Here is a 45985-nt window from a genome sequence, read left to right on the forward strand (position 1 = left end):
CGGACGGCCCGGTGGATCTCGGGGACGCAGAGGTTGAGGACGGCAGCGGCGGCGATCATGGCGGCGCAGGCCAGGAGCGCGCTGCGGGTGTCCCAGGCGTCGGCGGCGAGTGCGGTGAGGAGGTAGCCGAGCGGGATGGCCAGGCGCTCGCCGACGCCGTTGAAGGCGCTCATGCGTCCCTGTTCGTCCTGCGGCACGTGCCGTTGGAAGGCCGTGGTCCAGGCGACGATCGCGATGTCGAGCCCGACGCCCGCGAGGAGGGCGGTCAGCAGCACGACGGGCAGCGGTCCGCCCGCGCCCATGGCGGTCAGCGGGAGCGCGAGGGCGCCGCTCGCCGCGATCGCGACGGTGAGCAGCCGGCGCGGTTTCCAGCGCAGGCAGACGAGGGTCCCGGCGAGCAGGCCGGCCGCGAAGGCCGCCTGGACCAGGCCCCAGTCGCGGGCCCCGGCGTACTGCCGGGCGGCTGTGAGGGGGCCGAGGAGCTGGAAGCCGGCGAGCCATCCCGCGACGAGAACGGTGCCGGCGGCCGTGTAGGTCCACAGCCAGGTGCGGGACCAGAAGCCGGTCCAGCCCTCGCGCAGGTCCGCCAGGACGCCGGCGGCGCGGGCCGGCGGGGCGTCCAGGCGCAGGCCGAGCAGCAGCAGGGCCGCGACGGCGAACGTGGCCGCGTCCCAGGCCAGGGCCCAGGCGGCGCCCGTGGCTGCCACGATCAGTCCGCCGACGAGGGGCCCGAGCACCCTCACAGCGTTGCCCGGCAGCCGGAGCAGCGCGTTGGCCTGCTGGAGATGCTGCGGGGCCACGATCTGGGCCACGGCGCCCTGGGCTGCGGGGACGATGAAGGACGCCGCGGTGCCGGAGAGGAAGCCGCACAGGGCGATCGAGGTCGTCGTGGCGTGCCCGGTGGCGACGGTGACGGCCAGTGCGCCCTGGGCACCCGCCGCCAGCAGGTTGCCGAGGAAGAGGACGCGGCTGCGGGACAGGCGGTCCGCGAAGAGACCGCCGGCAAGGAGGAACACGATGGTCGGGACGGTGTTCGTGGCGAGCACCAGACCGAGGGAGCCCGCTCCGCCGCCCCGCTCGATGACGGACCAGGCGAGGGCGAGCGGGGCCATCGCGGATCCGGTGGCGGAGACGAGCTGCGCGGACGCGAACCGCCGGAAGGCCGCGGTTCGCCACGGCGTGCTGGTGATCGGCGGTGCGGCGGCAGCGGTCTTCATGTGCTCCCTCTCGGGTGGCGCGGTGGCAGGGGCGGTGGCATGGCGCCGGATCGGCGGGTTCAGGCCCCAACTGGTATGCCATGAGCCTATGTTCACGGCGACACGACGATCTCCCTGCCCTGCCCCGGGAGGCTTCCCATGCGTACCGCGACAGCCGGACGGTACCGCCGGCCGGGACGGTGCAGCCGACCGGGACGGTGCAGCCGACCGGGACGGTGCAGCCGACCGGGACGGTGCCGCCGACCGGGACCGCCCGGGCCATGCTCGCCGGGCCGGGTGTCACGCGCCGGCTGATCAGCCGTCCTGCCGCACGGCTCGCCTACGCCGAGTCGACGGCGAACCAGGGCTGTTCGTTCGGGTGAGCGGCGCGCGGTCAGGTGTCCGGCAGTGGCTGTTCGGCCCAGATGGTCTTGCCGGCGGCGGTGTGCCTGCTGCCCCAGCGCTGGGTGAGCTGGGCGACCAGCAGCAGTCCACGGCCACCCTCGTCGTAGGCGTGCGCCCGGCGCAGGTGCGGGCTGGTGGAACTGGCGTCGGAGACCTCGCAGATGAGTGCGCGGTCGCGGATCAGGCGCAGCTGGATGGGCGGTTCGCCGTAGCGGATGGCGTTGGTGACGAGTTCACTGACGACGAGTTCGGTGACGAAGGCGGCCTCTTCCAGGCCCCAGCCGGTCAGTCGCTCGGTGGCCGCCTGGCGGAAGGCCGCGACCTGGGCGGGGTCGCGCGGGACGTCCCAGGTGGCGACCCGGTCGGCGCCGAGGGCCCGGGTGCATGCGAGCAGCAGGGCGACGTCGTCGCCCGGCTGGTCCGGGAGCACGGCCTTCAGGACGTTGTCACACAGCGCCTCGAGGGAGTCGGCGGGCGCGGCGAGGACCCGGCAGAGTTCGTCGGTGGTGCCGTCCGGGTCCCGGTCGCGGTCCTCGACCAGGCCGTCCGTGTAGAGGGCTACGACGGAGCCCTCGGGCAGTTCCTGTTCCGTCGCCTCGAAGGGCAGTCCGCCGACGCCGAGCGGTGGCCCGGCGGTCACGGGGAGGAACCGGGCGATCCCGCCGGGCAGGACGACGACCGGGGCAGGGTGGCCGGCGGCGGCCAGGGACAGGCGGCGCGAGACGGGGTCGTACACGGCGTACAGGCAGGTCGCGCCGAGTTCGGCGACCTCTTCGCCGTCGTTGTCGGAGCCCAGATGGGTGACCAGGTCGTCGAGGTGGGTGAGGAGTTCGTCAGGGGGCAGGTCGACGTCGGCGAGGGTGCGGACGGCGGTCCGCAGCCGCCCCATGGTGGCCGAGGACTGGATGCCGTGGCCCACCACGTCGCCGACGACGAGACCGACCCGGCCGCCGGAGAGCGGGATGACGTCGAACCAGTCGCCGCCGATGCCGGCCAGGGACCCGCTCGGCAGGTAGCGGTGGGCGACCTCCACCGCGGCCTGTCCGGGCAGGCCCTGCGGGAGCAGGCTGTGCTGGAGGGCGAGCGCGGTGTCGCGTTCGCGGGCGAAGCGGCGGGCGTTGTCGATGCAGACGGCGGCGCGGCTGGCGAGTTCCTCCGCGAACACGGCGTCGTCGGGGGCGTATTCGTCCGGATTGGACTTGCGGATGCAGACCGCGACACCCAGGGTGGTGCCGCGGGCCCGCAACGGTACCGCGATCATGGAGTGGGCGCCGCTCCGGTGGCGGCTGCCCTCGGGCGAGCGCGCGTTCCGTTCCGCGAGCCAGTGGACGAACGACGGCTCGCCGGCCTGGCTGCGCACCACGCGGCCTTCGCGGATGGCCTGGGCGGGCGGTGAGGGCGGCTCGTAGACCTCGGTCAGGCCGAGGGGGACCGCGGTGGCCGGGTTGCCCGGGCTGGTGGAGCTGTGGGCGACACGGCGCATTTCGACCGCGCCGTCGGGGACGGCCGGCCGCTCGTCCGCGCCGAGCACCCAGTCGAGCAGGTCGATGCTGGCGTAGTCGGCGTAGCGCGGGACGAGGAGTTCGATCAGTTCCTCGGCGGTGCGTACGACGTCCAGGGTGGTGCCGATGCCGGCGGAGGCCTCGTTGAGCAGGGCGAGCCGGCGCCGGGCCCAGTACTGCTCGGTGTTGTCGAAGGCGGCCATGGCGACCGCGGTCTGCTCCCCGGAGTCCGAGCGCAGCGGCCACATGTCGATGCTCCAGAGATGTTCCCGGTTCAGGGTGGGGGAGCCTGCGAAGCTTTCGTAGCGGACCGCCCGGCCGGTCTCGGCGACCTGCCTCAGATGACGCTGGAAGCCCTGGTTGTATTCGACGTCCTCCACGGTGTCCGGGAAGAACCGGCCCGTCAGCGCGTCCTCGGGAACGCCCATCACCGCGCAGGCGGCGTCGTTCAGGCGCAGGTAGCGCTGCTGGAGGTCGAAGACCGACATGGCCATGGAGGCCTGCTGGAAGGCCTGGGCGGCCAGCGTCGTGCCGGACGGGTCTGCGGTGAGGACGTAGCCGGTGGGGGTCCCGTCGGCGCCGGTGACCGGGCAGGCGGTGACGACCGATTCGATGCGGTGGCCGTCGCGGTGGCGCAGGGCGACGGTCCCGGAGCGTGCGGCGAGCACCTCGGCAGGGACGCTCTGCACCAGCAGGTCCGCCGCCGGCCGGCCCACGACCTCATCGGCCGGATGGCCGGTGAGCTGCCGTGCGCGCTCGCTCCACCCGGTCACCATGCCCAGCGCGTCGATGATCGCCACGGCGGCGGCATGCCTCATATGCCCCAGGATGATCCGATTGGCCCGGCGCATCAAGCGGCGGGCCCGCCCGGCTCAGCTCTGCTGCGCGCGCAGGGCCGCCAGGGCCCGGTCGGCATGGGTGTTCATGCGCAGCTCGCTGCGGACGATCTCCAGGACGGTGCGGTCCTGGGCGATCACGTAGGTGACGCGCTTGGTCGGCGCGAGGGAGAAGCCGCGCTTGACGCCGAACAGCTCGCGGACCGTGCCGTCGGCATCGGACAGCAGCGGCATGCCGAGACCGTGCCGGCCGGCGAATTCCTGCTGCTTGTCGACGCCGTCCCCGCTGATGCCGACGGGCCGGGCGCCGACGGCGGCGAACTCGGCGGCGAGGTCCCGGAAGTGGCAGGCCTCGGCGGTACAGCCGGCGGTGAGGGCGGCGGGGTAGAAGAAGAGGACGACCGGGCCGTCGGCCAGCAGCTCGGTGAGCCGGCGGATGGTCCCGGTCTCGTCGGGCAGGGCGAAGTCCTCCACCTTGCCCCCGACGGCGATGCGCTCGCTCACGACTGCCCCTTCCGTACGTCGATCCGCTCGGTGTGCTTGCTCACGACTGCCCCTCCCGTACGCCGACCGCCTCGAGGCGCTCGCTCACGACTGCCCCTCCCGCAACCCGACCGCCGCGATCTGCTCGATCATGATCGCCCCTCCGCGTTCCGGGCCACCCCGCGGGCCCACAGCACCAGCGGCACCTGGAGCGGCAGCCGGGCGAGGGCGGCCGCCCTGAGCGGCGCGGGCCGGTTGCGCCAGTCCACGGCCATCTGGACGTTGGCCGGGAACACCCCGACGAAGAAGGCGGCCGCCGTCTTGGCTGCCACCGCGCGGGTGCGGGGCGCCGCGAGGCCGGCCGCCAGGGCCAGTTCCACGGCCCCGCTGCCGTAGGTCCAGGCCCGGGGCGAGCCCGGCAGCTGACGGGGGACGATCGCGTCGAACTGCCGCGGAGCGGCGAAGTGGGCGACCCCGACGGCGGCGAAGAGGCCGGCGAGCAGCAGGGGTGAGCGTTCGGACCGGGGCACGGTTCCTCCTCTGGTGACCTGCCGCCGGATATTACTTGACGGTAGGACCTGCGGTGGGTGGTCCTGGAGAGGACGTGGATTCCGGCAGCGGGTGAGAACAGGCCGACGCGGGCGGCCGTCAGCCTCTCGCGGCCGATGCGATCGGCGACCGTACCGGCCGCCAGGGCGGACCGCCGTGCCGGCCGACGCGAGCGGCCGTCAGCGTCTCGCAGCCGATGCGATCGGCGACCGTACCGGCCGCCAGGGCGCGGACCGGCGTGCCGAAGGAGGCGCGGCTGTACGGCTCACCGGGCCGGTTCCGTCGCCTCACCCGGTCCGGTAAAGGTCGGTGAGCAGCTCGAGCACCGCCTGGAGTGCCGGGTGCGGATCGTCGCGCCACCAGGCGAGCCGGACGGCGACGGGCTCGGCGTCGCGCACCGGCCGGTAGACGATGCCGGGCCTCCGGTACTGGTACGCGGTCGACTCGGCCGTCACCCCGATCCCGTGCCCGGCGGCGATGACGGTCAGCCAGTCGTCGACGTCGTGCGTCTCCTCGGTGACCGGGCGGGCGTCCGGCGGCCACAGCTCCGCACTGGCCGTGCCGGTACGGCGGTCCACCAGCAGGACCCGGTCGGCGAGGTCGGCGAGTCGCACGGAGCGGCGCCGGGCGAGCGGATCGTCGGCGGCGAGTGCGCACAGCCGCCGCTCCAGTCCGACGATGGCGGCGTCGAAGCGCCGGTCGTCCGGCGGTCTGCGGACCACGGCGAGATCGCAGGCGCCCTCGGCGAGCCCGGCGGAGGGCGCGTTGACGCGCACGAGCTGAAGGTCGGTGTCCCCGTGGGCCGCACTCCAGCGCCGCTGGAAGGCGACCGTGTGCCGGCCCAGTGCCGACCAGGCGTAGCCGACGCGCAGCCGGGTGTGCCCCGAGGTGGCCTCCCGGACCAGGTCGGACACGTCCGCGAGTACCCGCCGGGCCTGTGCCACCACCCGCAGTCCGGTCGCGGTGGGGGTCACCTCCCGGGAGGTGCGCCGCAGCAGCCGTACGCCCAGGGCGCGTTCGAGGGAGGCGAGGGCGCGTGAGACGGCGGCCTGGGACACGCCGAGGGCGATCGCCGCGTCGGTGAACGTGCCCTCGTCGACGATGGCCACGAGGCAGCGCAGCTGCCGGAGATCGATGTCCTGCATACCCTCAGCGTATAGATCGAACTGTGCATGCATTTTGCGCAAGTGCCGAAGGCCGCGCACCATCCCGGGCATGCAAGAAGCTCCCGAACTCCCGGCCGCGGCCGGGCCCTTGGCGGCACCCCTCTCCTCGCCCCGGCCCCGGCGCCTGGCCGGCGTGGCCGCCATGGCCGGCAGCGGGCTGTCCAACCAGACCGGTGCCGCCGTCGGCGCACTGGCCTTCCCCGTCCTCGGCCCGCTCGGGGTGGTGGCCGTACGGCAGTACGTCGCCGCCCTCGCCCTGCTCGCCGTCGTCCGCCCCCGGCTGCGCGCCTTCACCTGGCGGCAGTGGTGGCCCGTGCTGCTGCTCGGCGGGGTGTTCGGCACGATGAACCTCAGCCTGTACAGCGCCGTCGACCGGATCGGCCTGGGCCTCGCCGTGACCCTGGAGTTCCTGGGGCCGCTGACCATCGCGCTGGCCGCGACCCGGCGGCGGCTGGACGCCGGGTGCGCGGTGCTGGCCGCTGCCGGGGTCGTCGTCCTGATGCGTCCCCGCCCCTCGGCCGACTACACGGGGATGGCCCTCGGTCTGGTCGCCGCCTGCTGCTGGGCGTCGTACATCCTGCTCAACCGGCTCGTGGGGCGGCGCATCCCCGGGGCGCAGGGCGCGGCGGCGGCCTCGGCCGTGTCCGCCGTGGCCTTCCTGCCCGTGGGCATCGCCGTTGCGCTCCGCCATCCGCCGACGGCCGGGGCCCTCCTGTGCGCCGTGGCCGCCGGGGTCCTGTCCTCCGCCGTCCCCTACCTCACCGACCTGCTGACGCTGCGGCACGTGCCCGCACAGACCTTCGGCCTGTTCATGAGCGTCAACCCGGTCCTGGCGGCCGTCGTCGGCTGGGCGGTCCTCGGACAGGGCCTCGGCGGCGCGGAGTGGGCGGGCATCGGGGCGGTGGTGGCGGCGAACGCGGTGAGCATCGCGACGACGCGCCGCTGAAGGCCCGCGGCCCGGGGACTGCCGGACGGATCAGGTGACCGGCCCGTGCGTGAACGGTCGGACCATCATGGCGGGACAGGCGGGGGCGGCTCCTGGCTTGGTCTTCGGCGTCGAGTGTCGAACGGCGCTCGAACTTGATCATTCGGTCCGGTGGCCGCCGTACCCGGAGGCGGCCTTCGTCCGGATCGAGACCTCCAGCGGCTCTTCCGGGGCAGCACGTCGTGCGCGCTCTTCGGCTCGACCTGGGACCGGTGGTTGTACGTGCGACGTGCCCTGGCCGCCGTCCAGGTGCAGCGAGTGGCAGCCACGCCCGGGCCGGCAGAGGATGAGAGCACCGCTCCCGCGCCCTGCCGCCAAGGAGGCTCGGACATGCGCTGGTGGTCGTCGCTGATCACGATGGGCCGGGACGGTCTGCGCGTGCAACGGGCATTCGCTGCGCCGCCGGTGATCGCGCGGGCCGTACTGGCCGTGCTGCTCGCCACCGTCCTCGGCCTGCTTCTGGACGACCCGGTGGCCGGGGCCATGGCCAGCGTCGGTGCGTTCATCTGCGGCATCGGTACGCTGCTGAGCCCCCTGCGGCATCCTGTGGTGAACGCACTCGGGATGGCCGTGGCCTTCAGCGCGATGGCGGTGCTGGGAGCTCTGGTGCACGACACCACCTGGCTGTTCCTGCTACTGCTGGCGGTCGCGGCGTTCGCCGCCGGGCTGTGGCGGACGATGGGCGTCGCACCCGGCATCCGGGGTTGCCTCGCGGTGATCGGCCTGATGATCACGGCTGATCTCGCACCCGACGTACACGGCGGCCTGATCATGGCCGGGTGGATCGCGGTCGGGACCGGGCTCGTCGTGGTGGTACGCCTTCTCCCGCCGTACGGTCCGCGGTTCGCCGCCCAGCGCCGCGCTCTTGCAGCCACGTACCAGTCGCTCGCCGAGGCCGCGGTCGCCGGCTCCACCACTCCGGGCGGGTCCGCTCCGTTCACGGCGGCCCGGCAGACCCTGGAGCTGCTGCCGCAGTTCAGCCGGCCGGCGGCGGCGGCCATGTTCGGACTGCTGGGAGAGGCCGAGCGCGTCCGCCGCGCGCTGCTCACCGTGCGGCTGACGGAACCCGCGCCGCCGGGGCCCGGGGCCCGGGAGCCACTGGCCGCCGCCGCGCAGGTGCTGGGTGACATCTCCCGCACCGTGGCCTCCGGCCGCGAGCACCGCTCCTCCGAGGAAGTCCGCTCCCTCCTGGAGGAGTGGGCGGCCGACTCGCCCGTGCCCGGCCCGAGCGACCTGGTCGCGCGGCTGCGGCTGGCCGAGCAACTGGCCCTGCGCTCGACCGACGGCCGCCTCGGCGACGTACTGGAACCCCACACGGAGGTGCCGGGCCTGTACGCGGGCACCCCCTCCGTCGCACGCAACACCCGGCGGATCCGGGCACAGCTGCACCCCCAGTCGCCGATCTTGCGCCATGCGGTGCGGCTCGCCGTGGGCGTGGTGGTCGCCGAGGTCATCGGCCGGTCGATCGGCGGGTGGGGCGGCCTGGGCATCTCCGCACACGGCTTCTGGGTGGCCCTGACCACCATGCTGGTGCTCTTCCCGGAGTACGGACACACCATCGCCCGCGGCTGGGGACGGGCGGCCGGGGCCGTGCTGGGCGGCCTCTTCGCCTGGGTGCTGTCCCTGCCGCACTGGTCTCCCGCCGGCCTCGCGGTCACGTCGGTGGTGCTGGCCGCGGCGTCGTTCGTGACCCTGCGGACCGGGCAGCTGATGCTCAACCTGTGGCTGACCACCTGGATCGTCTTCCTGATCCACCACGTCGGCGGACTGCCCGGACCGACGGCGTGGGCGCGCGCCGCCGACACGGTGGTCGGCGCAGCGCTCGCCGTGCTCATCTTCCTCGTCTGGCCGACCTGGTCCACCCGGCGGGTACCCGGCCTGCTCGCGGAGTGGCTGCGGGTGCAGGACCGGCTGCTGCCCGAGCTGCTGACCGGCTACGCCGACGTCGGGGCGACCGACGTGGCAGCCGTGGACGCGCTGCGGGCACGGTCACGGCAGGCCAGGGAGCACCTGGAGACCGCGGTGCAGCAGTCGCACGACGAGCCGGCCGAGCACCGACACCCCTGGTCCGGAGCGCAGCTGGAGCAGCTCAGGACCCAGGTGTCCGCGGTCGCCGGATGCGCCACCCTGCTGGGTGAACATCTGCCGCGTACCTCACAGGACACCGTGCCGGAGCTGACCGAACTGGTCGATCCGCTGCATGAACATCTCGCCGCCCTGGCCCGCGCCGCCACCGGAGCCGAGACGGTGGTCCCGGGGGCGTTGCGGTCGGTCTTCGACTCCTTCACCGCCCGCACCGGCCTGCCGGCCGACGCCCGCGACGGCTACGGCAGCGCCACGACCAGCCGCGCCGTCGCCCTGAGTACCGCAACCGTCGACGCCGTCGAGGCCCTGACCACCACCATCGCCGCCCGCGACCACGCCCGCCGCCACGCGGCAGCCTGACACTCGGCGGATGCGCGGTCCACCTGGCCACGGGGCGCAGGAAGCGGTCCGAGGCGGCGAGGGTGGTGCGCTCACCTGCGGATGACGTGGTCCGACGGATACGGGGTGGTCGGCGTGACAGGTGGGCCTCCGGCCGCCGCCGGCACCGGTTGCCCGGAGAAAAGGGGACCCAGGACCGGAGAGGTGGGAGGGAAGCCGGGCCGGGCGGCGTCCAGATGGGCATCCGGGCTCAGTGCGGCGGTGACGAGCGCGAGGTGGGTCAATGCCTCGGGGAAGTTGTCGAGTTGCTCGCCTGTCAGCCCGATCTCCTCGCTGTAGAGACCGAGATGGTTGGCGTAGGTGAGCATCTTCTCGAAGACCAGTCGCCCTTCACGCAGATGGCCGGCGCGAGCCAGGGCTTCGACGTACCAGAAGGTGCACGCCGAGAAGGTGCCTTCGGAACCGAGCAGTCCGTCGGGGGAGGCGGAGGGGTCGTAGCGGTACACGAGGCCGTCGGACACGAGGTCCATTCGCTCATGGGGGCGTCTTCCGCTTTCGCCCGACGTCAGCGGTGACGTCACTGCTACCGGCCACGCCGCTGGCGGACCCACGACGCGCTCACACCTCCAGACTGCGCGGCCTGCATGCACAGGGTTCGCATCAACTCCCCGGAGGCGGCCCACCAGCGCGCTGAAGGCCGCCGGCCCGCTCAAGGGGCTCGAGGACCGGGACCGACCAGCTGATCATCGTGCTGGACGGTCCCGGAGCCAGGGCAGCGGCCAGGTGGAGCAGCGCCTAGCGACCGGCGGCGGTGGCGGGCGCGCCGAACCACTTCCGCAGTGGGCCGAGCAGATCCGCCGGGTCTTCGCCGACCCAGGCCACATGACCGTCAGGCCGCAGGAGCACGGCGGGTACGTCCGGTTCCTCGCCGGCGTCGATCACGTGGTCGACGCGGTCCTCCCAGCCCGCCGCCGTGAGCCGGCCGGTCCGGTCGAGCAGCAGCCCGCGGCCGGCATGCATCAGCTCGTAGAGGCGCCCCTGCTTCAGCTGCACGTCCCGCAGCCGACGGCCGAGCAGTTCGTGCCCCTCGCCGAAGTCGTAGCGGACCCCGATCGCGATGATCTTCTCGATCAGGTACCGGTTCACCTCCTCGAAGTCCATCAGCTCCGACATCAGCCGGCGCACCGCTCGCGGCCCCGGTTCGAGGGACACCAGCTGCATCTGAGCGCGGGTGTTGTCCAGCACGTCGGCGGCCACCGGGTGCCGTTCGGTGTGGTAGCTGTCCAGCAGCCCTTCCGGTGCCCAGCCGGCGACCTCGGCGGCCAGTTTCCAGCCGAGGTTGAACGCGTCCTGGACGCCGAGGTTGAGCCCCTGCCCGCCTATCGGCGGGTGGATGTGCGCCGCGTCGCCGGCCAGCAGTACCCGGCCGACCCGGTAGCGCTCGGCCTGCCGGGTGGCGTCGCCGAAGCGGGAGAGCCAGCGCGGTGAGTGCACGCCGAAGTCGGTGCCGGCGACGGCCCGCAGCTGCCGCCTGACCTCGTCGAGGGTCGGCGGGGCCGAGCGGTCGTCGGCCACCTTGTCGGCGGGCGCGACGACGCGGTACAGCCCGTCTCCGAGGGGCATGGCGCCGAAGCGCACCTGCGTCTTGCGGACTTCGCTCACCACGGCGGCCAGCGTCTCCGGCGACGCGGTCAGCTCGACCTCGCCGAGCAGCGTGTCGACCCTGCTGGGTTCGCCGGGGAAACCTACGCCGAGCAGCTTGCGCACGGAGCTGCGGCCGCCGTCGCAGCCGACGAGGTAGCGCGAGCGCAGCCGCGTACCGTCGGCCAGTTCGGCGGTCACCCCGTCCTCGTCCTGGCTCAGCCCGACGAGTTCGCAGTCGCGGCGGACCTCGGCGCCGAGCTGCGTGGCGTGCTCGGCCAGCAGTCGGTCGGTGACGGTCTGCGGAATGCCGAGGACGTAGGCGTGCGAGGTGTCCAGCCCCTCCGGCGACCGCTTGTCGATGCCGGCGAAGAACCCGTTGAGCGGATGCTTCCGGCCGAGAGCGAGGAACCGGTCCACCAGGCCGCGTTGGTCCATCACTTCGAGGCTGCGCGCGTGCAGACCGAGTGCGCGGACGACCCTCGTCGGCTTGCTCTCCTTCTCCAGCACGACGGTGTGCACGCCGTGCAGCCGCAATTCTCCGGCCAGCATCAGACCGGTCGGCCCACTGCCGACGATGATCAAGTCGATCACGAAAGTCCCCCATGTAGTCAGGCTTCAGCCGTGGTCGGGCTTCCGCCGTGGTCGGGCTTCTGCGCCCCACGAGACGCAGGAGCCGGAAAACGCGCATGAACTCCGCGCGTACCTGTTTTCCGCAGGTTCCGTCTTCGGCTGGACATTGTGCGGCACGTCCAGGGCCTTGCCGCAAGGCCCCCGGTGCGCTATAGGTTGATAGTGGCAAGGAGTGGGAACTCCTTGCCTTTCGTCGTTCGGGGCCTTTTCGAGGACACGCGCACGCCCGCTTCCATGGCCCGCCGGTGATCTTCTACATCCATGGCGCCGGGTGGGTCTTCGGAGACGAGAACACGCACGACCGCTTCGTACGGGAACTTGCCGTAGGTGCGCAGGCGGCGGCCGTGTTCCCCGTCTACGACCGGGCACCCGAGGCCAGGTACCCCACTCAGATCGAACAGAATTTCGCCACGGCTCAGTGGGTCGTGAGCCACGGCGCCGAGCACGGACTCGACCCCGCGCGCATGGTCGTCTGTGGTGACTCGGTCGGCGGCAACATGTCCGCGGTCCTCGCACAGATGGCCAAGGACCGCGGCGGCATCCCGCTCGCCGCGCAGATACTGCTCTACCCCGTCACCGACGCCAACTTCGACACCGCCTCCTACCTGCAGTTCGCCGACGGCTATTACCTCACCCGGGACGGCATGATCTGGTTCTGGGACCAGTACACGACCGAGGAGGCGCAGCGCAAGGAACGCTACGCGTCCCCACTGCTGGCATCCCTGGACGACCTCGGGGGCCTGCCGCCGGCCCTCGTGATCACCGATGAGGCAGACGTACTGCGTGACGAGGGCGAGGCCTACGCGGCCCATCTGCGGAAGGCCGACGTGCCCGTCACGTCCCTCAGGGTCCTCGGCATGGTGCACGACTTCCTGATGCTCGACAGCCTCCGCGACTGCCATGCGACCGACGTCGCCCGCCGAGTCACGGTCGCCGCCATCAGGGACGCCCTGCACGGGAGCTGAAGTCCCCGAGGAGATGAGCCCCGTGCCGTCGCGGCCGGGGACTCGACCGAGAGAGGCATGCCCGTAATAAGTTGAAGCTGCGACGACGGGGGCGTCAGCCGGTCCACCTCCCAGCTGACGCCGACTCGGCAATTGGACAAAGGCACCCATGCTGGTGACGATGGGAGCGGATCCGGTGGTCGGGCACACGCCTGCCAGGGAGCGGCGCAAGCCGGTCACCCTCTCGCGCACCTTGGGGTTGACCAGTGGACGAGCTGCTCGGGCGGGACGAGGAATGCGACCGGCTGACGACGGCCCTCGACGCCGCCCGGCAGGGGACGAGCGCGGTCGTCGTGCTGTGGGGCGGACCAGGGACCGGCAAAAGCGCGCTGCTCGATCACGTTCAGGCCCGCGCAGGCGGCGATTTCGAGATCACGCGCTTCGACGCCGTCGAATCCGAGGCCGAACTTGCCTTCGCCGCCCTGCACCAGCTTCTCAGGCCGCATCTGACGCAGCTGCCGAAGGTGCCCGATCCGCAGCGTGAGGCGCTCTGCCAGGTCTTCGGGCTGCAGGAACGGACGAGCCCGCCCGACCGCTTCCTCGTCGCGCTCGCCTCGCTCGGGCTGCTGGCCGCACGCGCCGATGACAGGCCGCTGCTGTGCCTGGTGGACGACGCGCACCAGCTCGATCAGGAGTCCGCCGCGGTGCTCGGCTTCGTGGCCCGCAGGCTGGATGCCGAGGCGGTCGCCATGGTGTTCGCCGCACGCGACCAGGCCGACCGCGTCGACCACCTGGCGGGGCTGCCCGGGCTTCCCCTCTCCGGCCTCGGCACGGAGGCGGCCGGCCGGCTCCTGGAATCGGTGGTTCCCGGTGTCCTCGATCCCGCTGCCCGGGAAAGGATCGTCGCCTGCACCGAGGGCAACCCCCTCGCCCTGATCGGGGCGGCCCGCGAACTGAAGGCTCCCCAGCTCAGCGGAGATACCCCGCTGCCGGATCCCGTCCCGCTCGGCCGGGCGCTGGAACGGCTGTACGTGCGCGAAGCGTCGGAGTTGCCCGCGCGTACCCGGACCTTGCTGCTGGCCTCGGCCGCCGACCCGACGAGGGACCCGGACATGCTGTGGCGGGCCGGTCCGGCACTGGGCTTCGACGCGTCCGCCGCGGTGGCTGCCGAGGAGCGGAACCTGCTCTCGGTCCGGGAGACGGTCACGTTCCGCCATCCGCTGATCCGCTCGGCCGTGTACTACGGTGCCCCGCTGGCGCACCGTGCCCGGGTGCACGCCGCCCTGGCCGACGTCGCCGGAGACCTCGGCGAGACCGACCTGCGCGCCTGGCACCTGGCGGCGGCGGCAACCGACCCCGACGAAGGAGTGGCAGCGGAACTGGAACGTGCCGCGGAGCGCAGCCGCGACCGTGGTGACTGGACCGGCACGTCGACGCTTCTGGCGCGAGGCGCGTCTCTCACGTCCGACCTGCCCACCCGGTCCCGCCGGCTCCTGGGGGCCGCTGAAGCCGCCGCCGTGGCCGGCTCGCCCGACGAGGCGCAGCCCCTGCTGGACGGGGCGGCCGTCTACCGTGCGGACCGGCGCCACAACGCTTTTGTGCAGCGGGTCCAGGCACGGATCCACCGGCTGACCGGCGCCCCGGCGGCAGCGACCCGCGCCCTGCTGGCCTCCGCGCGGGAGCTGGGCCCCGTGGACGTCCGTACGGCTCGTGACACGCTCGTCGAGGCGCTCGTCCAGGCCCAGATCAGCGGCTCGCTCGCCCCGCAGGGCGCGTCGCGGCTCAGCGTGGCGGAGGCCGTCCGCTCCCTGCCGCTGCCCGCCGGAATGCCGGTCACGACGGGTGACGTGGTGCTGGAGGCCGATACGGCGGTGCATCTCGAAGGGTTGAACAGCGCCGGTCCGCGGCTGCGGCGTGCCGTCGAGGCGGTGCGGCACGAGAAGTCGACGGCCCCCGAACTGTGTCAGTGGCTGGCCGCGGCCTGCTCGCACGCCATCATGCTCGGCGACGACATCGCCCTGCACGACCTCGCGTGGCGGCTGGAAGCGGAAGCCCGGCGCCGGGGCGCCGTCGTTCCGACGGGACTGGCCCTCGGTCACACGGCCCTGTCCGAGCTGATCGCCGGCCACCTCGCGGAGTCCGAGCGGCTGTTCGACCAGTGCGCCGCGCCGGACGAGGACCAGGGCTCACTGCTGTACCCCGGTGCCCTGCTCATCGCGGCGTGGCGCGGCCGGTTCGAGGCCGCCGACGCCCTGACCGCTACCGTCCGGCAGCACGCCGTCCGCACCGGGCAGGGCTGTCAACTGGCCTTCTGCGACTACGCCCGGTGCGTGCTCGAGCTGAGCCGGGGCCGGTACCTCGAGGCGTACCGCTGCCCGGAGGACCGGACCGGGGACACGTGCCCGGTCGAGTTCGCCGTGGCCGACAGGGTCGAAGCGGCGGCCCGGTGCGGCAAGGAGAGGGAGGCGACGCAGCTGGTGGAGCGGCTGTCCCGGCTGGCCGGCCGAACTCCCGTGCCGGGCCTGCTCGGTGACCTCGCACGGGCGCGGGCGTTGACCACCGACGATCCCTCGTCGGCCGAAGCGCTCTACCGGCGGGCCATCCAGCACCACGACGACGCCCGGGGCCCGTCGCGCAGAGCGCGCAGCCATCAGCTGTACGGGGAGTGGCTGCGCCGCGAGCGCAGGGCCAAGGAGGCCTGCCGGGAGCTGCGGACCGCCTTCGAGTTGTTCGACGCCATGGGTGCCGAGGGGTATGCCGCCAGAACCGCGCAGGAGCTGGCCGCGGCCGGCGATCCGGTCCAGCTCGGCACGTACCCGCGCAGTGGCGGCGACCTGGCCGCCCAGGAGGGGCGCGTCGCCCGCCTGGCGGCCGGCGGGGCCACCAACGCGGAGATCGCAAGCCAGCTCTTCCTCAGTGTGCACACCGTGGATTACCACCTGCGCAAGGTGTTCCGGAAACTCGATGTCCACTCCCGGCGCAAGCTGGCCGGCCAGCGGGACCGCATCGCCTCGGCCTAGGGGGCTGGATCCGGGCGGCGGCCCGACGGCTCGGCTCCCCCGCCGGCCGCTCGCACCGCCACCGGGGAGCGTCGGGGGCCTGCCCGGGTGCCCGCCCACACCCCGCCCGGGACCACGGAGACCGGGCCGAGGTCACCGCGCGAAGCGAGAGGAGGAAGACCATGAAGTCACTCGCGTCGAGGGTCCCCGGGGTGAGCCACCGTGGTGTGGGGGCCGGCGGCGTTCGCGGACGCATCGAACCGGTCGTGCACGGTGTCTCGCCCGGACGCCGAGAAGCGCGGCGCAGGCAGTCGCCCGGGCGTGACGGGGTGAACGGAGACCGAGGCACGGAGGAGTGGACATGACCGACCTTCTCACCGAAGTGCTGGAAGCCCACGGCGGAGCGGAGCGGTGGAAGCGGCTCACCACCGCGACCGCCACCATCGTCAGCGACGGCGAACTTTTCGCGGTCAAGGGGCTGCCCCAGGACCTCCGGCCGCGCCGGATGACCGTCAGCCTGCACGAGGAGCGCGCCTCGGTGTCTCCGTTCGGGTCCCCCGACCAGCGATCGGACTTCACACCCGGCCGCGTCGCGATCGAGCGCGATGACGGCACCGTCGTGGCGGAACGCCGCGACCCGCGAGAGGCGTTCACCGACCACGTCCTGGAGACTCCCTGGGACCCGCTGGACCGGGCCTACTTCAACGGCTACGCCCTCTGGACGTACCTGACCACGCCGTTCTTCGCGCTCATGAGCGGCGTGGGGACGCAGGAGGCCGAACCGTGGGAGGAGTCGCCGGCCGAGCGCTGGCGTCACCTGCGGGTCACGTTTCCGGACCACCTCGCCAGCCACAGCGCGGTCCAGGACTTCTACTTCGGCGACGACTTTCTGCTCCGCCGCCACGACTACCACGTCGACATCGCCGGCGGTTTCGCGGCCGCGCAGTACGTGCACGGCATCGAGGAAGCGGACGGAATCAGGCTCCCCACCGCGCGGCGCGCGTACCTCCGCCTGCCGGACGGGCGTCCCGACCACGATCACCTCATGGTCAGCATCGACCTTAGCGACGTCCACTACTTCTGACGGCCGACGGCCCCCGGGCCGGGGAGGGCGAGGCGGCTGCCGCAGCCTCCGCCGGCCGCGACGCGCAAGGAGCCGAGTCCCCTGCCGGCGATCGGCCGCGTCGGCACGTGATGCGATGCCGTTGCGGATGCGAGACGGTGGATGAGTCCCTGGTTCCGCAGAGTGAGGCGGTGCGCTGTGGAGATCAAGCGATCGGCAGCGCTGGTCACCGGCGCTCGGCATGCCGACGTGCCGGCCACGAAGGTGGCGGGACACACCATGGACGCGATCAGCCGTGCCGCGCGCGAGGTGCTGGTCGACGAGGCGCCCCGCCGCCAGGGCACGCGGCCTGGTCCGGCCCTGTGGGACTCCGCGAGCCGACGCCCTGAACACGGGTTCTGAGCGCGGGCCCCCAAGCGCGGGCCCCTGAACACATGGGAGAGGTGACGATGGACACCGACTTCGATGTCGTCGTCCTCGGGGCGGGCCCCGGCGGATACGTGGCGGCCATCCGCTCCGCGCAGCTGGGGCTCCGAACGGCCGTCGTGGAAGGCCGGTTTTGGGGCGGTGTATGCCTGAACATCGGCTGCATCCCGGCGAAGGCCCTGCTGCGCAACGCAGAGGTCGCGCAGTTGATCCTGCACGACGCGGAGAAGTTCGGCGTGAAGCTCGGCGGGGACGTGAGCCTGGACTACCGCAGCGCCTACGAGCGGAGCCGGGTGGTGGCCGAGGGCCGGGTCAAGGGCGTCGGCTATCTCATGCGCAAGAACGGCATCGCCCAGTTCGACGGCCAGGGCGCCTTCATCGACCCGCACACCATGCAGGTGCGCATGCGGGACGGCGAGGTGAGGCTGTCCTTCCGCTCGTGCGTCATCGCCACCGGCGCCACCGTGAAGCTGCTGCCCGGCACCACGTTGGGCAAGCGCGTCGTGACGTACGAGGAGCAGATCCTCTCGGAGAGCCTCCCGTCGAGCATCGTCATCGCGGGAGCGGGCGCCATCGGCGTCGAGTTCGCCTACCTGCTGCGCTCCTACGGCGTCGAGGTGACGCTGGTCGAGTTCCTCGGCCGGATCGCGCCGCTGGAGGACGAGGAGGTGTCGGCAGAGCTGGCCAAGCGGTTCAAGCGACAGGGCATCGACGTGCTGGCCTCGACCCGCGTCGTGTCTGTCGAAGAGGCCGCCGACCGGGTCCGCGTGACGGTGCAGCAGGGCGGCGCCGAGCCGAGGGTGCTGGAGGCCGAGCGGGTTCTGCAGGCCACGGGCTTCCAGCCGCGTACGAGCGGCTACGGGCTGGCCTCCGCGGGGGTACGGCTGACCGACCGGGGCGCCATCGACGTGGACGGCCGTTGCCGTACCAGTCAGCCGCACATCTATGCCATCGGCGATGTCACGGCGAAGCTGATGCTGGCCCACGCCGCCGAGGCGATGGGGATCGTCGCCGCCGAGACCATCGCCGGTGCGGAGACCATGGAACTGGACTACCGCATGATCCCGCGCGCGACGTTCTGTCAGCCCCAGATCGCCAGTTTCGGCTGGACCGAGAGCGAGGCACGCGCGGAGGGCTTCAACGTCCGGGTGGCGAAGTTCCCGTTCACGGCCAACGCCAAGGCGCACGGGTTCGGCGACACGGTCGGTTTCGTGAAGCTGCTGAGCGACGCGCGCCACGGCGAACTGCTCGGCGCCCATCTGATCGGCCCGGACGTGACCGAACTGCTCCCGGAGCTGACCCTCGCCCAGCAGTGGGACCTCACGGTGACCGAGCTGATCAGGAACGTCCATGCGCATCCGACGCTGAGCGAGGCGGTCCAGGACGCACTCCACGGCCTCGCCGGCCACATGATCAACCTCTGACCGGTATCGCCCGGCCGTCCGAACACGGCGGACGTCACACGACCCGCTGTCCCCAACCCGCGCACACGAAGCGGGCGGTGTGCAGGGTCTCGGAGATGCGGACCGACCCGTCATGACCGCCCCCTGACCAGTACCGCCCGGCCGTCCGAACACGGCGGACGTCACACGGCCCGTTGTCCCCAAGCCGTGCTGACCGGGGCCGGCCACAGGCCCACGGTCGCGTCGGCCGGGTCCGCCGCCACCTCGGACCAGCCGGTGCGCGGGGTCGGGGAGCCCCGGGCCGGGCCGCAAGGCCCGTTCAGGGGAACCGGGGCGAAAAGGCGCGTGAGGGCAGCGGGCCCGGTCGAGACCTTCTGCCGTGACCGCCGTGACGCTGCCGCTCATCCCGCCGATGCTCGCCACCCCCGGCACCCTGCCGCCCGCCGCCCAGGACGCGCGCTGGGCCTACGAGACCAAGCAGGACGGCCAGCGGGTGATGGTCTATCTGCCCGGCGACGGCAGTGTGCTGCTGCGCGCCCGCTCGGGCGAGGACATCACCGGGGCGTACCCCGAACTGCGGCCGCTCGGCACCTCCCTGGGCGCCACGCCCGCCGTGCTGGACGGCGAGGTGCTGGCTCTGGACGCGCAGGGCCGGGCAAGCTTCCAGCTGCTGCAGAGCCGGATGGGCCTCGCCCACGCCCCCGCACGTGCGGCACGCCGGGCCGCCCAGGTGCCGGTGCATCTCGTGCTGTTCGACGTGCCGTTCCTGGTCGAGCCCCTGGTGCGGCTGACCTACCTGCAGCGGCGGGCGCGGCTGGAGGACCTGGAGCTGGCCGGACCGTACTGGTCGACTCCGCGCGCCGTCACCGGCCATGGTGCCGAGGCGCTGCGAGCGACCCGGGAGCACGGCCTGGAGGGCCTGGTGTGCAAGCGGCTGGACTCGGTGTACGAGCCAGGGGTCCGCTCCCGCGCCTGGATCAAGATCCGGAACATGCGGGCCGAGGACGTGATCGTCGGCGGCTGGCTGCCCGGCAAGGGGCGGCTGACCGGGCTGCCGGGTGCGGTGCTGGCCGGTCAGCGCGACCCGGACGGCCGGCTGCGGTACGTCGGCGGGGTCGGCACCGGCTGGAGCGAGGCGGAACGCATCCGGCTGGCGGAACTGCTGCGCGACGCCGCGAGCGACCGGTGCCCCTTCGACCCGGTGCCGCGGATCCCGGAGGCGCGCTGGGTGCTGCCCCGGCTGGTGGGCGAGGTCAGCTACAGCACCCGCACCCGGAACGGCATGCTGCGCCAGCCGTCCTGGCTGCGGCTGCGCCCTGACCTCACCCCGGAGGAGTCGGCGGCGGATCTGCCGGAGGGCTCCGGGTAGGAAGTGCCGTTGGTGTGGCCGCTGTCCCCCGGCATGACCACCCACGGTTCCGGCCGGCGGCAGCTGTTCGGCCGCGCTTCACTCCTTCGACGCGTGTGACCTCTTGGCAGCGCGGTGCGCGACAGGGATGCTGAACTCCCTTGCGTCCTACCGCTGTTGGAGGAAACCTGTGCCTTCGCCCGTCTTCCGTGCCCGGCGCGGCAGTTGGTTCGCCGTCGTGGCCGGTGCCGCCGCCCTCGTCGTCGCCTTCCCCGCCGCCGCGTTCGCCGCCCCGCCCCTGGCGCTGCCGAAGAACGCCTCGGCCGCCGAGCTGACGTACCAGCCGGCCTTCGACTACGACACGGACGGCTGTTACCCGACGCCCGCCATAGGCCCCGACGGCACGGTCAACGCAGGGCTGAAGCCGACCGGCGCCCTCAACGGCAGCTGCCACGACGCCTCCGACCTGGACAACACCAACAGCTACGCGCGCTCCAAGTGCAACAACGGCTGGTGCGCCTACCTCTACGGCCTGTACTTCGAGAAGGACCAGGCGCTGCCCGGCAGCAGCATCGGTGGGCACCGGCACGACTGGGAACACGTGGCGGTGTGGGTGCAGGACGGGCAGATCCGGTACGTGTCGACGTCGAACCACGGTTCGTTCACCGTGCACCCGGTCTCCGAGGTCCGCTTCGAGGGCGGCCATCCGAAGGTCGTGTACCACAAGGACGGCATCAGCACGCACTGCTTCCGGCTCGCCAACGCGAACGACGAGCCGCCGGAGAACCACAAGCACACCTGGCAGTACCCGCCCCTGGTCGGCTGGAACGGCTATCCCGCGGGCGTCCGCGAGAAGTTGAGCACCTACGACTTCGGCAGCGCCCACTTCGGCCTGAAGGACGACAGTTTCGCCTCCCACCTGGCGTCGGCGAAGCCGTCCGGGATCCCGTTCGACCCGAACGCCTGAGCCGTCCGGCCACCCGGCTGCCGGCCGGGATCACTCGGCCGGCAGTGTCTGCGGCAGGCCGAGCGCCGCGGCCACGTGCCGCCAGATCGCGTCGAGGGCCGCGTCCAGGGTGACGGTGGGGTCGCGCAGCATCAGCCGGATGCCGTAGCCGTCGCTGAGGGACAGCACGAGCGTGCTGAGGTCGTCCACGTCGGCCGGGGTGAACTCGCCCGAGTCGATGCCGCGGCGCACCGCGCCGGCCACCCATGCGTGCAGCTGGGCGTACAGGTCGACGGCGAAGGTCCGGGTCGTCTCGTCGCGCAGGGCCCGGGCCCACAGCTCCTGCCACAGTCGCCAGTCCTGCTGCAGCTCGGGGTCGGTCGGCAGCAGGCTGCGCAGGATGCGGGCGAGGACGACGGCCGCCGGCGCGGTGTCCGCGTCCTGTTCGACGTCGACGGCCGTGTTGGCGAAGGAGTGAGTCATCGCCTCGGTGAACAGCTTCTCGCGCGTGTCGAAGTGGTAGTGCAGCAGCGCGGTCGACACCCCGGCCCGCTCGGCCACCATGCGCATCCGGATCTTCTCGAAACCGGTCTCGGCGATCACCTCGCACGCCGCGGTCAGGATGCGCTCGCGCGTGTCCGCCGTGCTGCGCACCTTGGTCGACACCCTGCGGCTCCCCTCGTTCGGTGGTCGTTCACCGAGACCATTTTCCCTCATGGCCGCTCCGCCGGTACGGCCGTCTCGTGCCGGGCCTGCGCCGGGTACGTGTGGAAGCCGCGACCGGACTTCCGTCCCAGCAGGCCCGCCTCCACCATGCGGGACAGCAGGGGCGGCGGCGAGTAGAGCGGCTCGCGGAACTCGGCGTACAGCGACTCGGCGATGGCCCGGGTGGTGTCGAGGCCGATCAGGTCCGTCAGGGCCAGCGGGCCGAGCGGATGGGCGCAGCCGAGGACCATGCCCCGGTCGATGTCCTCGACGCTCGCGCCGCCCGCCTCCACCATGCGGATGGCGGCCAGCAGGTACGGCACCAGCAGTGCGTTGACGACGAAGCCGGCCCGGTCCCGGGTGCGTACGACCTCCTTGCCGAGCCGCCCGGTCACGAAGGCCTCGGCCCGGGGGAGGGTGCCGGCCGAGGTGAGCAGGGAGGGGACGAGTTCGACCAGGCGCAGGACCGGTACGGGGTTGAAGAAGTGCACGCCGACGACGTGTTCCGGGCGGCCGGTGGCGGCGGCGAGCCGGATCACCGGGATGGAGGAGGTGTTGGTCGCCAGGACGGCGCGGTCGTCGGCGAGGACGGCGTCGAGCCGGGTGAAGACGTCGGTCTTGAGGCGCTCGTCCTCGGCCACGGCCTCGATCACCAGGTCACGGTCGTGCAGCGCCTCCAGCTGATCGGTCGCCGTGACCAGGCCGGCGGCGGCCTCGCGCCCTTCCGCCGTGAGCCTGCCGTGCGCGGTGGCCCGGTCGAGTGAGCGGAGGATGCGCAGGCGGCCCGCACGGGCCGCCTGCGCGTCGCGTTCGACCACGGTCACCGGCAGGCCGGCCCGCGCACAGACCTCCGCGATGCCCGCGCCCATCTGGCCGCAGCCGACGACCCCGACGCGTTCGATGTCGGTCATCCGAGCTTCCCTTCGATCTGTGCCGGCCGGTGGGTCAGGCGGTGGGCAGGTCCAGGACGCCGGTGCCGCGCCGGACGAGCTCATTGGCGATGATCAGCCGCTGGATCTCGGACGTGCCCTCCCAGATCCGGTCCACGCGCAGCTCGCGGTAGAGGCGCTCGACGGCGTACGAGCGGTCGTATCCGCGCCCGCCGTGGATCTGCAGACAGCGGTCGATCACCCGGCCCGAGGCCTCGCTCGCCGAGAGCTTGGCGATGGCCGCCTTGGCGTGCAGCCGCTTGCGGTCCTCGGCGGTGGCCCGGTCGATCTCCCAGGCGACCTGGTGGGTGTAGGCCCGGTTGACGGCGATGTCGACGGCGCAGTCGGCGAGCATGCCCTGGATCAGCTGGTACGACGCGATCGGCGCCCCGAACTGCTCACGCTCCACCGCCCAGTCACGGGCCAGCTCCAGCGCCCGCTCGGCCGCGCCGGTGGTCCGGGCCGCGATCATCAGGCGTTCCTCGGTGAACCAGGAGCGGGTGATGTCGTAGCCCTCGCCCATGCCGCCGAGCACCGCGTCCTCGTCCACCTGGACGTCGGTGAAGGTGAACTCGGGGTGCTCGTAGACGAAGGTGTGCATGAAACGCGGGACGCGCGTCATCTCGATGCCGGGGGTGTCCTTGTCGACGAGGAACAGGGTCGGGGCGCGCTCCGGGCCCGCCGCGGCAAGGACGATCATGAAGTCGGCGTGGTCGCCCACGGTGACGAACCACTTCTCACCGTTGAGGACCCAGCCACGGTCGTTCTTCGTGGCCGTGGTCGCCAGGTTCTGCGGGTCCGAACCGGCACCGGGCTCGGTGACGGCGTAGCAGTCCCGCCGCTCGCCCTTGATCACCGGGACGAGGAACCGTTCGCGCTGCTCGGGGGTGCAGAAGCGGAGGGCGTTGGCGGGCCGCCACACCATGTCCCAGAGGGCGCCCGTCAGGCGGCCCAACTCCTCCTGCACGGTGACCTGTTCGGCGATGGTGAGGCCGGCGCCGCCCCATTCGGCCGGCATGTTGACCGCCTGGAGGCCGGCGTCGAGCACCGCGTCGCGGATCTTGGCGTGGGCGTCGGCGGGCAGGCCGTTGTTCTCCTCGCATGCCAGCTCGTAGGCGGCGATGAAGTCGGTGAGGGCACGCGCGTCGGCCTTGAGCTGTGCCTGGCGGGGGGTGAGGCGGAAGTCCATGGATGTCCTCGTTGTTCGGGGCGGGTGGATTGCGTGGCGGGGAGTCAGTGCGTGGGCAGGGCCAGGGCGTGCGTGCCGCGCTTGATCAGCTCGTTGGCGATGATCAGCCGCTGGATCTCGGAGGTGCCCTCCCAGATCCGGTCGACGCGCAGCTCTCGGTACATGCGCTCCACGGCGTAGGAGCGGTCGTAGCCGCGGCCGCCGAAGATCTGCAGACAGCGGTCGGCGACCCGCCCGGCCGCCTCGCTGGCGGCGAGCTTGGCGGTGGAGGCCTTGGCGTGCAGCGTCTTGCGGTCGGTACCCGGCTGGTCGGCCTCCCAGGCGACCTGGTGGGTGTAGGCCCGGTTGACGGCGATGTCGACGGCGCAGTCGGCGAGCATGCCCTGGATCAGCTGGTACGAGGCGATCGGCGCCCCGAACTGCTCACGCTCCAACGCCCAGTCGCGGGCCAGTTCCAGGGCCCGCTCGGCTGCACCGACCGTACGCGCCGCGATCATCAGGCGCTCGTCGGTGAACCACTCCTTGGTCAGCTCGTAGCCGTTGCCGACGCCGCCGAGCACGTCCTCGTCGGCGACGAAGACGTCGGTGAAGGTGAACTCGGGGTGCCCGTTGACCGCGGAGTGCATGAAGCGGGGCAGGCGGGTCATCTCGACACCGGGCGCGGCCTTGTCGACGAAGAACAGGGTGGGCAGCCGCTCGGGGCCGGCGTCGGCCTGCACCAGCAGGAAGTCGGCGACGTCCCCGCAGGTGACGAACCACTTCTCGCCGTTCAGCAGCCAGCCGCCGTCGGTCCGGGTGGCGGTCGAGGTACCGGAGGAGGGGTCGGATCCGGCGCCGGGCTCGGTGACGGCGAACGCGTCGAACTTCTCGGCCCGCAGTACGGGCAGCAGGTACTTCTCGCGCTGCCGCTCGTCGCCGTACGCGAGGACGTTGGCGGGCCGCCAGGGGATGTCCCACAGGCAGTTGGTGACCTTGCCGAACTCCTCCTCGACGATGACCTGGTCGAGCAGGCTCAGTCCGGCGCCGCCCCACTCGGCGGGCATGTTGATGGCGTAGACGCCGGCGTCCATGGCGGCCCGGGTCAGTTCGGCGACGAGCTGCCCGGGCAGGGGTCCGCCGGCCTGTTCGGACTGGTCCTCGTACCGCATCAGGAGCTGGGCGTAGGCGGCGGCGCGGCGCTTGAGGTCGGCCTGCTCGGGGGTGTAGCGCATGTCCATGGGGGCCTCTTCGGTCGGGGGAACGGCGGGTGCGGGGCCGGTCAGGCGAGTACGGCGCGGGCGTCCAGGGCGAGGACCCCGCGGGGGCGTACGAGGAGGGGGTTGACCTCGATCTCGGCGATCTCGGGGTGGGCGGCGGCGAACGTGGTGATCGTCTCCACGGCGGCCGCGGCAGCGGCGACGTCGACGGGCGGTCTGCCGCGTACGCCGTCCAGCAGTGCGGCGGCTCGCAGTCCGCGCAGCAGGCGCTCGGCGCGGTCGGCGGGGACCGGGGCGAGCCCGAAGGCGACGTCGTGCAGCACTTCCGCCAGGACTCCGCCGATGCCCACCATGGCCACCGGACCGAACCGGGGGTCGCGCTGGACGCCGACGATCAGCTCGATGCCGTCGGACAGGTCCGCCATGGCCTCCACGGAGTAGGCGGGTGCGCCGAGCCGGGCGTGCATCTCCCGGAAGGCGGCGAGCAGCTCGGCGGGTCCGGCGAGGTTCAGTGCCACGCCACGCGCGTCGGACTTGTGCAGCAGGTGCAGGGCCTTGAGGACGTAAGGGCCGGTGAACTCGGCGGTCACCGCGCGGAGTTCGGTCTCGTCGTGGATCTCCCGTGCGGCGGGGAAGGGGAGTCCGGCCGCTTCCAGGGCGCGGCGGGTGTCGAGGTAGCCGCTCGCGCGCAGGGCAGGGGCCGGCCGGGGCAGGGGGGTGAGGCCGGTGCCGGAGGTACCCGACGCGGTGGCGGCCAGGGCTCGGGCGGCGTCCTCGGTCGCGTCGAACACCGGGATGCCGGCCGCCCTGAGGGTGTGGCAGCTGGGTGAGTCCGGATACATGGACTGCACGACGAGCGGTCTGGCGGTGGCCCGGTGCCGGGCGGCGATGCGGCGGGCGGCCTCCTGTTCCCCGTCCGCCAGCGCCGTGCCGCCGCCGCCCAGGCCGCCGTCGGCTGCCGCGTAGCCGCCGAAGTAGCCCGTCAGCAGCACGGCGTCGGTCTCCTCGGCGGCCAGCAGCGCGGCGACGGTCTCGGCGTAGGATCCGGGGTCCTGCTCGCCCATGCCGGCCAGGTCCACCGGGTTGGCGACGGCCGACTGCTCCCACAGGACCTCCCGCAACCGCTCCCGGGTGGGCGCCCGCAGTTCGGGCACGGTCAGCCCGGCGGCCTCGACGGCGTCGGCGGCCACGACCCCGTGCCCGCCGCCGTCCGTGAGCACGGCGACCCGGCGGCCGGCCGAGCGCCGCCCGCCGTCCAACGCGGCCAGGACGACGGTGAGTTCGCGGGGACTGGCGACCAGCTCCACGCCCGCGTCCCGGCAGGCTGCGGTGACCACGTCGGCGGAGGTGGTGAGCGCCCCGGTGTGCGACTGGGCGCTGCGGGCGGAGGCGTCACCGCGTCCGGCGGTCAGCAGCACCACCGGCTTGCCGGCGCTCGCGGCGGCCTCGGCGAAGGCACGCCCGTCGCCGAAGTCCTCGGCGTAGACGGCGATCGCGCGGGTGCCCTCGTGCCGGGCGCAGTCCGCGAGGAGGTCCACGAGGGTCACGTCGGCCTGGTTGCCCAGCGAGACGAACCGGGAGAAGCCGAGGCCGTGCGGGGCGAAGCGGAGCTGGAGTTCGAGGGCGAGGTTGCCGCTCTGGCTCAGCAGGGCGACAGCGCCGGGGGTGAAGGAGTCGGAGGCGAGGAAGAGGCCGGTGGTGTTGTCGGCGATCCCGAGGCAGTTGGGCCCGACCATCACGGCACCGGCGGCACGCACCCGTTCGGCGACCGCCTGCTGGCGGATCCGGCCTGCGTCGCCCGTCTCGGCGAACCCGGCGGTGATCGCGACGATCGCCCGGGCCCCGCAGTGCAGGGCTTCGTCGACGGCGTCCTCGAAGCCGGCGGCGGGCACGGAGATCACCGCCAGGTCGACGGGTTCGCCGATCGCGGTCAGGCTGGGGGCGGTGGTACGGCCGAGCACCGTACCGCCGCGCCGGTTGACCAGGTGGACGGGCCGGCGGCCGTTCGCGCGGACGGCCTGCGCGGCGATGGCGTGGCCGTACTTGGCCGGGTCGTCACTGGCTCCCACGACGGCGACGGAGACGGGGTCGAAGAGCGCCGACAGTTCTCGTCCCATGTCACTTCACCAGCCGCAGCGCGGAGTTGGGGCAGGCGTCGGCGGCGGCAGCGGCGGCTTCCTCGCCGCCCGGCGGGACGTCGGTCACGCGCACCTGCGCATAGCCCCACTCGTCGAGGTCGATCAGCTCGGGCGCGGGTTCCTGGCACAGGCCGTAGCCCTGGCAGCGGGTGGCGTCCAGCAGGAGTTTCATGGCGCGGTCCTTTCGGTGCGGCGGGAGCCGGGGAGGGGGCCGGGACGCGGATCAGGGCACCGGCACCGTGAACCGGCGTCCGTCCTCGGGTGCCGGGCCTGCGCAGGCGGGGCAGGCGGCCACGCGGTGGCCGTCGACGCGGTCGGGGAAGTGGGCGAGCAGGGTGCCGGCGATGCGGGCGGCGGCGTCGAGCAGCCCGCAGGCCCCGCGTCCGGGCAGCCGTTGTGACCAGCGGTGCAGCCGGTCGGACGTGTCGGCGTCCGCCTGGCCGCGGGCGAGGGCCCTGAGCGCGTCGGCCAGGGCGCCGGTGCCGGAGACGCACACCCCGCACTGCCGGGCGCTCTGCGCGGCCAGGTAGGCGGTGGCCTCGGTGGCCACGGCGACCGGGCAGTCCTGCGGGTGCAGGAAGTGCAGCGCGCCGCAGCCGAGGGCGCCGCCGGCCTCGTGCAGCCGGTCCTGGTCGAGGGGCAGGTCCGTCCAGCCGGCTCCGTGCAGGCCGCCGAACAGGCCGCCCAGCAGCACGGAGTCCGCGCTGCCGTGCCCGCACAGGTCCGCGAGGACCTTCAGCCCGGTGCCGGCGGGCACCTCGGCCAGCGCGGTCGCTCCGGCGGTGCTGCCGGCGCGGGCCCGGGCCGTGCCCGAGAGGGTCACCAGATGTGCTCCGGCGATGGCGTCCGCGGCCTCGGGACGCGCGTGGATCAGCGCGATGCGGGCCAGCGTCTCCACATTGGCGACGAGGGTGGGCGCTCCGCCGACACCGCTCTCGTAGGGGCGCGGGGGTTTCGCCCTGGGCAGCGCCGGACCTCCGTCGATGCGCCGTACGACCGCGGTCTCCTCCCCCGCGACGTAGGCGTGCTCCGCCCGTACGACGTCGATGCGCAGCCCGGCGGGCCGCTCGGCGAGGGCCCGGTGCACGGCGCGCCCGGCGGGGGCGTCGGAGAGGTAGACGCAGCCGCGGGCGGCGCCGGTCATGGCCGCGACCAGCCGTATGCCGTCCAGGACCAGGTGGGGGCGGTGGCGCAGCAGCCAGCGGTCCTTGACGGAGCCCGGCTCGCCCTCTTCTCCGTTGGCGACGACGACGGCCCGGCCCGGGGCGTCCCGGACGGCTCGCAGCTTGACGGCGGCGGGGAAACCGGCCCCGCCACGGCCGCGCAGGTCCGCGGCGGCGATCCGCTCCAGCAGCCGCTGCGGTGCCGGGAGTGCCGTGTAGCCGCCCGCGGCCAGGTAGCGGGGGGCGTCCTCGCTGCCGCCGGACAGCCAGGTGCCGGACGGCAACGGGTCGAGAAGGCCGGGCCTTCCTTCGGGGAGGAGGGAGAAGACGCCGGTCATGCGGTGCTCCTGGGGGGTCCGGAGGGGTCCGAGGGACGGGTGCCGATGCGGGATCGCAGACGGGACACGGCCCGTTCCAGGTCCCGGCGCTGGGGGGCGGTGCGGGCGTAGCCGGACCCGGGCAGGCCGATCAGCATGCGGTGGTGATCGAGGACGACCTCGCCGGCCACCAGCGCCGGCCGTGGATCGGCGGTCGCGGATCCCGCCGCGGCGGCCACGACCAGGCCGGTGACTTCGCCGAGGTAGCGCAGCCAGCCGCGCTGCGTGCCGCGCAGCACCAGCCGCTGGACACGATGCCGCTCGGTGGCGACGAGGTGGGGCGGCGGGTGGTCGCCCGCGGAGGCCCGCAGGGCGGCCACCGCTGCGGGCAGCTCCTGTTCGGGCTCGGGGGTGAGACCGAGCCAGACCAGATTTCGGCGAACGCTCATGCGTGCCTCCGGGGGCGCACCGTTCCGGTGGTTGCGGGAACGGGGCGGCGCGGCGATGGCGGGTGAGAAGGTGCTCCGGTGCCCGTCGGGCGGAGAGGGAGCGGGGCGGCGCACGGGGGCCGCGATCACGGGAAGCGCCCGGACAGCCCTTTGCTGGAGCCGGCGCGTCCGACCTGCCACCGAGACTAACTAACTAATTAGTCAGGCCACAAGTCTTGACTTGACCCCACACCGGCCGCACTCTGACTAACCAATTAGTCAGCAGGAACGGCGAGCCCATACGGCGCTGCCGTCCCGCCCGCAGCCTCACCGCCCATCGCCGCCGCCGCGGCGCGGAGGAGGACTTCATGCACCCCTCGAACAGCCGGGCGGGCGCCCCGCCCGTCACACCCCCACAGCCGCCCCCCGAGGCCCCCGGGGAAGCACTGCCCGCGCACTACTACACCGATCCGGCCGTCGCGGAAGCCGAGACCGAACACATCTTCGCCACGTCCTGGCAGCTCGTCTGCCACGAGTCCGACCTCCCCGGGCCGGGGGCACGCCTGGCCGCCAGGGTCGCCGACCGGGAGGTCCTGGTCGTCCGGACCGAGGACGGCGGCCTGGCCGCCCATCTGAACGTCTGCCGCCACCGCGGCACCCGCCTGGTCACCGGCCCGGAGCCGTCGGGCAAGGCGATCCGCTGCCCGTACCACGGCTGGACCTACAAGCTGGACGGCCGGCTCGTCGGCGCTCCCGAGGCACGCCGGATCCCCTGTCTCGACAAGCCCCGCCTCGGACTGCACCCGGTGAACGTCGAGTCCTTCCTCGGCTTCGTCTTCGTCAACCTCGACCTGGAGGCGACGCCCCTCGCCGAGTCCTGCAAGGGCCTCGCCGAGGCCGTCGGCCGTTACGCCGGTCCGGGTCTCGTGCCCGTCGGCAAGTACCGCATCCACGACCTGGCCGGCGGCGAGGAGCAGAACGCCAACTGGAAGGTGATCGTGGACAACTACCTGGAGGGCTACCACGTCCCCGTGGCCCACCCGGCGCTGATGCGGCTGCTGGACTACCAGGCGTACACGGTGGACGTGCAGGAGAGCTACGTCCTGTTCGAGTCGCCGCTGCGCGACAAACCGTCCTCGAACTGGACCGAGCGGCTGTACCAGCGCCTCGCCACCCCCATGCCCGGGCTGACCGAGGCGGACCGGCGGGTGTGGCGGTACGCCGTGATCTATCCGAACACGCTCATCGACTTCTACCCTGACCACGTGCTCGCGTGGACCGCCCTGCCCACCGCCCAGGACCGGGCGGCGATCCCCGGCGCGTTCTACACGAAGCACGGGGAGGGCGTGCGCACCCGGCTGGCCCGGCGGCTGAACATCCACATCGGCTGGGTGACCAACGACGAGGACGCCGAGCTGGTGGAACGCGTCCAGGCCGGCCTGTCCACACCGGGGTTCGAGCCGGGGCCGCTCTCGGACCGCGAGGCCGCCGTCGGCTGGTTCGCGCGCCGGGTCCGGGACGACCTGACGGGGACGGCCCGCGGCGTTCTGAAAGGGACCGCCCGGGACGACCTGACGGGGACGGCCCGCGGCGACCTGAAGGGGACCGCCCTGTGACGCCCGCCGGACCGCGCCGCCGCAGCGTGTGCCGCCCGTCTTTCCGCCCGCCGGAACCCTCGTCGTTCCGTCCCGCGGGCTTACCCCTCCCCCGCTGACCGCGTTCGCATCCTCCCCAGACCGGCCATCGCTGCGGAGTCAGGGCCCGCAGCGAGCCGACCAGCCGGTCCGCCCTGGACTTGTGCCGTTCCTCGACGGAGAGGACGCTTCATGTCCCCCGCTCCACCCACCCCGCCGTCCCGCCGTGCCGTCCTCCGGGCCGGCGCCTGCGGCCTGCTGGGCGCCACGGCCGCCGGCTGCGGGTTCATGCCCGCCGCGAAACCCGACACCAAGGCCCTCGCCCCCGTCCGTGCCCGCGTCGACGGCGACCTCGTCTACTTCAACTGGGCCGACTTCGTGGACCCGTCCGTCTTCAAGGGATTCGAGAAGGAGTACGGCGTCAGGGTCGTCCAGTCGAACTTCGACTCGATGGAGGGCATGGTCGCCAAGCTCAACGCCGGCAACCGCTACGACATCATCTTCCCCACCGCCAAATGGGCCCAGCGCCTGGTCCACGGCGGCCGGCTGCGCCGTATCGACCACTCCCAGCTCGCCAACTCCCCTGCCGTCTTCGGGAAGTACACCTACTTCGCCGACCCCTGGTACGACCCCGGCTCCGCGCACACCGTCCCCTTCACCGCGTACAAGACCGGCATCGGCTGGCGCCGCGACCGGATCGGCGAGCTGACCGGCTCCTGGAAGGACCTGTGGAGCGACAAGGCCCGCGGCAAGGTGTTCCTGCTGGACGACCGCGACGAGGTCCTCGGCATGGGCGCCCTGGAACTCGGTCTGCCCGTCAGCACCGGGAACACCCGTGACCTCGACCGCATCACCTCCTTGCTGAGCACCCTGCGGCCCCGGCTGCGCGGCTTCTCCAGCGACAGCTACAACAACCTGCTCAACGGCAACGCGGTGATGACCCAGGCCTGGAGCGGTGACATGGCCGCCATGCTCAACCAGGCCGACGACCCCTCCGTCTTCGGCTTCCAGGCCCCCAAGGAGGGCACGCCGATCAACTCGGACTGCTACGCCATCCCCTGGAACGCCCCGCACCCCGGCACCGCGATGCTCTTCATCGACTACATGCTCCGGCCGGAGAACGTGAAGAAGAACATCGAGTACATCGGCTATCCGATGCCGGTGGCCGGCTCCGAGAAGGTCTACGCCGACCTCGTCGAGCCCTTCCCCGAGTGCCTGGTCACCGAGGACGACCTCAAGGCCGACCTGTTCTTCCGCAACGGCGGCCGCGCGGCGGAGGACGCCCGCGACACCGCCTGGACCCATGTGAAGGCGGGCTGAGACGTGGCACTGCTCCGCCCCTCCTCCCGCACCCGGCGGCACAAGGCGGACGCCGACGGCAGCCGCATGTGGACCTGGTTCATGCTGCCCGGCACGCTGTGGATGACCGGATTCCTGGTCGCCTCCCTGGTGCTCGTCGCCGTACTCGCCGTCGGCACCACGGACGATCTCGGCAACCCCCGCTTCGGCTTCGACCTCGCCGGCGTCCGCGCCCTCACCGACCCCGCCTACACCGAGGTCCTGGCCCGGTCCCTCGGCTACGCCCTGCTCACCTGTCTCATCTGCCTGCTGGTCGCCTACCCGGTGGCGTACACCATCGCCCTGTACGGCGGCCGGTACAAGAACGCGCTGATCGCGGCGATCGTGGTGCCGTTCTTCGCCAACTACCTGGTGCGCATGTACGGCTGGTCGGTGGTCCTCTCCGACGACGGCCCCGTGCTCCGCGCCCTGCGCGCGACCGGTCTGGCCGACGGTGACACGAAGATCCTCAACACCGGTCTCGGCGTCGTCGCGGGACTGGTCTACGGCTTCGTCGTCTTCATGATCATTCCCCTGTACGCGGCTCTGGAACGCCTGGACGTCTCCCTCATCGAGGCCGGCCGCGATCTGTACGGAGGCCCGGTGCGCACCTTCCTGTTCGTCACCCTGCCCGCCACCCGGCAGGGCGCGGCGGCCGGTCTCGTCCTGGTCTTCCTGCCCGCGATGGGCGACTTCGTCAGTGCGCAGCTCATGGGAGGACCGGACCAGATCATGATCGGCAACCTCATCCAGGACAAGTTCTTCCAGGGCCAGAACTGGCCGCTGGGCTCGGCACTGACGATGCTGCTGATGCTCGTGCTGCTGGTCGGGATGTTCGGCTATCTGCGGCGTACCCGCAAGGACGAGGCGGAGGCCCGCCGATGACGCTGCTGCGCCTGCCCTCGGCCACCACCCCCGCCCGGCCCGCCGCACGGTCCCGCTCGCGGCGCGGCCGCGCCGACCGCAAGCCGCGTGTCCTGATCGCCGTCACGGCACTGTTCTTCGCGCTGCTCTACCTGCCCATCGGCGTGGTGGCGCTGTTCTCCTTCAACTCCAGGAAGTCCCTGACCGTCTTCGGCGGGTTCAGCCTGCGCTGGTACCGCGCCTTCGTCCACGACGACGTGCTCCTCGCCTCCCTCGGCACCAGTCTGCGCATCTCCCTGGTGGCGATGGCCGGTTCGGTCGTCCTCGGCGTGGCCCTCGCGCTGGGGCTGGTGCGCTGCCGCACCCGGCTCGGCTCGCTCGCCGGCCTCGTCATGCTGGTGCCGCTGATCACCCCGGAGATCGTCACCGGCGTCGCGTCGATGCTGCTGTTCAAGGGCCTGGGCGTGGCCCTGTCCACGGCCACGGTCATGCTGTCGGAGATCACCTTCTCCATCTCCTACGTCACCGTGATCCTCCGCTCCCGGGTCGCCGCGCTGAACCCCGAGGTGGAGGAGGCCGCCATGGACCTCGGCGCCACCCGCTGGCAGGCGGTGCGCCTGGTCACCCTGCCGGCGCTGCTGCCCGCCGTGCTCGCCAGCGCCGTACTGATCTTCGCGCTGGTCTTCGACGACTTCGTCCTCGCCTACTTCACCACCGGCGTCGACCCCCAGCCGCTGTCGGTGCGGATCTACTCGGCGATCCGCTTCGGGGTGCAGCCCACCATCAACGCCGTCGGCACCCTGATGCTCGCCGGTTCCATCTGCCTGATCGCCCTGGCGCTGTTCATCCCGCGCCTCTTCGGCCGCCGCGGTGGCCTCGACATCCTCTCCGGAGAGTGACTCCATGGACGCGACCGACGCGATCCCGGCCGTCCGGCTCGACGGCGTCTGCAAGCAGTTCGCCGGCTCCTACGCCGTCCACGACCTGGACCTCGACATCGAGGCCGGCCACTTCTTCTCGCTGCTGGGCCCCTCCGGCTGCGGCAAGACCACCTCGCTGCGCATGATCGGCGGGTTCACCGACCCCACCGAGGGTTCGGTGCTGCTCGCCGGCGAGGACGTGACCGGGCTGCCGCCCGACAAGCGCAACGTCAACACCGTCTTCCAGAGCTACGCACTGTTCGACCACCTGAGCATCGCCGACAACATCGCCTTCGGCCTCAGGCGCAAGGGCGTGGACCGGACCGAGATACGCAAGCGGGTGGCCGAGATGCTGGAGCTGGTCCAGCTCGGCGGCCTCGCCGAGCGCAAGCCCCGTACCCTCTCCGGCGGCCAGCGCCAGCGCGTCGCCCTGGCCCGCGCGCTCGTCAACCGGCCGGCCGTGCTCCTCCTCGACGAGCCGCTGGCCGCCCTCGACCTCAAGCTGCGCCGGCAGATGCAGGTGGAGCTGAAGCAGATCCAGCGCGAGGTCGGCATCACCTTCGTCTTCGTCACCCACGACCAGGACGAGGCACTCACCATGTCCGACCGGATCGCCGTGATGAACGCGGGCCGGGTCGAGCAGTGCGGCACCCCCGAGGACATCTACGAGCATCCGGCCAGCAGCTTCGTCGCCTCCTTCATGGGCACCTCCAACCTGATGACGGGCACCTACCGCGGCGGCGAGGTCGCCCTGGACCAGGGCCCCGCCCTGCCGGTCGGCCACCGGGCAGGCATCACCGACGGTACCGCCGTCAGCGTCTCGGTACGCCCCGAGAAGATCTGGCTGTCCGACTTCGAACCGGGCATGCCGGTGCTCAGCGGTGTGATCCGCGAGACCGTCTACAGCGGCCCGACCACCACCTACCTGATCGAGATCGCCCCCGGCGTCACGCTCTCGGTGCTGGAGCAGAACACGGCCCGCGCGCGCATGGAGGACCGCTGGAGCGGCGGCGAGAGTGTCGAGTTCGGCTGGCGGCCCGAGCACTGCCTGGTCCTGGCCTGACCGCGCCCGATCGAGGAGAGCGAAGCTGATGCATCACGACGTGATCGTGCTCGGTGCCGGACTGGCCGGCCTCGCCGCCGCCCGGGACCTGGCGGCCGCCGGCACCGACGTACTCGTCCTGGAGGCCCGCGACCGCGTCGGCGGCCGGGTCGAACAGACCCGCACACCCGACGGCCGTACCGTCCAGCTGGGCGGCGAGGTGGTGGGCCGCGGCCACACCGCCTACCTGCAACTCGCCGGCGAGCTGGGCCTGAAGCTGGTCCCGAGCTATGTAGAAGAGCCGGGCCGCATCTCCCGCGCCACCCCGGAGGGCTGCTCGGCCGGCGATCCCCCGCACTGGTTCGGCCCCGGCGACGCGGCCGAACACCAGCGGCTCGGCGCCGAGTTCACGGCCCTGGCCGCCACCGTCGACCCGGACGACCCCTGGTCGCACCCGGAGGCCGCGGCCCTGGACCGGCTGTCCGTCGCCGGCTGGCTGCGCTCCCGGCACGCCTCACCCGCCGTCGTACGCCTGTGGGACATCGGCCAACTCGCCCTGGCCGGCGGCTCGTACGAGCGGATCTCGCTGCTGGCCGCGCTGCGCAAGAGCGCGGCGGTGCCGGGTACCGGCTCGGGCGACTACGACTACGAGGACTGGGAGGGCCTGCGGCTCGCCGACGGCTCGGCGACCCTCGCCGATGTCATGGCCCACGAACTGGAAGGGCGCATCCGCCTGGGGGCACCCGTCGCCGCCGTCGGGATCCGGCCCGGCCGCTGCTCGGTGCGCCTGGCCACCGGTGAGGTCGTCACCGCGGCCGCCGTGGTGAGTGCGCTGCCCGTGGGGCCCCTGCGGTCGGTGCCGGTCACCGGCGTCAGCGAGGCCCGTCTCGCCTCCCTGCACCGCCAGCGCCAGGCCGTCGCGGGCAAGTTCGCCGCCGTCTACGACCGTCCGTTCTGGCGCGCGGCCGGCCTCAACGGCCTGTCCGAGGCGGAGGGAGTGCTGGGCAGCACCTGGCCGCAGAGCGAGGGCGTCCTGTCCGCGCTGATACCGCCCGAGCGCTACGGCGTGCTGCTGGGCATCCCGGCGCAGCTGCGCACACCCGAGCTGCTCGCCGAAATGACGGCCATGTTCGGTGCAGAGGCCCAGCGGCCGCTCGCGTGCCATCTGCGGCTGTGGGGCACCGACCCGTGGACCCAGGGCTACGTCACCCAGTGGCCGCCGGGCGAGGTGATGACGGTCGGCCCGCTGCACGGCACCCACGAGCCACCGTTCTACGTCTGCGGCTCCGACCAGTGGGTCGCCGGCTACATGGAAGGCGCCGTCCGCACCGGTCGTGCCGCCGCCGAGGAGGCCCTGCGCCGTGGCTGACACCGCCCGCCCGACGACGATGACGACCGTCCTGAACCACATCGGCGGCAAGGACGTACCTGCCGCCTCCGGATCCACCCTGCCCCTGGTCGACCCGGCCACCGGCCGCATCCACGGCACGGCACCGCTCTCCGGCGCCGAGGACGTGGACGCGGCCCAGCGGGCGGCGCAGGACGCCTTCCCCGGCTGGTCGGCGACCACCCCGGGGCAACGCCAGTCGGCGCTGCTGCGGATCGCCGACGCCCTGGAGCAGAACGCCGGCACCCTGGCAAGCGCGGAGGTCGCCGACACCGGCAAGCCGCGCGCCCTGTTCCTGGCGGACGAACTGCCCGCGATCGCCGACGTGTTGCGGTACTTCGCCGGAGCCGCCCGCAACCTGCCGGGCGCCGCCGCGGCCGAGTACACCCCGGGCCGGACCTCCCTGCTGCGCCGTGAACCGGTCGGTGTCTGCGCGCAGATCACCCCGTGGAACTATCCGCTGATGATGGCGGTGTGGAAGGTCGCTCCCGCGCTGGCCGCCGGCAACACCGTCGTGCTGAAACCGTCCGACACCACACCGGCCTCCGCCGCGCTCCTGGCCCGGCTCGCCGCCGGACACCTGCCGCCCGGCGTACTGAACGTGGTGTGCGGCGACCGTGACACCGGGCGCCTGCTGGTGGCCCATCCCGGCATCCGGCTGGTGGCCGTCACGGGCAGCGTCCGCGCCGGGCAGGAGATCGCCGCGGCGGCGGCAGCCGACCTCAAGCGGCTCCACCTCGAACTCGGCGGCAACGCACCGGTGCTGGTCCACGAGGACGCCGATCTGGCCGACGCGGTGGCGCAGTTGTCGTCCCTGGCCTTCTACAACGCGGGCCAGGACTGCACGGCCGCCGCCCGGATCCTGGTGCACCGGCGGATCCACGACACCTTTGTCGCCGCCTTCGCGGGCCGGGCCGCGCGGCTGCGGCCGGGTTCCCCCGACGACCCGCACACCGACTTCGGGCCCCTCGCCCACGCCGCCCAACTGGCCACCGTGCGCGGTCTGCTGGAGCGCCTGCCGGGTCATGCCGAGGTCGTCACGGGCGGTGCCGCTCCGGACGGCCCCGGTTTCTTCCACCAGGCGACGGTGATCGCCGGGGTACGGCAGGAGGACGAGATCGTGCGCAGCGAGGTGTTCGGGCCGGTCGTCACCGTCCAGCCCTTCACCGACGAGGCCGAGGCCCTCCATCTGGCGAACGCCGTGCCCCAGGGGCTCGCCGCGAGCGTCTGGACCCGTGACCACGACCGCGCGATGCGCGCGAGCCGGGCCCTGCACACCGGCATCGTCTGGGTCAACACGCACGGCACCACGGTGTCCGAGATGCCGCACGGGGGCGTGCGGCACTCCGGCTACGGCAGCGACCTCTCGCTCACCGGCCTGCTCGACTACACCCAGGTCAAGCACGTCATGCTGTGACCGGTCCGGAACCCTTGGTTCCTGGGTCTATCGTGTCCCCCATGTCTGTGCCGGAACTGATCCGAATCGTCTCCCGCGACTCGCCCATGGCGTTGGCCCAGGTCGAGCGGGTCCGCGCCGAGTTGGCCGTACTGCACCCGGGCGTGCGGACCGAGGTCGTGCCGGTGAAGACGACCGGTGACAAGTGGATGGGTGATCTGTCCAAGGTCGAGGGCAAGGGGGCGTTCACCAAGGAGGTGGACGCGGCCCTGTTGGCGGGCGAGGCGGATCTCGCCGTGCACTGTGTCAAGGACGTGCCCGCCGACCGGCCGCTGCCCGCCGGCACGGTGTTCGCCGCGTTCCTGAAACGGGACGACATCCGGGACGCGCTGGTGCACCCGGGCGGGCTGACCCTGGACGAGCTGCCGGCCGGCACCCGGATCGGCACCTCCTCGGTGCGCCGGGTCGCCCAGCTGGCCGCCACGCACCCGCAGCTGAGGTGCGTGCCGTTCCGCGGCAACGCCAACCGCCGGCTGGAGAAGCTGGCCGCCGGGGAGGCGGACGCGCTGCTGCTGGCGGTGTCGGGCCTGGAGCGGATCGGCCGGACGGACGTGATCAGCGAGGTGCTGTCGGCCGAGACGATGATGCCGCCGATCGGCGCGGGCATCCTGGCCCTGCAGTGCCGGGAGGGCGACACCGAGCTGATCGACGCGGTCAGCGGGCTCGGCGACCCGGACACCTACCGGGAGGCGACGGCGGAGCGGATGTTCCTGCATGTGCTGCAGGGCCACTGCAACAGCCCCATCGCCGGGTACGCGCGCGTGGACCGCAGCGGGGAACTCTCCCTGCGGGCCTGTGTGTTCACCCCGGACGGCAAGACCAGGCTGAACGCCCACGAGTGGGCGGGCCGGCTCGATCCGCCGACGCTCGGCACCTCGGTCGCGGTGGCCCTGCTCCGGCAGGGTGCGCGGGAGATCATCGACGGCATCCCGCACTGAGCCCCGTACGGCGTCCGGCGCCGGCACCGCCTGGGCGGGCCGGCCCCGGCCGCCTCAGGCGGTGCCGGGCTCCGTCTGGTCCCTCAGGAAGGCGCTGACCTGGTGGGCCAGGCCGCCCTGCACGGTGCCTGCGGGCGCCGTCGCGGGGGTCGGCTCCAGGACGCCGATGCCGCCCGCCCACAGCCGCCGGTCGGTCCACTCGTCGTCCACCCGCAGTTGCACCTGCACGTCCACGTGCGTCAGGGCCGCCTCGGGCGCGGCGGCGTACAGCACGGCGGTGGCCCGGCGCAGCGGGTAGACGTCGAAGCCCTCGATGAACTGCGAGTTGCGCCAGTCGATGAAGGCGCCCTCGCCGTCCGGGCCGACCCGGACGTCGAGCTGGCCGTCCTCCAGGTGGATGCCGTAGTGCCGCGCGCCGCGGTTCTCGACGGTCACCCGGACACTGAAGTACGTCAGACCGGCGGCGGCGTCGTCCCGGCCGCGCGGCGGCTCGGCCGCCTCCAGACGGTGGACGCGGACCCGCAGACCGGCATGCTCTTCGTACTCCTGCCAGTCACCGACCACGTTCGGCTCGTACACAGTGCCCCTCTCGACCTTCGAGAGCTGCTGTCTATCTGTGTGCCGAGCGCACTGTCAAATGAGCAGAATGCGCTGTGGCCAGGGGATTCGCCCGCTTTGATCGGCGATCAAAGCGCTGCCCAGGAAGAATCCGTTCACGGCGCGTTCCGGCCGGGTACGTGCGCGTGCCGCACATCACGTCGCGAGGCAAGATCAGCGGGTCGGGCGGCCGGGGGGCACCGGGCCGGGCGGCCGGGGGCCCACGGAGGCCGCGGTGCTACCGAGAGTGGCGGCCACCGACGGCACCGCGGGCGGCCACGGACGGCACCGCGAAGCCGGGAACAAGGTGCGCGGGCGTGCCGAGCGGCAGGCGGCGCGCTCGGGAACCAGGTGCGCGGACGCGCCGAGCGGCAGGCGGCGCGACGTGTCGGCCTGATGCCTCAGCGCGTTGGTCCTGTGACCGCCTGCAGCCGGTCCGACCTCGCACCGGGACGGGGTACGGCGTCGGAGCCGAAGGACAGCGGCGGCACGGTGACCGCCTCCCCGAGCCCGCCGGCCGGTCCAGGCCCCGGAGCGAGCTGGGCGGTGGCCGCCCGGCAGGGCAGCACGGCGCCTCGCCGACGGCCCCGCCGAGCCCGGTGACGTGCACCCGAACCGTTCGGCCCTGCGGCGTCGCACGAGCCGCCCGATGACCGTAATGTGGTTGTTTGTTTTGAGATGTCCGTCAGCGGGAATGGGCACCAGTGTGCTTCGGACAGGAGGCACGTCCGTGGGAGCCGGCCCCGCCGTACGCCCCGGTGTCCTTCCATGGTCCGAGCGCACCTCCCACGGTGTCTGTCCATCCAGCACCTGCTGAGAGAGGTGCGCGCAATGCCTGTCACCGGCAGCACCAGGCCCCATCCTCACGACGACGCCCCGGACACGGTCGAGTCCTTCGAGCGGCTGGCGAAGCTGCCCGACGGACCGGAGCGCCAGGCACTCAAGGACGAACTGGTCCGGCTGTGGCTGCCCATGGCCGAGCGGATCGCCGTCCGCTTCCGCGGCCGTGGCGAGGCCCTGGAGGACCTCTACCAGGTGGCCGCGCTGGGCCTCGTCAAGGCCGTCGACCACTACGACCCCTGCCGTGGCCGCGCGTTCGAGGCGTATGCGGTCCCCACCATCACCGGAGAGATCAAGCGCCACTTCCGCGACCACATGTGGACCCTGCACGTTCCCCGCCGGGTCCAGGACCTGCGCAACCGGGTCCGCACCGCCACGAAGGAGCTGGCGCAGACCACGTCGGGCCGGGCCCCCACCGTCGCCGAGGTGGCCGCGTACGCGCGGCTCTCCGAGGACGAGGTACGCACCGGCATGGAGGCGCTGGAGTGCTTCTCGGCGCTGTCCCTGGACGCCGAGGTCTCCGGAACGGACGGCTACGCCCTCGGCGACTCCCTCGGCAGCCCGGACCCCGGATACGACCTGGTGGTCGACCGTGCCGCGGTCAAGCCCTGTCTCGCCGCGCTGCCCGAGCGCGAGCGCACCATCCTCTACCTGCGGTTCTTCCGGGGCATGACGCAGAGCCGGATCGCCGAGCAGCTCGGGATCTCGCAGATGCACGTGTCACGGCTGCTCAGCGGCTGCTTCGACCGGCTGCGCGAGGAACTGCTGGCGGAGGCCCGCTGACCTGCCCCCCTCGCCCCCGGCACCTGGGCCGGGCCGTCGCGGGCCAGGGCGTCCTCCGGCTCGGCGCGAATCGCGCCTGTACCCCCGCCACCCGGGGTACTCGACAGGCACCCCACCCCCGTTCGGTTGGACACTGGTGCCAGACCGGTGGCCGCCCGGCCCCGAGAGCAGGACGCGACTGCCATGAGCAACGACACCCCCGCCGGTGGCGGACCCCGCAAGAAGAGCGTCGTCTCCACCCACTCCGTCTTCGGCGCGCCGTGCTGGGTGAGCCTGACCAGCCGGGATCTCCAGGCCACCCAGGACTTCTACGCGGCCGTCCTGGGCTGGCGCTGGCGGGGTGCCAAGCTGGGCGAGCACTTCCGCATCGCTCTGGCGAACGGGGTCCCGGTGGCCGGGATCGCCGCGGTCGCCTCCATGTGGCAGATGGCCGTGGCCTGGACGCCGTACTTCGCGGTGCCGGACGCGGACGTGGCCGTGGCCCGGGCCCGGGAGCGCGGCGGTACGGCGGCGGTCGGCCCGCTGTCCTTCCCGCCCGGCCGGGCGGCACTGCTCGCCGACCGGGACGGGGCGACGTTCGGGATCTGGCAGGGCGAGCTGGTCTCCAACTGGGAGGCGTGGCGGCAGGCGGCACCGACGTTCGTCCGGCTGCACACCCGGGACGCCTTCGACGCCGCGATGTTCTACGGCGAGATCCTCGGCTGGGCGTCCGGGCAGCCGGGCTGCTGCGAGGTCGAGTACGAGGGCGGCGAGGTGGTGCTGCGCAGCCGCGGTGACGCGGTGGCGCGCATCGACTCGGGCGCGGTGGAGGCGGCCCCGGACCCCTCGGTACGGCCGCACTGGCAGATCCACTTCGCCGTGTCCGATGTGGCCGACTGCGCCCGGGCGGCGGAGAAGCACGGTGGCAGCGTGCTGAGCGAGGGCGAGAACGAGGCGATTCTGCGGGACGCGGACGGGGCGCAGTTCACCGTGATGTCTCGCTCCGATCGGTGAGCCGACGGTTCCGCGCGGTTCCTCCCCGTCGTGCCTGCCCGCGGGTCCGCGGGGGCTGGTCGCGCGGTTCCCCGCGCCCCTGGGGAGTTGCGCGCGACGGACGCGGCGGGCTGGGGGTGGTCGCGCGGTTTCCGGGACTCTGGGAGTTGCGTGTGACCCGCGGGGCTGAGGGGTTGCGGCGTGCCTACTTGCGGGTTCGGCGGGGCTTGGTGCGTCGTTGCTCGCGTGCCGGGGTTGCGCGTGACGGGTGGGACAGGAGGACCAGGCTGCGTGCCTCCACGCGGAGCTTCGTGCCGGCCTTGCGTTCGCGTTCGTCCGGGATGCCGTCGGGGTCGGCGGTGTCGATCAGGGTGGTCCAGCGCTCGCCGAAGGAGTCGTCGGGCAGCCGGAAGCCGACCGGTTCCCAGTAGCCGTTGACGAGCAGCAGGAAGGAGTCGTCGGTCATGCGGCGGCCGAACGAGTCGCGTTCGGCGATGGCGTCACCATTGAGGAAGACGCCGACCGAGTGCGCGTCCTCGCGCTGCCAGTCCCGGCCGGTCATCTCACGGGCGTCGGGACGCAGCCACATCAGGTCGGGCAGCGGCTGATCGGCGTTGGTGGCGGTCTCGCCGCGGAAGAAGCGGCGGCGGCGCAGCACCGGGTGCGCGGCGCGCAGGGCGATCAGGCGCCGGGTGAAGTCGGCGAGGCCGCGCTGCTCGTCGGTCAGGTCCCAGTCGACCCAGGAGATCTCGTTGTCCTGGCAGTAGGCGTTGTTGTTGCCGCGCTGGGTGCGGCCGAGTTCGTCACCGTGGCAGAGCATCGGGATGCCCTGCGAGAGCAGCAGCGTGGCCAGCAGGTTGCGCTGCTGGCGGGCGCGGAGTTCGAGGACGGCCGGGTCGTCGGTCTCCCCCTCCACACCGCAGTTCCAGGACCGGTTGTGGCTCTCACCGTCCCGGTTGTCCTCGCCGTTGGACTCGTTGTGCTTGTCGTTGTACGACACCAGGTCCCGGAGCGTGAATCCGTCGTGCGCGGTGACGAAGTTGACGCTCGCGCGCGGCCGGCGCCGGCTGTGCTGGTACAGGTCGGAGGAGCCGGTGAGCCGGGAGGCGAACTCCCCGAGCGAGCCGGGCTCGGCCCGCCAGAAGTCCCGTACCGCGTCCCGGTACTTGCCGTTCCACTCCGACCACAGCGGCGGGAAGTTGCCCACCTGGTAGCCGCCCTCGCCCACGTCCCACGGCTCGGCGATGAGCTTGACGCGGCTGATCACGGGATCCTGCTGGATCAGGTCGAAGAACGCCGAGAGCCGGTCGACCTCGTGGAACTGCCGGGCCAGCGTGGCTGCGAGGTCGAAGCGGAAGCCGTCGACGTGCATCTCGGTCACCCAGTACCGCAGCGAGTCCATGATCAGCTGGAGCACGTAGGGGTGCCGCATCAGCAGGCTGTTGCCGGTGCCGGTGGTGTCGTAGTAGTGCCCCCAGTCACCGTCGACCAGGCGGTAGTACGAGGCGTTGTCGATGCCCCGGAAGGACAGCGTGGGGCCCATCTCGTTGCCCTCGGCGGTGTGGTTGTAGACCACGTCGAGGATCACTTCGAGGCCTGCCTCGTGCAGCGCCTTGACCATGGCCTTGAACTCGTTGACCTGCTGGCCGCGGGAGCCGAGGGCGGCGTAGGCGTGGTGCGGGGCGAAGAAGCCGATGGTGTTGTAGCCCCAGTAGTTGGCCAGGCCGCGGTCCTGCAGCACGCCGTCCTGCACGAACTGGTGCACCGGCATCAGCTCCACCGCGGTCACGCCGAGGGAGGTCAGGTGCTCGGTCACGGCCGGGTGGGACAGGCCGGCGTAGGTACCGCGCAGCCGTTCGGGGACGTCCGGGTGTCTGCGGGTGAGGCCCCGGACATGCGCCTCGTAGATCACCGAGGCCGCGTACGGCGTCCGGGGCGGGCGGTCGTCGCCCCAGTCGAAGTACGGGTCGGTGACCACCCCCAGCATGGAGTGGCCGGCGCTGTCGTCCGGGGAGGGTCCGTCGGGGGCGCGCTCGTACAGCGAGGCGTGGTTGTCGATCTGGCCGTCGACGGCGCGGGCGTACGGGTCGAGCAGCAGCTTCGCCGGGTTGCACCGGTGACCGAACGACGGCTGCCAGGGGCCGTGCACCCGGTAGCCGTAGCGCTGCCCGGGGCCGACGCCGGGGAGGTAGGCGTGCCACACGAAGCCGTCGACCTCGTGCAGCCGGACGGGCGTCCCGGTGCCTGCGTCGTCGACCAGGATCAGTTCGACGCGCTCGGCGACCTCGCTGAACAGAGCGAAGTTGGTGCCCTGCCCGTCGAAGGCGGCACCCAACGGGTAGGGGTGCCCGCTCCACACGGGCACCCCTTTGCGGGACTTGCGGGCGGTCACCGGCTGCCCTCCAGAGCTTCGTCCCCGGTGTGCGCCGGCGCAGCCAGTGCGGCCACCGGCTCCTCCCGCGGCACTCTCAGGCCCGTGCGCAGCGTGGGCTCGGGGGCGGTGGGCACCAGCGGGACGCGCTGCCCGGCGCGGGCGCGCTGCGAGAACCAGATGATCTTGCTGCCGGTCTCGGAGGCACAGCAGCCCCAGCCGTCGCTCATGGCGGCGATGTCCTCCAGGCAGGACCGCAGGTCCTGGTCCGGGCGCAGATCCGGGTCGTCGTCCCCGAAGGCGGTGATGAGGTGCTGGCCGTTCCACCACATCTCGATCGAGGTGTGCTTGTCCGTGGCGTGCTCGTCGATCGCCCGCAGCAGCAGTTCCGCGCCGCGGCAGACGGGATCCTCGAGGTTCTCGAGGTCCCAGTAGCGTAGATGGGCGGCCAGGATGCGGCTGACCTGTCCCACCCGTTCCGGGCTGACTTCCACGTCCAGGTGGTAGTAGCAGGGCACTGCGGTCTTCATCGTCGCTTGCTCCTCACCGGCGAAGCTCTCGCTCCCCTCGCCCCTTCCGGGAGGGATCCCGGACACATAGCGTGAGTGCAGATCACTTCTGAGTCACCTCCACGGTGACCGCACTAGGCCATTCGTGCAACACGAGCACCCGACACTCGCGATCGTTGAAGCTCCAACAAGACGCTGTGTCGTCGTGCGTGCACCATAAGTGAAAGCCTCGATCGCCGTAACGGTGCCGCGCCCTCCCCTGCGCGGACACCACCCGACCGTCGGGAACGCGCCCAGTCGAGAGCGTGGAAGGTGAAGAGGGCCATGCTGCTACCCGCCAAGGCCGAAGTGGCCCGGCAGTTGCGGCGTTACCGGGCGTGGGAGCGCGTGATGCTCGCCTCGCCGCACGACCGCACGGTCCGGGCCACCTTCGAGGACTCGGGGTACACCCTGTGCGTGCTGATGGGCAAACGCTGCGCCCGCGAAGCCGCGGAAGCCGCCGAGCGCTATCTGCGCACCAACCTGGTCACCTATCTGCGCGAGCAGGACGGACGACCGCAGCCACGCCGCGCGGCCAGAAGAGCGCCGCCACCGGAGCGGCGTTCCACGGCGCCAAGCCCCTGACCTGGCACCGTACAAGGCGTTCCCCCACAGGACCGATGAGCAGTCGGTCCGTCTCGGATCGCGAAGCCGGGCCGGGTGCCCGGCTTCGCGCACGGCGGAGGTGAGTCACATGCGCAGGACCCCGGTCATCGGCCGTGTACCGGTACGCGACGTCCGGCCGGCCGTGGAATGCGGCAGACGCCCGGCGAAAGCGGTGGCCGGGGAGACCTTCCAGGTCACGGCCACCGTGTTCCGGGAAGGGCATGACGCCGTGGGCGCGAACGTGGTCCTGCGCGATCCGAAGGGCCGCCGCGGCCCCTGGACCCCGATGCGGGAGCTCGCCCCGGGCACCGACCGCTGGGGCGCGGAGATCACGCCGGACATGACGGGCCGTTGGACCTTCCGCGTGGAGGCCTGGAGCCATCCGCTGGCGACCTGGCGGCACACCGCGTCCGTCAAGGTGCCGGCCGGCATCGACACCGGCCTGGTGCTGGAGGCAGGCGCCGAGTTGTACGAGCGGGCGGCCGCCGGAGTGCCCAAGGGCCCCGAGCGGAACCTGGTTCTGACCGCGGCGCGCACCCTCGGCGACGACTCCCTGTCCGTGCACGACCGCCTGAAGGTCGCCCTGTCGCCGGAGGTGGAGTCGGTACTGGCCGGTCATCCGCTGCGGGAGCTGGTCACCGCCTCCGACCCGATGCCGTTGCTGGTGGAGCGCGA

The 45985-nt window shown here is 72.6% G+C and carries 37 protein-coding genes and 2 pseudogenes; 21 read left to right on the forward strand and 18 right to left on the reverse strand.

What is annotated here, in order from left to right; translation table 11 throughout:
• The 5 genes from ACZ4SF_RS15310 to ACZ4SF_RS15330 form a co-directional block, all read right to left on the reverse strand.
• Positions 1 to 1217: MFS transporter (locus tag ACZ4SF_RS15310; protein ID WP_468383581.1), on the reverse strand; the 1217-nt coding region annotated here is incomplete at its 3' end.
• Positions 1218 to 1590: 373 nt separating this feature from the next.
• A complete protein-coding gene (locus tag ACZ4SF_RS15315; RefSeq protein ID WP_468383583.1) occupies positions 1591 to 3921 on the reverse strand; it encodes a SpoIIE family protein phosphatase in 2331 nt (776 codons plus the stop codon).
• 54 nt (positions 3922 to 3975) lie between these two features.
• Entirely contained in the window at positions 3976 to 4443 is a 468-nt protein-coding gene (locus tag ACZ4SF_RS15320) for a peroxiredoxin (protein WP_468383586.1), read from the reverse strand.
• A gap of 128 nt (positions 4444 to 4571) precedes the next feature.
• Positions 4572 to 4952 carry a DoxX family protein gene (locus tag ACZ4SF_RS15325; RefSeq protein ID WP_468383589.1) on the reverse strand — a complete coding sequence of 127 codons (381 nt, stop codon included), beginning with the start codon at positions 4950 to 4952 and terminating at the stop codon, positions 4572 to 4574.
• Between the two features lie 306 nt (positions 4953 to 5258).
• Positions 5259 to 6116, reverse strand: a complete 858-nt coding sequence (locus ACZ4SF_RS15330) for a LysR family transcriptional regulator (protein ID WP_468383592.1) — start codon at positions 6114 to 6116, stop codon at positions 5259 to 5261.
• A gap of 154 nt (positions 6117 to 6270) precedes the next feature.
• Between ACZ4SF_RS15330 and ACZ4SF_RS15335 the strand changes: the two genes are divergently transcribed.
• A complete protein-coding gene (locus ACZ4SF_RS15335; RefSeq protein WP_468383715.1) occupies positions 6271 to 7083 on the forward strand; it encodes an EamA family transporter in 813 nt (270 codons plus the stop codon).
• 369 nt (positions 7084 to 7452) lie between these two features.
• Positions 7453 to 9567, forward strand: coding sequence for an FUSC family protein (locus ACZ4SF_RS15340; protein ID WP_468383594.1), 2115 nt, complete (start codon positions 7453 to 7455; stop codon positions 9565 to 9567).
• A 212-nt stretch (positions 9568 to 9779) separates the two neighbouring features.
• On the opposite strand, the pseudogene ACZ4SF_RS15345 reads toward ACZ4SF_RS15340, so the two are convergent.
• Together ACZ4SF_RS15345 and rox are read right to left on the reverse strand one after the other, a co-directional pair.
• A pseudogene (locus ACZ4SF_RS15345) lies at positions 9780 to 10073 on the reverse strand (glycoside hydrolase family 15 protein); the annotation flags it as partial.
• Between the two features lie 268 nt (positions 10074 to 10341).
• Positions 10342 to 11781 carry a rifampin monooxygenase gene (rox, locus tag ACZ4SF_RS15350; RefSeq protein ID WP_468383597.1) on the reverse strand — a complete coding sequence of 480 codons (1440 nt, stop codon included), beginning with the start codon at positions 11779 to 11781 and terminating at the stop codon, positions 10342 to 10344.
• A 275-nt stretch (positions 11782 to 12056) separates the two neighbouring features.
• Between rox and ACZ4SF_RS15355 the strand changes: the two are divergent.
• From ACZ4SF_RS15355 to ACZ4SF_RS15385, 7 genes and pseudogenes are all read left to right on the forward strand, one after another.
• A pseudogene (locus ACZ4SF_RS15355) lies at positions 12057 to 12785 on the forward strand (alpha/beta hydrolase); the annotation flags it as partial.
• A 245-nt stretch (positions 12786 to 13030) separates the two neighbouring features.
• On the forward strand, positions 13031 to 15784 hold the full coding sequence (locus ACZ4SF_RS15360) for an AAA family ATPase (protein WP_468383599.1): 2754 nt from the start codon (positions 13031 to 13033) through the stop codon (positions 15782 to 15784).
• 340 nt (positions 15785 to 16124) lie between these two features.
• On the forward strand, positions 16125 to 16847 hold the full coding sequence (locus ACZ4SF_RS15365; protein WP_468383602.1) for a hypothetical protein: 723 nt from the start codon (positions 16125 to 16127) through the stop codon (positions 16845 to 16847).
• A 177-nt stretch (positions 16848 to 17024) separates the two neighbouring features.
• Positions 17025 to 17228: a hypothetical protein gene (locus tag ACZ4SF_RS15370; protein WP_468383604.1), complete on the forward strand. Its 204-nt coding sequence runs from the start codon at positions 17025 to 17027 to the stop codon at positions 17226 to 17228.
• Positions 17229 to 17275: 47 nt separating this feature from the next.
• Complete coding sequence (gene lpdA, locus ACZ4SF_RS15375) at positions 17276 to 18676, forward strand: dihydrolipoyl dehydrogenase (RefSeq protein WP_468383717.1); 1401 nt, start codon at positions 17276 to 17278, stop codon at positions 18674 to 18676.
• A gap of 367 nt (positions 18677 to 19043) precedes the next feature.
• Positions 19044 to 20024 (forward strand): ATP-dependent DNA ligase, encoded by a 981-nt coding sequence (locus tag ACZ4SF_RS15380; RefSeq protein ID WP_468383606.1) that lies wholly within the window; start codon positions 19044 to 19046, stop codon positions 20022 to 20024.
• Between the two features lie 169 nt (positions 20025 to 20193).
• The gene (locus ACZ4SF_RS15385; protein WP_468383609.1) at positions 20194 to 20970 is read left to right on the forward strand and encodes an NPP1 family protein; all 777 of its coding nucleotides are present in this window, start codon (positions 20194 to 20196) and stop codon (positions 20968 to 20970) included.
• 30 nt (positions 20971 to 21000) lie between these two features.
• Here the strand turns inward: ACZ4SF_RS15385 and ACZ4SF_RS15390 are convergent, their stop codons facing one another.
• The 8 genes from ACZ4SF_RS15390 to ACZ4SF_RS15425 are packed head-to-tail and all read right to left on the reverse strand — an operon-like array spanning position 21001 to position 29035.
• Positions 21001 to 21615 carry a TetR/AcrR family transcriptional regulator gene (locus ACZ4SF_RS15390; RefSeq protein ID WP_468383612.1) on the reverse strand — a complete coding sequence of 205 codons (615 nt, stop codon included), beginning with the start codon at positions 21613 to 21615 and terminating at the stop codon, positions 21001 to 21003.
• 47 nt (positions 21616 to 21662) lie between these two features.
• Complete coding sequence (locus ACZ4SF_RS15395) at positions 21663 to 22565, reverse strand: 3-hydroxybutyryl-CoA dehydrogenase (protein WP_468383614.1); 903 nt, start codon at positions 22563 to 22565, stop codon at positions 21663 to 21665.
• 34 nt (positions 22566 to 22599) lie between these two features.
• Positions 22600 to 23772, reverse strand: coding sequence for an acyl-CoA dehydrogenase family protein (locus tag ACZ4SF_RS15400; RefSeq protein WP_468383616.1), 1173 nt, complete (start codon positions 23770 to 23772; stop codon positions 22600 to 22602).
• Between the two features lie 44 nt (positions 23773 to 23816).
• Positions 23817 to 24989, reverse strand: a complete 1173-nt coding sequence (locus ACZ4SF_RS15405) for an acyl-CoA dehydrogenase family protein (protein WP_468383618.1) — start codon at positions 24987 to 24989, stop codon at positions 23817 to 23819.
• A gap of 41 nt (positions 24990 to 25030) precedes the next feature.
• Positions 25031 to 27085 carry an acetate--CoA ligase family protein gene (locus ACZ4SF_RS15410; protein ID WP_468383621.1) on the reverse strand — a complete coding sequence of 685 codons (2055 nt, stop codon included), beginning with the start codon at positions 27083 to 27085 and terminating at the stop codon, positions 25031 to 25033.
• 1 nt (position 27086) lies between these two features.
• Positions 27087 to 27278, reverse strand: coding sequence for a ferredoxin (locus tag ACZ4SF_RS15415; RefSeq protein ID WP_468383623.1), 192 nt, complete (start codon positions 27276 to 27278; stop codon positions 27087 to 27089).
• Positions 27279 to 27329: 51 nt separating this feature from the next.
• Positions 27330 to 28607: an NADH-ubiquinone oxidoreductase-F iron-sulfur binding region domain-containing protein gene (locus tag ACZ4SF_RS15420; RefSeq protein ID WP_468383626.1), complete on the reverse strand. Its 1278-nt coding sequence runs from the start codon at positions 28605 to 28607 to the stop codon at positions 27330 to 27332.
• Positions 28604 to 29035 (reverse strand): hypothetical protein, encoded by a 432-nt coding sequence (locus ACZ4SF_RS15425; protein WP_468383628.1) that lies wholly within the window; start codon positions 29033 to 29035, stop codon positions 28604 to 28606. The genes ACZ4SF_RS15420 and ACZ4SF_RS15425 overlap by 4 nt, the downstream gene beginning before the upstream one ends.
• Positions 29036 to 29382: 347 nt before the next feature.
• Between ACZ4SF_RS15425 and ACZ4SF_RS15430 the strand changes: the two genes are divergently transcribed.
• From ACZ4SF_RS15430 to hemC, 8 genes are all read left to right on the forward strand, one after another.
• Positions 29383 to 30630, forward strand: a complete 1248-nt coding sequence (locus ACZ4SF_RS15430) for an aromatic ring-hydroxylating oxygenase subunit alpha (protein ID WP_468383630.1) — start codon at positions 29383 to 29385, stop codon at positions 30628 to 30630.
• A gap of 210 nt (positions 30631 to 30840) precedes the next feature.
• Positions 30841 to 31968, forward strand: coding sequence for a polyamine ABC transporter substrate-binding protein (locus ACZ4SF_RS15435; protein ID WP_468383633.1), 1128 nt, complete (start codon positions 30841 to 30843; stop codon positions 31966 to 31968).
• Positions 31969 to 31971: 3 nt separating this feature from the next.
• A complete protein-coding gene (locus tag ACZ4SF_RS15440; protein WP_468383635.1) occupies positions 31972 to 32871 on the forward strand; it encodes an ABC transporter permease in 900 nt (299 codons plus the stop codon).
• Complete coding sequence (locus ACZ4SF_RS15445) at positions 32868 to 33749, forward strand: ABC transporter permease (RefSeq protein ID WP_468383638.1); 882 nt, start codon at positions 32868 to 32870, stop codon at positions 33747 to 33749. The genes ACZ4SF_RS15440 and ACZ4SF_RS15445 overlap by 4 nt, the downstream gene beginning before the upstream one ends.
• A 4-nt stretch (positions 33750 to 33753) precedes the next feature.
• Complete coding sequence (locus tag ACZ4SF_RS15450) at positions 33754 to 34833, forward strand: ABC transporter ATP-binding protein (protein ID WP_468383640.1); 1080 nt, start codon at positions 33754 to 33756, stop codon at positions 34831 to 34833.
• A 28-nt stretch (positions 34834 to 34861) separates the two neighbouring features.
• Positions 34862 to 36181: a flavin monoamine oxidase family protein gene (locus ACZ4SF_RS15455; protein ID WP_468383642.1), complete on the forward strand. Its 1320-nt coding sequence runs from the start codon at positions 34862 to 34864 to the stop codon at positions 36179 to 36181.
• Positions 36182 to 36200: 19 nt separating this feature from the next.
• A complete protein-coding gene (locus tag ACZ4SF_RS15460) occupies positions 36201 to 37616 on the forward strand; it encodes an aminobutyraldehyde dehydrogenase (protein WP_468383719.1) in 1416 nt (471 codons plus the stop codon).
• Between the two features lie 41 nt (positions 37617 to 37657).
• On the forward strand, positions 37658 to 38593 hold the full coding sequence (hemC, locus tag ACZ4SF_RS15465; protein WP_468383645.1) for a hydroxymethylbilane synthase: 936 nt from the start codon (positions 37658 to 37660) through the stop codon (positions 38591 to 38593).
• 54 nt (positions 38594 to 38647) lie between these two features.
• On the opposite strand, the gene ACZ4SF_RS15470 is transcribed toward hemC, so the two are convergent.
• Complete coding sequence (locus ACZ4SF_RS15470; RefSeq protein WP_468383647.1) at positions 38648 to 39172, reverse strand: hypothetical protein; 525 nt, start codon at positions 39170 to 39172, stop codon at positions 38648 to 38650.
• A gap of 849 nt (positions 39173 to 40021) precedes the next feature.
• Here ACZ4SF_RS15470 and ACZ4SF_RS15475 point away from each other — a divergent pair.
• Positions 40022 to 40813 (forward strand): RNA polymerase sigma factor SigF, encoded by a 792-nt coding sequence (locus ACZ4SF_RS15475; protein ID WP_468383649.1) that lies wholly within the window; start codon positions 40022 to 40024, stop codon positions 40811 to 40813.
• Between the two features lie 183 nt (positions 40814 to 40996).
• On the forward strand, positions 40997 to 41806 hold the full coding sequence (locus ACZ4SF_RS15480) for a VOC family protein (protein WP_468383651.1): 810 nt from the start codon (positions 40997 to 40999) through the stop codon (positions 41804 to 41806).
• A gap of 184 nt (positions 41807 to 41990) precedes the next feature.
• Here the strand turns inward: ACZ4SF_RS15480 and glgX are convergent, their stop codons facing one another.
• Together glgX and ACZ4SF_RS15490 are read right to left on the reverse strand one after the other, a co-directional pair.
• Positions 41991 to 44177: a glycogen debranching protein GlgX gene (gene glgX, locus ACZ4SF_RS15485; RefSeq protein WP_468383653.1), complete on the reverse strand. Its 2187-nt coding sequence runs from the start codon at positions 44175 to 44177 to the stop codon at positions 41991 to 41993.
• On the reverse strand, positions 44174 to 44686 hold the full coding sequence (locus tag ACZ4SF_RS15490) for a pep a2 (RefSeq protein ID WP_468383656.1): 513 nt from the start codon (positions 44684 to 44686) through the stop codon (positions 44174 to 44176). The genes glgX and ACZ4SF_RS15490 overlap by 4 nt, the downstream gene beginning before the upstream one ends.
• A gap of 303 nt (positions 44687 to 44989) precedes the next feature.
• On the opposite strand from ACZ4SF_RS15490, the gene ACZ4SF_RS15495 reads away from it, so the two are divergent.
• The gene (locus ACZ4SF_RS15495; RefSeq protein WP_468383658.1) at positions 44990 to 45289 is read left to right on the forward strand and encodes a DUF5133 domain-containing protein; all 300 of its coding nucleotides are present in this window, start codon (positions 44990 to 44992) and stop codon (positions 45287 to 45289) included.
• A 109-nt stretch (positions 45290 to 45398) separates the two neighbouring features.
• Positions 45399 to 45985 (forward strand): maltotransferase domain-containing protein (locus tag ACZ4SF_RS15500; protein ID WP_468383661.1); only part of this gene is annotated, 587 nt, incomplete at its 3' end.

Source organism: Streptomyces sp. NPDC027663 (genome assembly GCF_055566415.1).

Coding starts and splice junctions, on each gene's coding strand:
- ACZ4SF_RS15415 (WP_468383623.1), bottom strand. CDS start 27,278: ATGAAACTCCTGCTGGACGCCACCCGCTGCCAGGGCTACGGCCTGTGC.
- ACZ4SF_RS15445 (WP_468383638.1), top strand. CDS start 32,868: ATGACGCTGCTGCGCCTGCCCTCGGCCACCACCCCCGCCCGGCCCGCC.
- ACZ4SF_RS15395 (WP_468383614.1), bottom strand. CDS start 22,565: ATGACCGACATCGAACGCGTCGGGGTCGTCGGCTGCGGCCAGATGGGC.
- ACZ4SF_RS15490 (WP_468383656.1), bottom strand. CDS start 44,686: ATGAAGACCGCAGTGCCCTGCTACTACCACCTGGACGTGGAAGTCAGC.
- ACZ4SF_RS15365 (WP_468383602.1), top strand. CDS start 16,125: ATGACCGACCTTCTCACCGAAGTGCTGGAAGCCCACGGCGGAGCGGAG.
- ACZ4SF_RS15475 (WP_468383649.1), top strand. CDS start 40,022: ATGCCTGTCACCGGCAGCACCAGGCCCCATCCTCACGACGACGCCCCG.
- ACZ4SF_RS15450 (WP_468383640.1), top strand. CDS start 33,754: ATGGACGCGACCGACGCGATCCCGGCCGTCCGGCTCGACGGCGTCTGC.
- ACZ4SF_RS15495 (WP_468383658.1), top strand. CDS start 44,990: ATGCTGCTACCCGCCAAGGCCGAAGTGGCCCGGCAGTTGCGGCGTTAC.
- ACZ4SF_RS15435 (WP_468383633.1), top strand. CDS start 30,841: ATGTCCCCCGCTCCACCCACCCCGCCGTCCCGCCGTGCCGTCCTCCGG.
- hemC (WP_468383645.1), top strand. CDS start 37,658: ATGTCTGTGCCGGAACTGATCCGAATCGTCTCCCGCGACTCGCCCATG.
- ACZ4SF_RS15315 (WP_468383583.1), bottom strand. CDS start 3,921: ATGAGGCATGCCGCCGCCGTGGCGATCATCGACGCGCTGGGCATGGTG.
- lpdA (WP_468383717.1), top strand. CDS start 17,276: ATGGACACCGACTTCGATGTCGTCGTCCTCGGGGCGGGCCCCGGCGGA.
- ACZ4SF_RS15410 (WP_468383621.1), bottom strand. CDS start 27,085: ATGGGACGAGAACTGTCGGCGCTCTTCGACCCCGTCTCCGTCGCCGTC.
- ACZ4SF_RS15340 (WP_468383594.1), top strand. CDS start 7,453: ATGCGCTGGTGGTCGTCGCTGATCACGATGGGCCGGGACGGTCTGCGC.
- ACZ4SF_RS15425 (WP_468383628.1), bottom strand. CDS start 29,035: ATGAGCGTTCGCCGAAATCTGGTCTGGCTCGGTCTCACCCCCGAGCCC.
- ACZ4SF_RS15460 (WP_468383719.1), top strand. CDS start 36,201: ATGACGACCGTCCTGAACCACATCGGCGGCAAGGACGTACCTGCCGCC.
- ACZ4SF_RS15480 (WP_468383651.1), top strand. CDS start 40,997: ATGAGCAACGACACCCCCGCCGGTGGCGGACCCCGCAAGAAGAGCGTC.
- ACZ4SF_RS15400 (WP_468383616.1), bottom strand. CDS start 23,772: ATGGACTTCCGCCTCACCCCCCGCCAGGCACAGCTCAAGGCCGACGCG.
- ACZ4SF_RS15420 (WP_468383626.1), bottom strand. CDS start 28,607: ATGACCGGCGTCTTCTCCCTCCTCCCCGAAGGAAGGCCCGGCCTTCTC.
- ACZ4SF_RS15430 (WP_468383630.1), top strand. CDS start 29,383: ATGCACCCCTCGAACAGCCGGGCGGGCGCCCCGCCCGTCACACCCCCA.
- ACZ4SF_RS15330 (WP_468383592.1), bottom strand. CDS start 6,116: ATGCAGGACATCGATCTCCGGCAGCTGCGCTGCCTCGTGGCCATCGTC.
- ACZ4SF_RS15455 (WP_468383642.1), top strand. CDS start 34,862: ATGCATCACGACGTGATCGTGCTCGGTGCCGGACTGGCCGGCCTCGCC.
- ACZ4SF_RS15405 (WP_468383618.1), bottom strand. CDS start 24,989: ATGGACATGCGCTACACCCCCGAGCAGGCCGACCTCAAGCGCCGCGCC.